Origin of the sequence: Blautia sp. 210820-DFI.6.14 (assembly GCF_020558815.1) — a bacterium.
Lineage (GTDB): Bacteria > Bacillota > Clostridia > Lachnospirales > Lachnospiraceae > Blautia_A > Blautia_A obeum.
Map to the genome: position 1 here is coordinate 1 of NZ_JAJCKS010000002.1, position 57,671 is coordinate 57,671.

Genomic DNA, 57,671 nt, shown 5'->3' on the forward strand with positions numbered 1-57,671 from the left:
AAGGTATTTCCGCTTTTTAATTATTCAGTTGTAACACATGTATTGTAATCCTACAATGTCAAGAGCTAATAAAAAATCTTTTCTTTATCAACGGTTTATGGTATAGTATAAGTGCCACACAATCAAATATCGCAAATTCGTTTAAGGGAATTCATTTTGGTAAAAAGTGTATTCTCTCTTTACTCATACCCTTAAACGGAGCGAGATTGTGTGGCAACAATGGGAGATGCATTTTTTCGGTGCGTCTTCTGTTGGAGGCGCACTTTTTTATTGCCCATATATTACTTGATTGAGAGGGATATACATTGGGAACGAATAATACGAATAAAAATAATAAAGGTTCAACAGATGTTATCGGTGTCATAAGTGCACTTGCTGGTTTGGCAACCGCGGCAACACCTTTGGTGGCAAATGCTATCAATAATGCAAAGAATAAATCTTCTGAAAAAACAGAAGAAAAGATTAAGATACCAGAATTATATCATAAAGGATTTCCAATAGATCTGGAACAAGCAGTGAGGATGTTAGAGGATTGTGGACTAAAAAGTTCTACAAGCAAACTAACCATAAAGGAAGCAAATCCACGATATAAGGACTGTTTTGATTCTCAGGTTATAGGTTCGAACCCTAAACAAGGAACCGTCGTTAAAATCGGCTCGACAGTATGTTTAAGATACATACCAGATGAAGTTATTATTGAAAGTCAAAAAATATTTGACGAACTGCAACGCAACAAAAAAGAATCCAAGGAACGCACTAGAGAAAATCTTTCGGTTGTTGCGAAAAGGACAAAACAGAGCGTGACAAAAATCTTTAAAAGAAATAACAAAGAAAAAATAATAGGGGAGGATATGCCAAATGAGTAAAAGCGGAAAAAAGAAGAGGAGTACAGCCGGATTGATATTGGATGTAATACTCACGTTATGTACTGGTGGATTATGGTTAATCTGGATATTGATACGGTATCTCAGAAATAATAGTTAAAATTGAATATTGGTTAAGTGAGACAGAGATTCTTTAACGAGTCCCTGTCTTTTTTATTTTCATTTGGTATTTTTTTGCGCGCGAAAAAAACATAGACTGTTATGAAGAGAGAGGGTTAAAACAGCCATTCTCTCTTTTATTTTGGAGAAAGGAGGCTCATCTATGCTTGAAAGTGAATTTCAAAACAAATTGATTCAAGAGTTAAAAAGAATGTTCAAAGGCTGCATAGTTACAAAACTCGATGCCAGTCATATTCAGGGTATTCCTGATTTGTTAATTCTTTATAACGATAAATGGGCCACCTTAGAATGTAAAAAAAGTGTACGCGCCAAGAAACAACCAAATCAAGAATATTATGTTGGACGAATGAATGAGATGTCATTTTCAAGATTTATTTGTCCGGAGAATAAGGAGGAAGTGTTATATGATCTTCAACAAGCATTCCGCTCTTGAAGGGCAACACGCCTTTCTTGGTGCGAGTAAATATCATTGGATCAATTATGATGAATCCAAAGTTGCCGAGTCATATTCAAAATTTTTGGCAACTCAAAAAGGAACTGAACTTCACGATTTTGCAGCGAGATGTATTACTCTCGGTCAAAAACTTCCAAAATCACAGAAAACATTAAATATGTATGTGAATGATGCCATTGGTTTTAAAATGATTCCAGAGCAACCCCTGTTTTATTCGGAGAATTGCTTTGGTACAACCGATGCAATCGTGTTTCGAAATCGGATGCTTCGTATTCACGATTTAAAAACAGGTGTCATTCCAGCACACATGGAGCAGCTTGAAATATATGCGGCTCTTTTTTGTTTGGAGTATAAAATTAAACCGGCTGATATCGACATAGAGTTGAGAATTTATCAGAGCAATCAGATTTTATATGAAAATCCAACAGCAGAAATCATCGTTCCAATCATGGATAAAATTATTACATTTGACAAAGTAATTAACAAAATCAAAGAACAGGAGGGCTAAATTATGAATCCAATTGCGGAAGAAATTTTAATGCATTATGGAATGCCTCGCCGTTCTGGACGCTATCCATGGGGCTCTGGTGAAAATCCATATCAGCATAGTGGAGATTTTCTTAGTCGAATAGATGAGTTGAAGAGCCAGGGAATGAGTGATACGGAAATTGCAAAAGCTATGGGATTAACCACCACACAATATCGTACACAGAAATCATTGGCGAAAGATGAGAGGCGTGCACTGGATGTGGCAAGGGCGAAGTCTCTTAGGGAAGACGGACTAAGTCTAAATGAAATTGCAAAAGAGATGGGGTTTGCAAATGATTCATCTGTTCGTTCTTTACTGAATGAAAATTCCGAAGTTCGCATGAACCAGGCGAAGACCACTGCTGAATTTATCAAAAAGCAAATTGATGAAAAAGGTATGATCGATGTCGGTGCAGGTGTAGAAAGAGAACTTGGCATTTCAAAAGAGAAATTGAATGAAGCTCTCTATATGTTGGAGATGGAAGGCTATCCTGTTTATGGAGGTAGAGTGGATCAGATAACAAATCCGGGTAAAAAGACTACTCTTCGGGTAATCTGTCCTCCTGGAACAGAGCATAAAGAAATTTATGATTTTGAGAATATCAATTCTTTGAAAGATTATGTGTCCCACGATGATGGAGAAACCTTCGATCCTAAATTTGTTTATCCGAAAAGTATGGATTCTAAGCGACTTCAAATTCGCTATTCCGAAGATGGCGGTGAATTGAAAGATGGAGTTGTTGAAATTCGTAGAGGTGTTGATGATTTGTCTTTGGGAGAATCGCATTATGCACAGGTACGAATTTTGGTTGACGGAAGTCATTACATTAAAGGTATGGCGGTTTATTCCGATGACTTGCCGGATGGTGTAGATGTTGTGTTCAACACCAATAAGAAAAAAGGAACTCCTAAAATGGATGTTTTAAAACCAATCAAAGATGATCCGGATAACCCGTTTGGTTCTTTGATTAAAGAAGGCGTTAATGATCCCGACAACCCGACTTCTGTGAAAGGCGGTCAGAGCTATTACTATGATAAGAATGGTAAGAAGCAGCTTTCACTAATAAATAAGCGTGCGGAAGAAGGAGACTGGGGAGAATGGGCGGATAAACTTCCATCACAGTTCTTATCTAAACAGAGTCGAACCTTAATTAAGAAACAACTTAATCTGGCAGCAGCAGATAAGCAATCAGAATTTGATGAGATTTGTTCTTTGACTAATCCGACTGTAAAGAAAGCTCTTCTAAAATCTTTTGCTGATGATTGCGATGCAGCGGCAGTCCATTTACAAGCGGCAGCTCTTCCTCGTCAGAAGTATCAGGTTATTCTTCCTTTAACTTCTATTAAAGATAACGAAGTTTATGCTCCGAACTATAAGAATGGAGAAACTGTGGCTTTAGTTCGTTATCCGCATGGAGGAACCTTTGAGATTCCCGTTCTGACAGTAAACAACAAACAAGCTGAGGGAAGAAGAGTTCTTGGGAACACGCCGGCGGATGCCATCGGAATCAATAAAAAAGTAGCAGATAGACTTTCTGGAGCAGATTTTGATGGTGATACCGTTATGGTCATTCCATGCAACTCATCCAATAGTAGAGTGAAAATCACATCGACTCCACAGTTGAAAGGTCTTGAGGGATTCGATCCTAAAATGGCGTATGGAACAGTCAAAAAGGGTGGTGACTACTATAACGAAAGCGGTCAGAAGATTAAGATTATGAATAATACTCAGACAGAAATGGGTAAAATTTCAAATCTGATTACTGACATGACGTTAAAAGGAGCTACTCAGGATGAATTAGCAAGAGCGGTCCGCCATAGTATGGTTGTTATCGATGCCGAGAAGCATAAACTCGATTATAAAAAGAGTGAGCAAGATAATGGAATCACAGCCCTGAAGAAAAAATACCAGGCTCATGAAAATGATGATGGTTATGGTGGAGCTGCTACGTTGATTTCAAGAGCAAAGTCTGAAACCTCAGTGTTAAAAAGAAAAGGAAGTCCGATTATCGATAAAGAAACCGGTGAGCAAAGCTGGAAGACTGTTCGAGAGGAGTATGTGGATAAGAATGGGAGAACCCAGGTACGAACTCAGAAGAGTACCAAGATGGCAGAAACCAGAGATGCTCGGACACTTTCATCTGGAACTCCTCAGGAAGAGGCGTATGCGGACTATGCTAATACCATGAAGGCCCTGGCTAATCAGGCTCGTAAGGAGATGATTAGTAGTGGGAAAATAGCTTACTCCGCTTCTGCAAAACAGACTTATCAAGTTGAAGTGGACTCTCTTATGTCAAAGTTGAATGTTGCTTTAAAGAATGCCCCTAGAGAACGTCAGGCACAGACCATGGCTAATTCTATTGTGGCTGCTAAAAAGAAAGACAACCCAGACATGACAAAAGCCGAAATCAAGAAGGCTAATCAACAGGCTCTTACTGCGGCTCGTACCGCTGTTGGTGCAAAGAGAACGCCTATCGAGATTACAGATCGTGAATGGGAAGCAATTCAAGCGGGAGCTATTAGCGAGAATAAACTTACCCAGATTCTTAACAACACAAACATAGATACTGTCAGACAAAGAGCCACGCCTCGTGTGACAACAACACTAAGCCCAGCAAAAGCAAATAGAATCGCAGCCTTGAATGCTTCGGGTTATAGCACTGCTGAGATAGCAGAAGCTTTAGGTGTATCGAGTTCTACAGTGTCGAAGTATCTGAATGGAAAGGAGTGAACAAAGTAAAATGGCAAGCAAATGTATGCTTACAACTGTTGATAATCCTTTTGATCCATTTGAACAGTTCACTTCATGGTTCATGTTCGATGAGGAAAAAGGTTATCATACATGTTCGTATCTTGGAAGAATTGCGAGAACATCCGATCAACTTTCAGAAGAAGAAAATGAGTTGGAAAATGAACGAGCAATTGATGAAATTTTGAAATATGATTTTCGGAATATCTATAAAAAAGTTGTGCAAAAAACATAATCATATTGCGGTGTAATGGTATAGGGGGGGTGTCGCAAAAAATGCACCCCCTCCGTCATCGCGGCGGTCTTTGAAAATTCCCCGGGGGTATTTTTCGGAGAATGTTTTTACCTTCCGGCAGTATTTAACAGAGCTCATAAGGTTGACTAAGTAATAAGCTGTGGTTCTTTTTACTCTTTTTTCTCCTTTCGGTAAAAAAGTTGCAGTCAGCTTTGTGGGTTCTTTTAAATACTGCCAGAAAACTTTTATGAATCTATTGAAAAACACATGGGAAGGAGACAGTAAATGGCTAGAAAAGTAAAGAGTTCCGAATCGACAAGCTCTTCCAAAAAGATTCGCCCTGCTTTGACTCCGGAAGCAAGAGAACTTCAAATGATTTCTCTGGCTGTTGACTTGGCTGAAAAGCAATTACTGGAGGGGACTGCTTCTTCTCAAGTCATTACGCATTATCTGAAATTAGGATCTTCCAGAGAAAAGCTAGAACAAGAACGACTAGCAGAAGAGAATAATTTAGCCAGGGCAAAAGTGAGGGCTATTGATTCCACTGACGAAATTAAAGATCTCTATAAAGATGCCATCAATGCATTTCGTATATACAGCGGACAGGGTAACGACGATGATTAGGACATATGCAGAACTATCAAAATTGAAGACTTTTAAAGAACGATACGAGTATCTTCGTTTAGGCGGAGTTGTCGGGACAGACACTTTTGGATTTGACCGATATTTGAATCAGATTTTTTATCGGTCTACAGAATGGAAGTCAGTTCGTGATTTTGTGATTGTGAGAGATAATGGATGCGATCTTGGAATAGAAGGACATGAAATATATGGGAAAATATTGATTCATCATATGAATCCAATTTCCGTAGAGGATATTTTAAAAAGAAGCGATTTCCTTTTAAATCCCGAATATCTCATCTCAACAATTCTTACAACACATAATGCCATTCATTACGGAGACGAAAGTCTTCTCATTACAGAACCTATTGTTCGAAGCAGAAATGATACATGTCCCTGGAAACGTTGATGGAGAGGAGATTATGGAGATTATGGAAAGCGTACTTACATCAATAAAAAAAATGCTTGGTATTACAGAAGAGTATGAACACTTCGATTCAGATATTATCATGCATATCAATTCGGTGTTTATGATTTTGACTCAACTTGGCGTTGGTCCGCCATCAGGATTTTCTATTCGAGATAAAACTTCCACGTGGAAAGAATTTATTTCTGATGAAACAAAGCTACAGTTAGTAAAATCTTATATGCATATGAAAGTAAAATTGCTATTTGATCCCCCTTTGAGTTCTGCGGTAATAGCCTCAATGGAAAAGATGATTGCTGAAGCGGAATGGCGATTAAATGTAGCAGCGGAAACTGATATCGAAAAATCGGAAGATCATGAATCATACGATGGTGAATACAAGATAACACCGAAAGCGTTCGATTCTCAGACATTGGATACAGAAAATAAGATTCTTGAGCGAAACATTGTGATAACAGAAGTCCCATATTATGAAACCGGAAACGAAGCAAATGGAATAACATCTTACATTGCAAAGGAGGGAAATTCAAAATGAGTGATGAAGAAATGCTGCAACATTATGGAATCCTCGGAATGAAATGGGGAGTTCGTAGGACACCAGCACAGCTTACAAGAGCGAATGGGAGAGCTGGTAAAACGGAAAGTTCTGATGAAATAAAAAAGATGTCTGATTCAGAACTTCGTTCAAAGATTAACCGTCTCCAGATGGAAAAGCAGTACAAGCAGCTAACCAGTTCAGAAATTTCAGTTGGAAGAAAATTTGTTCAGGATGTTCTGACAAATGCTGCAAAGCAGACCGCTACCAATTATGTATCAAAATACATGACGAAAGGTATTGATGCGGCTATTAAGAAAGCAACAGGCAAGTAGGTGATTTAATTATTATGGCATTATCAAACACAGCCGTTCCCAAATACTACGGCATGTTTCGAGATGCCGTAATAAGAGGGGAGATACCCGTTTGCAAAGAAATCTCTATGGAGATGAATCGAGTTGATGATTTAATAGCTAATCCAGGTATTTATTACGACGATCAAGCGGTCGAGGGATGGATTGCTTATTGTGAATCGGAACTGACATTGACGGATGGTTCTGACTTGAATCTGCTTGATTCGTTTAAATTATGGGGAGAGCAGGTTTATGGATGGTATTACTTTGTTGAGAGGAGCGTATGGGAGCCAAGTTCCGATGGGCATGGTGGGCGTTATGTAAATAAAAGGATTAAGCAGCGATTGATAAAAAAGCAATATCTTATTGTGGGGCGTGGTGCTGCAAAATCTTTGTATGACACATGTATTCAGTCATATGGATTAAACATTGATCCTTCTACAACACATCAAGTTACAACTGCGCCTACAATGAAACAGGCTGATGAAGTAATGTCGCCATTCCGTACAGCAATTACTCGATCACGAGGTCCTTTATTCCGGTTCCTCACAGAAGGTTCTTTGCAGAATACAACCGGTTCTAAAGCGAAGCGAATGAAGCTTGCTTCTACCAAAAAAGGTATTGAGAATTTTCTCACTGGTTCGCTTTTGGAAGTAAGACCGATGTCCATAGCAAAGCTTCAGGGATTACGTCCTAAAATTTCCACAGTGGACGAGTGGTTATCAGGAGACACGAGAGAAGATGTTGTTGGTGCTCTTGAACAAGGTGCATCGAAGCTGGATGACTACATTATCGTTGCTACGAGTTCTGAGGGAACTGTAAGAAACGGAGCAGGCGATACCATCAAAATGGAGTTACTAGACATCCTCAAAGGGGAGTATGTTAATCCACATGTGTCTATTTGGTGGTATAAATTGGATTCCATTGATGAAGTTGGAAATCCAGATATGTGGTTGAAGGCGAACCCCAATATCGGTAAAACAGTAAGCTATGAAACATATCAGCTTGATGTGGAGAGAGCTGAAAAATCTCCCGCCGCGAGAAACGATATTTTGGCAAAAAGATTTGGTTTACCGATGGAAGGTTATACCTATTATTTTACATATGAAGAAACACTTCTTCATAAAAAGAGAAGTTATTGGCAGATGCCGTGTTCTTTGGGCATTGATCTATCACAAGGTGATGACTTCTGTGCTTTTACATTTTTATTTCCATTATCAAATGGTTCTTTTGGAATCAAAACCAGAAACTACATTTCTTCATCAACTCTGATGAAACTTCCAGCAGCAATGAGAATTAAATACGATCAGTTTATGGAAGAAGGGAGCTTGATTGTTCTTGAAGGCACCGTTCTCGATATGATGGAAGTGTATGAGGACTTGGATAATCATATCACTGAATTTGGATACGATGTTCGATGTCTGGGATATGACCCGTATAACGCAAAGGAATTTATTGAGCGATGGTCTTCTGAAAACGGACCGTTTGGAATTGAAAAAGTGATACAGGGAGCTAAAACAGAATCCGTTCCATTGGGAGAGTTAAAGAAACTTTCAGAGGAGCGGATGCTTCTGTTTGATGAAGAACTTATGACTTTTGCGATGGGGAATTGTATTGTCATGGAAGACACGAATGGAAATAGAAAATTATTGAAAAAGAGATACGACGCAAAGATTGATGCCGTAGCAGCGATGATGGATGCGTTCGTTGCTTTTAAATTAAATCGAGATGCTTTTGAATAAGGAGGTGACGAATTCAAAATGGAAGTTACAATTGGTTCCAGGATTAAACATGCCTGGAACGCTTTTTTAAACAGAGATCCAACAAGTTACTATAGAGACATAGGAGTTGGATATTCATACAGACCAGATCGTCCGAGGCTTACAAGAGGTAATGAGAGATCTATTGTTACTTCTGTATATAATCGGATTGCGTTGGATTGTGCTTCAATCAGTATTCAGCATGTTCGTTTAGATGATTCGGAAAGATTTCTTGAAAAAATTTCATCGGGATTGAATGATTGTTTAAATCTATCAGCCAATATTGATCAGACTGGTAGGGCTTTTCTTCAAGATATTGTTTTGTCAATGCTTGATGAAGGATGTGTAGCGATTGTTCCGGTAGATACTGATGACGATCCGGATATTACCGGTTCGTATAAAATCGAATCGATGAGAACTGGAAAAATTATGGAATGGTTTCCGAGTCATGTTAAGGTGAGGGTCTATAACGAGCGAACAGGGTTAAAGGAAGATATTGTAGTCCCTAAAGACACAATAGCAATTATCGAAAATCCGCTTTATGCAGTTATTAACGAGCCCAATTCAACCATGCAGCGTTTGATAAGGAAGTTGAATTTGTTGGATGTTGTTGATGAGCAAAGCAGTTCGGGAAAACTTGATTTGATTATTCAGCTTCCCTATGTAATAAAAACAGAAGCAAGGCGTCAACAGGCTGAGAAGAGGCGTGTCGAGATCGAGCGTCAGTTGGCCGGTTCTAAATATGGTATCGCATATACCGACGGTACGGAACGGATCACACAGTTGAATCGTTCTGTGGAAAATAATCTAATGAAGCAGATTGAATACTTGACGAGTATGCTTTATAGCCAGTTGGGTATCACTCAGAGTATATTGGATGGTTCCGCAGACGAGAAAACCATGTTGAATTATTATAACCGTACCATCGAACCGATTATTGCAGCTATCGTTGACGAATTAAAACGTAAGTTCCTTACTAAAACAGCCAGGTCTCAAAAGCAATCGATTCTGTTCTTCCGTGACCCCTTCAAACTTGTACCAGTAGCTGATCTGTCAGAAATTGCTGACAAACTCACAAGAAATGAGATTATGACATCAAATGAAATTCGCCAGATTATTGGTATGAAACCGTCTGATGATCCAAAAGCTGATGAGCTCAAGAATAGCAATATCAGCGAGGCCAAATCTGAGCCTTCAAATGGTAGTTACGATGTCGAACCCAACGAAAGTGATGCTGGAGCCGATTATGACAGCATAGTGAACGAGCTGCTTGACGGTCTTGAAAAGGAGATTGATGAAATTATAGGAAGCTATGTTTCGGATGATGAGGAGGAGCCCTAATGGATATTAACGAACCTCTTCAACACTATGCGTCTCCTTATTACGACCCAGTGAAAACTCATGAATATTATATGAGAACCAGAGAACTCAAAGGGCGACGTTCCACAACAAAGCTTAATGATGAGGGAAAGAAAGTCTGGGCTTATACAAAAAATGAGATTTCTGGTAAGAAGAAGGAAAAGGTAAAAGAAGAACAGGAAAAACGGAAACAAAAAATTGCTGAGCTGAGAGCAAAAGCCAAGGTGACCCGAGAGCAGATCTCAGCTAAATTAAAGGAACTGAATGCTCAGCTTACCGAGGAATCTTCGTCGAGAAGGAGTAGGGTTGATTCTCGTAAAAAATCTGATTTGGAGGATATTGGAGAAGAAGCAGAAGACCAGAAAGAGCGTATCGATGAAAAGAAGAATACCGAGATTGAACGCTTAATGGCAATAGAAATTCCATCCGGGTTATCCAAAGAAGAAAGGGCAAAGCGAGTAGCGGAGCGAAATGAGAAAATCGCAAAGCTTCGTGATGATGCCAGCGAGGATAAATCTAAGGTGAGTGAGCAGGCGAAAGCTGAAAAAGAAGAGGTGAGAACTTCCGCAAGTCGTAAAAAGAAACGAATTACTGAAGACACCAAAGAAGAAAGGGCTGATAATTCTGCGAATGCTAAATCAGAAAGAGAAAAAGTTAGTGCAGAGTTAAAGGCTGCCGTTACCGCTGCAAGGGAAGCTTATAAAGCAGCAAAAGAAAATCTTGATGCCACTTATGAAGATCTTTATCAGCAAGAGTTTGATAAGATAGCTTCCGAATATAAAGCAGTAAAGAAGAGGAAACGGAGGAAGTAGAAATAGCTTTCGCACAATACTGATAGAAGGAGTGATTTTCAAAATGGAGAAATATGATTTTAGTGGCTGGGCTACTAGAAACGATCTTCTTTGTGTTGATGGTCGAACCATCAAAAAAGATGCGTTTAAAAACCAGAATGGAGAAACCGTTCCGCTGGTTTGGGGGCACACCCATTCCGATCCTAATCGCGTGCTCGGTCATGCGGTTTTGGAAAATCGTGACGAGGGTGTTTACGCTTATTGTAGTTTCAATGACAGTGAATCTGGACTTGCTGCAAAGAAATTAGTGAAGCATGGAGATGTTCGTTCACTTTCCATTTGTGCCGGTCAACTTAAACAGGCAGGAGCAAATGTAGTACATGGCGTTATTTATGAATTGAGCCTTGTTCTGGCTGGAGCTAATCCAGGCGCATTCATTGATTCTGTCATGGAGCATGGTGACGCTTCGGAAGATCGCATGATTATTGGATATGATGAGAATATTATGATTTATCATTCTGCGGATGAAAAAGAAGAGAAGTCCGAAACGCAGGAAGGTAAAACTTCTGAAGAGAAAACGGAAGAAGATGAAGAAACAGTTGAGCAGATATTTGATACGCTCAGCGAAAAGCAGAAAAATGTAATCTATGCAATGTTCGGACAGGCTTTCGGGGAACCGGATAAGCCCGAAGATAAAAACGATGATTCTAAAGGAGGAAAAACCGAAATGAAGCATAATGTGTTTGACAATGAAAAGAAAAACGAAACGGGTGGCTTTCTGGCTCATTCTGCCCAGGAGGATATTATCAAGATGGCAAAGACCAGTCAGGTTGGCACTTTCCAGACTGCACTTGAGATTTATGCAGAGCAGAATGGTTTTCAGCATGATGCGGTAAGCGGTGGATTTGTTCAGGCTGGCGAGGGTAATGTGACGGCTCTTTTCCCTGAGTATCAGGAAGTTCGTCCAGGTGCCCCTGAGCTTATTACCAATGATCAGGGCTGGATTTCCAATGTGATGAGAAAAGTACATAAGAGCCCTATTTCCAGAATCAGAACCAGCCAGACTGATATTCGTGGTATCGATTCTCTGCGTGCCAGAGGTTATAAAAAGGGTAAAGAGAAGAAACAGGCTGGAAACTTCAAATTGGTTCGCAGAACGACAGATCCGCAGACCGTTTATGTAAAGAATGCGTTACATCGTGACGATATTGTTGATATCACAGACTTTGATTATGTTAAGTATCTCTATGATATCGATCGTTTGATGCTCAACGAGGAACTGGCAATCGCAATGATGCTGGGAGACGGTCGTGAAGATGGCGACGAGGGTAAAATTGATCCGGATAAAATCAGACCTATTTGGACAGACGACGATTTGTACACCATCCATGCAGATTTAGATGTAGAAGCCGCAAAGAAAGAGCTTCAGGGAACCAATACAGGTGCAAACTTTGGTGAAAATTATATTCTCGCCGAGGCTATGATCAATGCGGTTCTGTATGCAAGAGAGAATTACAAGGGAACTGGTACACCAGATATGTATATCACACCGCATATGCTTAATGTGATGCTTTTGGCTCGTGACATGAATGGTCGCAGAATCTACTCTTCCAAGGCGGAACTTGCATCTGCTTTTAACGTTGGTGAGATTCTTACCGCTGAGCAGTTTGAGGGCAAGACCCGTAAGACGGACGACAGCAAGACCAAGAAACTGCTTGCTATCATTACGAACCTGAATGACTACTCTCTGGGTGCCACAAAGGGCGGCGAAGTTACCCACTTCACACAGTTTGATATCGACTTTAACCAGGAGAAGTCCCTTCTGGAAACCAGATGTTCCGGTGCTCTGACCAGAGTGTACTCTGCCATTGCAATCGAAGAGGATGTAACTGACCTCCCTTAATCGGCTTCTCCGTTAATCCCGAAAATGGGGAAGCCAATCTGTTCGGGAAAACAGTAGATTCGTTACAGGAGAATGTTGTTGTCGGAGAGGCTGAGATTACCGGTACGCTAAAACATGTTACCGGGTACACAGGATTCAGTAGCAATGTTTCTGAGCAAGAAGGAAACTATCTTGCTTTGAAAGTGGATTCCGATTCTCAGGATGCAGTTGTTACTGTTGAACTCGTAGGCGGAACAAAAGGACCAGTTACACTCGACGAAGACAGAAACATCGTACTCCTTATCAAGAATAAGGATACTCAGAGTATTAAGGTGACTGTAAACAATGAGGGCAACTCTTCTACAAAGACTTATAAACTTACTGGATTGACTTTAGAGGGAAAATAAAGGAGAAAATTCAAAATGGCAAAATTTTATGGAAAAATCGGCTATGCTGTGAGAATGGAAATTCGTCCGGGTGTTTGGGATGATGAAATTACTGAACGGGAATATTTTGGAGATTTGCTTCGGAATACCAGCCGGTATCAAACTTCCGATAAGCTCAATGACGACGTCAATATTTCAAACGAAATCAGTATTGTAGCCGATCCTTTTGCCTATCAGAATTTTCATGCAATGCGGTATGTCGAGTTTATGGGAGCTAAATGGAAAATTTCCAGTGTCGAAGTTCAGTATCCGCGTTTGATCTTGACAGTAGGAGGTGTGTATAATGATTGACCGACGAATCAAGTTTCATGGACTATTGTGCGAGATTTTATCTTGTCCCATAGAAGGTGAAAGATGTCGATGCTATTTTCAGCCGCCAGAATCTGTTAAGATGAGTTACCCCGCCATTGTATATAGTCTTGATGATATTGATAAGACATATGCAAACGACGGGGTATATTTATCTAAGCGAAGATATACCATTGTGGTTATCGATAAAGATCCGGATACGAACCTTGTACAGAAAGTAACGAATTTACCAATGAGCCGGTTTGACCGGCATTTCAAAAAAGATAATCTGAACCACTATATTTTTAATGTATATTTTTAAGATTGGAGGAATAATTCAATGAAACTTGTTTGGGATAAAGTTGGAGAACGGTTTTACGAAACCGGTTGTGATCATGGAGTTCTTTATCCGATTCAGACTGGTGGAAAATACAACAAGGGTGTTGCATGGAATGGTCTGAGTGCGGTGACGGAGAGTCCGTCTGGAGCAGAACCTTCGCCGATCTATGCTGATAACATCAAATATCTGAATATGATGTCGGCAGAAGATTTTGGGGGGACAATTGAAGCATATACTTATCCGGATGAATTCGCAGAATGTGACGGTTCTGTAGAGATTGCTCCAGGTGTGTTTGCGGGGCAGCAGAGTAGAAAACAGTTTGGTCTTTCTTATCGTACCATTCTGGGAAATGATGTCGATTCAGATGACTATGGTTATAAACTTCATCTGGTGTATGGATGTCTGGCTTCTCCTTCAGAGAAAGGTTATCAGACCAAAAATGACAGCCCGGAACCTATTGCACTTTCTTGGGAGTTTAGTACAACTCCTGCGGAGATTTCAAAACTGATTGAAGGAAAGAGAATCAAGCCAACAGCTATTCTTACTTTCGATTCTACCAGAGTAAATGCTAAGAATTTAGCTGAGTTGGAAGAAATTCTTTATGGTAAAGATCCGACTTCTCCAGAAGGAGATGATGGCGTTGAGCCACGACTTCCGTTACCGGATGAAGTAATCGAGATTATGTCAAAGGAAAACCCTTAATAAGCCTTTCTGTTAAGCCTGAAGACGGAAAGGCTACTTTGCTTGGAAAAGCAGTTAATGAATTACAGCGAGATGTGGTTATCGCTGATAATGAGGTGACAGGCACTCTGAAGTATATCGACGGTTATGTTGGTTTCAGTAGCAATGTTTCAGAGCAGTCAGGTAATTACTTGGCGATCAAGATAGATACAGAGCCGGTTGAAGCCAAAACAGTTGTTGAACTCGTAGGCGGAACAAAAGGACCGGTTACACTTGACGAAGACAGAAACATCGTACTCCTTATCAAGAATAAGGATACTCAGAGTATTAAGGTAACAATCACGCATGACAAGGAAAGCATTGAGAAGACTTATGGTCTTTCTGGACTGACCTTGGAAAGAGAATAAATTACAGGGAGCCTCGTATTCAATGTGCGGGGCTTCTTTTTATTTGAAAGGAGAAAAAATTATGTTGAAAAAAACTATTCCCTATATTGATCTGAACGGCGTTGAAAGAAAAGAGGATTTTTATTTTCATCTGTCAAAGCCGGAAATTGTCAAGATGCAGACAAGTGTGAAGGGCGGCTATGACGTACAGCTTAAAAGTATTGGTGCCGGTGCTGATGGCGGTCAGATTATGGAATTCTTCGAGGATCTTATTAAGAAGGCTTACGGTGTAAAGAGCGAGGATGGTCGTCGCTTTATGAAGTCTGAGGAGATTTCCAGATCCTTTATGGAATCACCTGCTTATGAGATCTTGTTTGAAGAGTTAGTTACAAACGATAAGGCAGCAGCGGATTTTGTGAACGCAGTAATGAACGTTGGTAATTCTGCTGCAACTCCGATGATTTCCACAAATACTCAGAACTAAAGGGAGGTAAGAGATGCTCCGAATCACAATACCATCCACGGAATTTTGGGATGAGGCGAAGCAAGAGTTTGTTTACACAAAGGCTCAGACCTTGCAATTGGAGCATTCTCTTGTTTCTCTTTCAAAATGGGAATCGAGATGGAATAAACCATTTCTGACAAAGCAGGAAAAAACATTAGAAGAAACCATTGACTATGTAAAATGCATGACTCTTACACAGAATGTGAAACCGGAAGTTTACAACTATCTGACAAACAGTAATATCAATGAAGTTAATCGATATATTGCTCTTCCAATGACGGCTACTCAGTTTTTTGAGGAGAAGAAAAGCCCTGGAAGCAAAGAGCAAATTACGGCTGAACTTGTTTACTATTGGATGATCGTCTTAAACATTCCGTTTGAGTGTCAGAAATGGCATCTCAATAAACTTTTTACGCTGATAAGAGTCTGTGATATAAAGAGCAGACCGCCGAAGAAACATAGCCGCAGAGAAATTATGAAACGAAATGCGGCATTAAATGCGGCTCGAAAGAAAAAATGGAACACGAAAGGGTGAGAAGATGAAGAAAGGAATTGATATTTCTTACTGGCAGGGAAAAGTAGATTTTTCTAAAGTTTCCAAAAGTGTAGAATTCGTAATTCTCAGGGAAGGATACCGGATGACAATTGACAAACGATTTTTGGAATATGTGCAAGGTTGTAAAGGAAATAGCATTCCGATTCATGGAGTTTATCATTTCTGTTACGCAACTTCCACAGTTGGAGCGGAAGAAGAAGCGGCTTCTTGTATTGCAAACATGCGGAAAGCTGGGTTGGGAAAAGATGTGATCGTATTCTTTGATTTTGAATATGACACTGTTAAGAAAGCGGCTGAGCAGGGAATTACATTAGGAAAATCAGAATGTATTGCTTTCACAAAAGCGTTCTGTTCCTATGTGGAGAGTCAGGGTTATAAAGCTGGAGTATATACAAATCTGGATTATTACCAGAATATGTATGACAAAGAAACATTGGACAAGTATATATTATGGCTTGCTGATTATACCGGTAATCCAGATGTGAAATGCACATATCAGCAATATACAAGCAGTGGTAAGGTTCCTGGTATTAACGGAAATGTAGATATGAATTACTTTTTTGGAGAAAAACAGGAGGAAGAGCAGATGAGAAAAACAGCACAAGATGTGTTGAATGTGATGCGAAGCTGGCTGGGTTATAACGAAGTAAACGGAAAATTCAGACAGATTATCGATTTATACAATTCTGTAAAACCCCTTCCGAGAGGTTACGCAGTACAGTATCATGACGAATGGTGTGATACTACAGTATCAGCAGCCGGAATCAAAGCCGAATGTTCAGATTTGATTGGACGAGAATGTGGATGCGAACAACACGTTAAGATTTTTCAGAGTATGGGAATCTGGATTGAAGACGGAACAATTGTGCCGAAACCTGGCGATATTATCCTCTATAACTGGGGTCAGTCTTATCAGCCAAATAACGGATACTCAGATCATATCGGTTTTGTAGAGAGTGTTTCTGGAGGTCAGATTACCTGTATCGAAGGAAATAAAGGAGAAGCCGTTGCAAGGCGTGTTATTTCTGTTGGAAATGGAAATATCAGGGGGTATGCAAGACCAAGATACAGCGGTGCAGGAACCACTCCAAGTAACCCGGTTACACCGCCGGCATCTGGAGACGGAAGTCTGAGCAAAAATGTAGCATGGTACGGAGTGGTAAATACAGGAACGCTGAATGTTCGCACATGGGCAGGAACAGAAAATTCACAGTTGAAATCTTATCCGACACTTTCGCAGGGAACTAAAGTTGGTGTTTGCGAAACGGTGAAGGATAAAAATGGAGATCCTTGGTATTACATTAAAATCACAGGAAATAAAGGCGAAAAATATGGTTTTGTTGCGGCAGCATATATTACAAAGCAGTCTTCCAGCAAGCCGAATGCAGATACAACCGTTTCAGATGATGGCGTAATTACCAAAACACCACAATGGGTAGGAAAGGTAATCGCTGATGTTCTTAATGTCCGCACATGGGCAGGAACGAATAATCCACTGATTAAATCATGGCCTCGACTTGGCTACGGGAATTTAGTGGATGTTTGTGATGTTGTGAATGCTCCAGATGGTTCCCGATGGTATTACATCAGAATTGATGGAAGAATCTATGGCTTTGTTCATTCGGCATATATCGAAAAGGCATAAGCAGATAGGTAGGTATTGTATGATCAAATTCAGACAAAAGGGCGACTTTTCCAAGCTGACTCGATTTTTGGAAAGAGCAAAAGAGGCAGTTCGTATTGGAGACTTAGATAAGTTTGGTAAAGAGGGAGTAGCCGCCCTTGCGTCTGCAACACCTGTGGATTCTGGGGAAACGGCGAGTTCCTGGTATTACGAGATTGAGAATCGAAAAGGTTCTGTAACGATTTCGTTTCATAATTCAAATATTCAAAATGGAGTTCCAATCGCTATTATTTTGCAATACGGGCATGGAACTCGAAACGGCGGCTGGGTACAGGGGCGAGATTACATCAATCCTGCTATCCAGCCTATTTTTGACAAAATTGCAAATAACGCATGGGAGGAGGTTATTAAGCCATGAGCAGGACAATTGATGAAAGAGTTGTCGAAATGCGATTTGATAATAAACAATTTGAGCAGAATGTTCAAACCAGCATATCGTCAATCGAAAAGCTCGAAAAAAGCTTAAATCTCAAAGGTGCCTCCAAGGGATTAGAGGATGTCAATGTTGCAGCCAAAAACTGTAATATGACGCCGCTTTCCAATGCGGTTGAAACAGTAAAAATGCGTTTCTCTGCACTCGAAGTCATGGCGATGACGGCGTTGTCGAACATTACGAATTCCGCATTAAATGCCGGTAAAAATATTGTTTCGGCATTAACAATCGATCCGATTAAGATGGGCTTCCAAGAATACGAAACGCAGATTAACGCAGTTCAGACAATTCTTGCCAATACGCAGAGTAAAGGAACAACGATTGACCAGGTAAATGCCGCGCTTGATGAGCTGAACAAATATGCAGATCAGACTATTTACAATTTTACGGAAATGACCCGTAATATTGGTACTTTTACGGCTGCGGGCGTGGATTTGGATAAATCAGTAACCTCTATCAAAGGTATTGCGAACCTGGCAGCGGTTTCTGGTTCCAATGCTCAGCAGGCAAGCACTGCCATGTATCAGCTTTCACAGGCGATTGCGGCGGGAAAAGTTAGCTTGCAAGACTGGAACTCCGTTGTAAATGCGGGAATGGGCGGTCAGTTATTTCAAGACGCGTTGAAACGAACTGCTGAACATTTTGGCGTCAACATGGATGCAATGATTGAAAAGTATGGCTCATTCCGAGCATCTTTGACTGAAGGCGAATGGCTGACAACAGAAGTTCTGACTGAAACATTGACTCAGTTATCGGGAGCCTATTCCGAAGCAGATCTTATTGCGCAGGGTTATACAGAGGAACAGGCTAGAGAAATTACAGAACTTGCCAAAACAGCACTGGATGCAGCTACGAAAGTAAAAACATTTACACAGTTGTGGGATACACTGAAAGAGTCGGTTCAGTCTGGATGGACGCAAAGCTGGGAAATCATCATTGGTGATTTCGAAGAGGCAAAAGAGCTTCTAACCGAAGTAAGTAATTCCTTGGGTAACATGGTAAATGCTTCCGCTGAAGCACGAAATAAAATGTTACAGGATTGGAAAGAGCTTGGAGGTAGAACTGCACTGATTGAAGCTGTACGAAATGCCTTCGAAGGTGTTTTGAATATTGTAAAGCCGGTTAAAGAAGCATTTAGAGAGGTATTCCCCCCAATGACTGGAGAACAGCTTTACAATCTTACAGTCGGGCTACAAGAACTTACAGAAAAATTCAAAATAGGTGAAGAAACGGCGAATAACCTGAAGAGAACATTCAAAGGGGTATTCGCTTTATTTGATATCGGACTTCAAGGAATTAAAGCACTAGTTGGCGGATTTGCCGATTTGATTGGTTATGTGGCTCCGGCAGGGGATGGTATTCTTGGCTTTACAGCGGGAATCGGAGATTTCATTGTCGGCATTGATGAAGCTATTAAATCATCTGATGCGTTCAACAAAGCCATAGAAGGAATTGGAAATTTCTTGAAACCGATTGCTGATGGTGTGAAGACTTTTGTAAAAACAATTGCGGATGCTTTCAGCGAATTTGCGAATGTTGATACCAGTGGACTCGATAATTTTGCGGACAAGGTACAGACTCGATTTGAACCGTTTGTAGAATTAGGCGAATTGGTAAAGAAGGCATTTGAAGGGATTATCGGGATTGTCGAGAAGGCATCTCCTGTTTTATCGAAGCTGGGTTCTATTGTTGCGAACGCATTTGGAAACCTCGGAGAAGCGATTCTCACAGCGTTTGATACTGCGAGCTTTGATCCGATTTTGGACTTGATCAATACTGGATTGTTTTCTGCAATTCTGATTGGAGTGAAGAAGTTTATCAACTCTTTATCGGAAATCACAGAAAATGGCGGAGGAATACTTGGTTCGTTCAAAGATATTTTGGATGGAGTCAAGGGAAGTTTAGAAGCATGGCAATCAAGTCTGAAAGCTGGAACTCTTCTTAAAATTGCTGGTGCGATGGCGATTTTGACAGCGGCAATAGTTGCATTATCGCTTGTCGATTCGGGGAAACTGAACGCCTCCTTAGGTGCTTTGAGTGTTCTATTTGTTGAGTTGCTTGGCTCTATGGCTATTTTTGAAAAGATAATGAATGGCGTAGCAATCAAAGGAATGGGGCAGTTGACTATTGCGATGATTGGACTGTCTACTGCTGTTCTTATTCTTGCCGGAGCAGTGCAGAAATTATCCGGTTTGGATTGGGATGGACTTCTGAAAGGATTAGTCGGCGTTGCTGGGTTATCTGCTATTCTGGTGACGTCTGCAACAGCACTTTCCAAAACATCGAAAGGGCTAATAAAAGGTTCTGCTGGTTTGGTAGTATTTGCAGCAGCGATTCGAGTGCTTGTGGGAGCAGTTGAAGATTTGGGAGCGTTAGATGCAGGATCTTTGGCGAAAGGTCTGATTGGAGTTGGCGTTCTTTGCACCGAACTGGCGTTATTCCTGAAAACTACGGATTTGGATGGGATGGGTGTTCTGAAAGGAACCGGTTTAGTTCTTCTTGCGGCATCCATCAATATTCTGGCGGATGCAGTTGGAGCATTTGGCACTTTGGATATTTCCAGTCTTTTGAAGGGATTATCTGCGGTTGCAGTGGTTCTTACAGAACTGGCAGTATTCACCAAAGTTACGGCTAATGCGAAGCATGTGATTTCAACAGCTACAGCAATGACTATTCTTGGAGCAGCCATGCTTGTGTTTGGAGAAGCAGTAGAAAAGATGGGAAACTTGTCCTGGGGAGAGATTGGACGAGGTCTTACAACAATGGCTGGTTCTTTGGCGGCTGTAACAGTTGCGATGAATCTTCTTCCGAAGGGAATGATGTCGAAAGCGACTGGAATGGTGGAAGTTGGTGCGGCATTACTCATCATCGGTGAAGCGGTCCGAAATATGGGTGGAATGTCTTGGGAAGAAATCGCCAGAGGTTTAGTGACCCTTGCCGGTTCCATGACCATTCTTGTTGTGGCACTCAATGCGATGAGAGGAGCACTTCCGGGTGCGGCGGCTGTTCTCACAGTATCCGCAGCACTGGCTGTATTTACTCCAGTTATCAAGACATTGGGAAATATGTCTTGGGAGAGCATTGCCAAAGGCTTGGTGGCACTAGCTGGTTCTTTCACTGTACTTGGTGTTGCTGGAGTTGTGTTAGGACCGCTGACGCCGGCTATTCTCGGACTTTCAGCCGCTATTGCTGTATTAGGGGTAGGGTGTCTGGCCGCAGGTGCCGGTATTCTCGCATTTTCTACTGGACTTTCTGCTTTGGCAGTATCAGGGGCAGCGGGAGCGGCATCCCTTGTGGTGGCAGTATCCAGTATTCTTAGTCTGATTCCATTACTGTTTGAAGCAATTGGAGAAGGAATTCTTTCTCTTGCTGGTGTAATCGCGAATGGAGGACCGGCTATTGCCGAGGCATTTACCGTATTGGTTCTTGCTGCTGTCGAGGCGTTGGTTACGGCTACTCCGGCAGTTGTGGATGGACTGTTTGTCTTGATTGACAGCGTACTTTCGGCTCTGGTTGAGCATACACCGACCATCGTGGAGCAGTTATTCGATATTCTAATCGGAATCATTCAAGCTATCACAACGAAGCTTCCGGAATTGATTAAAGCCGGTGTTGAATTATTGATGGCTTTCTTCGACGGGGTAATCGACGCTTTGAGTGGTATTGATGTGAATGTACTCGTTAAAGGAATCGCCGGAATTGGCTTACTCTCAGCAATCATGCTCGCTCTCAGTGCTGTTGCATCTTTGGTACCGGGTGCTATGATTGGCGTTCTCGGAATGGGTGCAGTCATCGCAGAGTTGGCATTGGTTCTGGCGGCGGTCGGGGCTTTGGCTCAAATACCCGGATTGGAATGGCTCATTGGAGAAGGCGGAAAGCTGTTACAGGGAATTGGTACCGCTATCGGTCAATTTGTAGGTGGTATTGTCGGAGGATTTATGTCTGGAGTTTCCAGTCAGTTTCCGCAAATCGGAGCAGACCTTTCTGCATTTATGATAAATGTGCGGCCTTTCATTGAAGGTGCTACACAGCTTAATCCTTCTATGTTAGACGGTGTAAAAGCATTAGCGGAAATCATTCTTATTCTGACTGCGGCTGATATTCTGAACGGATTGACTTCTTGGCTTACGGGAGGATCTTCCCTGAGCGATTTCGCTACTCAACTCGTTCCGTTTGGCGAAGCAATGCGGGATTTTTCTATTGCTATTGCTGGTATGGATGGGGAATTAGTGGCGAATGCAGCTACAGCCGGAAGAACACTTGCTGAGATGGCATCAACTCTTCCGAATTCTGGAGGAGTAATCGGGTTCTTTACAGGTGAGAATGATATGAGCGCTTTCGGCGCACAGCTTATTCCATTTGGCGAGGCGATGATGGGATTTGCATCCGCGGTACAGGGATTGGATGCCGATGCTGTAACTAACGCTTCCATTGCCGGTAAAGCTATGGCAGAGATGGCAACCACGATTCCGAATTCTGGCGGCGTAGTAGGTTTCTTTGCCGGAGAAAATGACATGGATGCATTTGGCGAGCAGCTTATTCCCTTTGGTGAGGCGATGATGTTGTTCTCACAAGCAGTAAGAGGTTTGGATGCAAATGTAATTGTGGAGTCTGCTACAGCAGGAAAAGCTTTGATTGAATTGGCAAACACGGTTCCAAATAGCGGCGGTGTCGTTGGATTCTTTACTGGAGAGAATGACATGGGTGCATTTGGAGAAAATCTGGTACCGTTTGGTAAGGCGATGAAGTCCTACTCCGATGCGATTGCCGGTATCGATGTGGAAGCGGTTACGAATTCTGCAACGGCTGGAAAAGCGGTGGTTGAACTGGCAAATACTTTACCGAATACTGGTGGATTGGTGAGTTGGTTTACCGGAGACAACGATATTGCCTCTTTTGGGACAAGTCTTGTTTCCTTTGGTAAGAATTTTGCACAGTATTCCAACTATATGAAAAATGTAGACGCGAATATTGTTACTGCTACAACCAATGCTGCGACCTCTATTGTCGAACTTCAGAAAAGTCTTCCAAAAGAAGGTGGATGGTTCTCTGATGATATGACACTTTCCAGCTTCGGTAGTGACATGGCATCGTTTGGTTCCTATTTCGGCAATTATTACAACAGTATCAGCGGTATTGATACAACTCTGCTGTCTAGTGTAATTACCCAGACGAATCGCCTTGTGAGTATGGCTAATGGGATGGTTGGTCTGGACACAAGTGGTATGACTTCTTTCAGTTCCGCGTTGACAACTCTCGGGGAAACCGGTGTAACTGGATTTATCAATGCATTCAATAATGCAGGAACTCGGGTAACAACAGCAGCATCGAGTATGTTGGCATCTTTTATCAACGGAGCAAATGCGAAGAAATCTGAACTGACAACAACATTCATAACCCTAGTTCAAGCTGTATTGACAGCAATTAACGGAAAACAGGGAGAATTTCAAACTAGCGGTTCTACACTCATGGTTAAGTTTATTGCGGGGGTTAGAAGTAAGGATAGTGAACTCAGAACCGCTTTTACAACTACGCTGAGTGGTGCCATAACTGCTATCAAAGATTATTATGGTGAGTTCAAATCTGCTGGCTCATATTTGGTCGATGGTTTTTGTAATGGTATAAGCGAAAATACTTGGAAAGCAGAGGCAAAAGCAAGAGCAATGGCAGCCGCGGCAGCAGAAGCGGCGGAAGACGAATTGGATGAACATTCCCCTTCCAAACGTTTTTATGGAATTGGTGACTTTGCGGGAATCGGTTTTATAAACGCATTGATTGATAACGTTTCAAAAGCTGGTAAAGCCGGACGGGAAATTGCCAAATCTTCTATTGATGGATTGAATGATGTCATTTCCAGAATTGCGGATTATGTAGACGCAGATATGGACGTTCAACCTACTATTCGACCAGTGCTTGATCTATCTGCTGTTGAAGCAGGGACTGGGCGATTGAATACTTTGTTCAGTCGTAATCAGGCTTTGTCCGTTAGCACTGGAATGAATGAGCGGGTTTCAGAGATGGAAGTTCAAAATGGAGAAAGTTCTTCTGCGGGGAACACCTATCAATTCACACAAAATAATTATTCGCCTAAGGCTTTGTCGAGAATTGATATTTATCGACAGACAAAGAATCAATTTTCGGCGATGAAAGGGCTGGTGAGTAATACATGATTAGAGCAGTAACGGTAACTAATTATTTAGGAGAATCCAAGAGATTTGAATTAGCGTTCCCGGAAAAATCCGGGTTCGCTGTTCAATCGATAAGCGGATTAGGACCGAGCAAAGCTGATATTAACACGACTGAAATTTCTACGAATGATGGATCACTGTATAACTCAGCAAGAGTGAATTCCAGAAATATTGTTATGTCTTTAAAACTGATGTTTACCCCTCAGATCGAAGACACAAGACAAGACTCCTACAAATACTTTCCGATAAAGAAGAGAGTGACGCTTCTCATCGAGACAGATAACCGCATTTGTGAGACTTACGGCTATGTGGAATCGAATGAGCCGGATATTTTCAGCAGCGATGAAACGACACAAATTTCCATCGTGTGTCCCGATCCTTATTTTTATTCTGCTGGTTCGGATGGAACCAACACAACTATCTTTTACGGTGTGGAACCTTTGTTTGAGTTTGCTTTTTCGAATGAATCTTTGACTGAATCTCTAATCGAATTTGGCGAGATTAAAAACGAAACTGAGCAGACAGTATATTACTCCGGTGATGCTGAAATCGGGGTTGTGATTACCATCCATGCCATCGGAAATGTGAGAAACATTACGATTTATAATACCGGGACGAGAGAAGTAATGCGCATTGACACTGATAAGTTAGAGAAACTAACTGGTTCTGGAATGGTTGCAGGTGATGAAATCATCATTTCAACGATTAAAGGTGATAAATCAATTACACTTCTTCGAAATGGTATTTATACCAATATTTTAAACTGTCTTGACAAAGACTCAGATTGGTTTCAGTTATCCAAAGGCGATAACATTTTTGCTTATGTGGTTGAAGAAGGAACGACCAATGTACAGTTTAAGATTGAAAACCGGACAGCATTTGAGGGGGTATAGTTATGGAATTGATTGTTCTGGATACTTCTTTGAAAATGCTTTCAGTGCTTGATACCTTCGAGTCGCTTATATGGACGGAGCGGTATTCCGCCTATGGTGATTTTGAGGTATATACAAGCATCAACGATTCTATTCTTGAAATCCTGAAAGACGACTACTATCTCTGGCTGAAAGAATCCGACCAGACTATGATTGTCGAGGATAGAAAGATTGAATCAGATGCCGAAAACGGAAACCATTTCACAGTCACCGGAAGGTCATTGGAATCCATTTTGGAACGCCGCATTATTTGGAAACAAACGATTCTAAGCGGAAACTTTCAAAATGGAATTAAAAAGCTGTTGGATGAGAATATCATCAATCCTTCTGATGCTTCTCGAAAGGTGGAAAGATTGATATTCGAAGCATCAACAGATCCGGCGATTACTGGGTTGACGGTAGATGCACAGTTTACCGGAGATAATCTGTATGATGCCATAAAAAAGCTGTGCGATTCCAAGAATATCGGTTTCCGAATCAAGCTGTCCGACGATAACAAATTCGTTTTTAAACTCTATGCCGGTGCAGACCGTTCTTACGATCAGTTCACGAATCCATATGTCATCTTTTCTCCCAAGTTTGAGAATGTAATCAATACCAATTATCTGGAATCAAAGAAGACTTTAAAAACTGTTACTTTGGTTGCCGGAGAGGGAGAAGGGGCTGATCGGAAGACTACAACTGTAGCTTGTTCGTCTGGAGCCGGAACAGGTTTGAATCGAAGGGAACTTTACACAGATGCCAGAGATGTTTCTTCGACCGTGGATAATGAAACATTAACGGATGCTGAGTATAAAGCACAGCTTTCTCAAAGAGGTTTGGAAAATCTGGCTGAGAACATCGCAACTAAATCGTTTGAGGGAAAGGTTGAAACGACAAGAATGTACCGATATGGAGAGGATTTCTTCTTAGGAGACATGGTCCAGATTGTGAACGAATACAGCATTGAGGGAAAAGCCCGTGTCACAGAATTTATTCGTTCCCAGAGCAAAGAAGGACTTGATTCGTATCCGACATTCGTTACCGTAGAATAGCAGGAAAGGGGTGAAGAAAAATGAGTGTCACTTATGGGTTCTATAACTCAAAGAACAAAGACCGGCGATATGACGCCATTCAAATGTCCAGTATTTTTGACGGAATCATTCGTGACGGCATTTTGCAGCATGTTGGGACTGCTATGATGGTAAAAGAGTCTACTGGCATGATGGTGAATGTCGGAATCGGACGGGCATGGTTTAATCATACCTGGACATTGAACGACGCCTTGCTTCCATTAACTGTACCACAGTCAGAAGTAATTCTGAATCGAATTGATGCTGTGATTTTGGAAGTGGATTCTCGAGAATCTGTTCGAGCAAATACCATTAAAATCGTTAAGGGTACACCGGCTACAAATCCGGTAAAACCATCAATGATAAAAACAAATGATCGTTGGCAATATCCATTGGCGTACATTCGAGTAAATTCTGGGGTTACATCCATACGACAGGCGAATATTACTAATACGGTTGGAACATCGGAGTGTCCATTTGTAACAGCGCCTTTGGAGAAGATGTCTATTGATGCGTTGGTTGCTCAGTGGAAAGACCAATGGGATGCTTTTTATGAAAAAGAAACCTCGGACATGGAGGCAACAAATTCTTTCTGGAAAGACCAATGGTCAAAATGGTTTAATGCACAGACAGAAGAAATTCAACAATCCTATCTGGACTGGGAAAAACAGTGGAATGATTGGTATGCGACGCAAACGGCGGATATGCAAGAAACGAATGCCTATTGGAAACAGTTATGGGCGACCTGGTTCAACGAGTACACGAACAATAATACATCCGAAATGGCTGCATGGCGAGAGAACGCCCAAGCTTTATTTGATGAGTGGTTCCAACAGTTGAAAGATACGCTTTCGGAGAACGTAGAGGCGAATCTGGCAAACCAGATATTGGAGTTGCAGGAGCGAACGAAGATTTTAGAAGAAATTGTAGAAGGAATTCGGACAGAATTTACCGTTTACAATAAACTTTATGATAATGGTTACGAGAACCATGACAAGCTTCTTGATTCATCGGACGGAACTATTATTGATAGTGACATAGATCCGATTGTAGCGAGAGCATACTCCAGTTCTTTGATTCTGGATAGTAATGGACAGCCTATTGATGGTCGCGTTATTTTTTGCATTAGATAAAAAAAGGAGGATATGACAAAATGAAAATTACAGATTATGAGAAAGTTCGTCAGTTGGATGAGAGCAATATTGTCTTGATTGATGGTAACAACGGGACTAAAACGATCTTAGTAAGCGATTTCGCAAAGGCTCTGATCGGCCTCATGAATTCAAAAGATTTTATTTCCGGGGTTAATCTGTCAGAGCTTGATCAAATTAAGACTTTGTCTACAAATGACAAGTTTTTAGTTGGAACTGCGGCCGGAAACAAAGCAATTGGTGCCAATGATGCATTGTTTGCTATTCTGGATTCTTTTGTGCCGAAGGAACAGCGCCGAATGATTTACAGAGGGAAAAACCTTGGAAGTGTTGTTACAGAAGAACAGAAGACCAATATTAAAAATGGTACCTTTAAGGGCTTTTTCTTAGGTGATTATTGGACTATCGGAAGCTATACGTGGAGGATTGTGGATTTTGATTACTGGTATGATTGCGGAGATACTGCATTTACAAAACCTCATTTGGTCATTATGCCGGACAAACCACTTTACAATGCACAGATGAACGCGACGAACATCACTACTGGTGGTTATGTAGGTTCTGAAATGTATAAGAAAAATCTCGCTCAGGCGAAAACATTAGCAGCAAGTGCTTTTGGTAATCTGATTCTTTCTCATCGTGAACATCTGACAAATGCCGTTACGGAAGGATATCCCTCCGGAGGGGCGTGGTTTGATTCTACTTTAGAACTTCCTAATGAGATTATGATGTATGGAAGTCACGTTTTCGCACCGGCTGGAGATGGAAAAATTGTTCCGAATCGATATACAGTTGGAAAGACGCAGCTTGCTTTATTTACTGTGGTTCCGAAATTTATTGCAAACCGTGCGACTTTCTGGCTCAGAGACGTCGTTTCTTCGGCTTATTTCGCTTTTGTGGGCTACGATGGCAATGCGACCTACAGCAACGCTTCGGACTCTTTTGGGGTTCGTCCGGTATTCCCTATTGGTTAGTTTTAATCCAGGGGCCCTGTGCCCCGAAAAAAAACAGTACGCAGGTGACAGCTATCTGTGCTATAAAAAGAAAAAATGAATGAAAGGTGAATGTCAAAATGGATGATAAGATTTATAAGATTACTCTGGCTGATGGGACAGTGATTGATAATCTGAAACTGAACGGAAACAACTTTATTTCGCCTGTGGAAATTGATGAGACCATTTTTGATGGGAACTGCCTAAATGTCACAATCAATGACGGCGAAAAAGACGATGTCCATACGAATATGGAACTGGTACAGATCACAAAGATGGGAGAGGAGTATTGGTTTATACTTCGTGATGTTCCAGAAAATGAATTGGCTTTTATTAAATTACAGTCGGATATTGAATATATAGCCATGATGTCTGAAATTGAACTGTAAGGAGGAGAGCTGACATGAGACGTAGTAAAAATTTTGACAAAGTAAAACGCTATTATAACATGGGAATGTGGAACGAGATGCGTGTCCGAAATGCCGTGAAAATGAATTGGATCACGGAAGAAGAATTTAAAGAGATTACGGATAAGGATTACGCATGAGTGTCCTAGTGAGCGACCGGACAGAATCCAAATTTGAAGCGATTACTTATTCTGTTGAATTACATGATATGTTAATCGAGCTGATGCAGCGTAGCTTCGGAGTAAAAGATTTGGATCATTTTGTCCGGGTAAAATATGCTTATGGAAAAGAGTCCGCTGAGGATTTTTCCAAGTATAGATATTTGATGCTGAATTATAAAAATCGAATAGATCAGCTAGCTTCTATGCTAACGAGTAACATCCGGGCAGCAAATTCTATATATCCGACCACGCTGCATGAATATGAGAAAAGAAGAGATTATCAAAATACAGCCATAGTAAACTGCGAACAACTCTTAAAAGAGTTACAACGAATCGTTGAGATATTCGAAGTGGATGTTAATCTCTATAGTCGCTATGTTAAAGCTATCGACCGAGAAATCGGATTGATAAAAAAGTGGCGTCAACGAGATAACCGAATCAGGTCACAGTTAAAAGGGTAATGTCTAATTATGCGTCGTTTCTTCGGCTAATTTCGCTAATGTGAACAACAATGGCAATACGAACTACAACAACGCTTCGAACTCTAATGGGGTTCGTCCGGATTCTCTGCCTAACCAACAGAGAAGGAGACATTGTCCTTTCCGAAGGGATAAATAGCAAAGCCGGACGCAATTTACTACGGTAAGTATTGCTAACACGGTGAATGATTTATGAACTATGAGGAGATTGTCTGTGACGCCAACAATTTGTATAGGGCTTATAAGGCCTCTGTCAAAACCAGCAAATGGAAAGAAACAACACAGAAATTCATGATGAATTTTCTGAGGTATATCTTTTCTATTCAAGATGATTTGATAAATCGGACACTTCAAAATGGACCGACACAAGAATTCACGCTGTTTGAGAGAGGTCGAGTAAGACCTATAACAAGTATTCAAATTAGAGATCGTATTATTCGACATGTTTTATGCGATGAGATTTTACTTCCTGAAGTGAAAAAGCATATTATTTATGATAATTGTGCTTCGATAAAAGGAAGAGGAATCTCTCATCAGCGAGATAGATTCGAAGTTCATCTTCGTAAATATTATCGTTTGTATGGGAATGAAGGTTGGATATTGTTTGGAGACTTTTCTAAGTTTTATGACAACATCATTCATGAAATTGCCAAACGAGAATTGTTGAGGCTATTTGATGACGATGAATTTATTGATTGGTTATTAACGCAAATTTTTGACGGGTTTAAAATCGATGTTTCTTACATGACAGACGAAGAATATGCCACATGTATGACAGATACTTTCAATAAGTTGGAGTATAGAAATATTCCAGAGTCAAAGTTGACTGGTGAAAAATGGATGGAGAAATCGGTTAATATTGGCGACCAGCTATCTCAGGTTATTGGAATTTATTATCCATATCGGATCGATAATTATGTCAAGTATGTGCGAAGTCAGAAATTCTATGGAAGATACATGGATGACTGGTATATCATGAACCCGAGCAAAGAAGAATTGTTAGATTTGCTGGATCATATTCATCAGATTGCAGAAGAATATGGAATCCATATCAATAGGAAGAAAACTCGAATTGTGAAGATTTCCAGTACATACAAATTTCTGCAAATCAAATATAGTTTGACCGATTCCGGTAAAGTAATCAAACGAATCAATCCAAAGAGAGTTACTGCGATGCGTAGAAAACTCAAAAGGCTTGCTGTAAAAGTGAAGAATGAGGAAATTTCGTATGAAAATGTAGAAAATATGTTTCGAAGCTGGATGGGTGGTTTTTATAAACTTCTATCCAAAGAACAAAGAAAAAATTTAATAGGTCTTTACGAAGATTTATTTGAAAAATCGATTGAGATTGTCAATAAAAAGATGATTATAGTCGATAAAACAAGATAAATATGGGAGGGTACCTATATGGAGCCATGGTTTCAAATGGTAGCGACGATTGTATGTGCAGTTGTCGCTTCTTCTGGTTTTTGGGCATACATCCAGAAGAGAAGCGAGAAAAAAGATGTGAGAACACAGATGTTGATTGGGCTTGCTCATGACAGAATCGTATATCTTGGCATGTCCTATATCGATCGGGGTTGGATTACGCAGGATGAATATGAAAATCTGCATGATTATCTCTATAAGCCTTATGAAAAAATGGGAGGAAATGGTTCGGCGAAGAAAGTTATGTCGGAAGTCAACAAACTACCCATTCATAAATCAACATATACTCAAAAAAATCAGTAGGAGGAATCAATCATGGAACAGATTATGAATTATGTAAAACCGGAACTGATTGTTGTAGCGATTGTTCTGTATTTCTGCGGAATGGCATTGAAGCAGACACAGGTGGTTAAGGATAAATATATCCCTATGCTTCTGGGGGCAGGAGGAATCGTTCTTTGTGGAATTTGGGTTCTGGCAACATCGCCATTAGGTAACGGTCAGGAGATTGCTATGGCGGTCTTTACAGCAATTGTTCAGGGGATTTTAATGGCAGGTCTCAGTAATTATGTAAATCAGATTATCAAACAGGCAAATAAAAATGAGTAATTAGAGCGGGAAACCGTTCTTTTTTATTTTTAAAAGAGAGGATGATACGAATATGGCTATTAACAAAGTAATTTATGGTGGACGGACACTGATCGATTTAAGTGGCGATACTGTCACTGCTGATAAAATTCTCGATGGATTTACAGCTCATGATAAAAAAGGAGAGACTATCACCGGTACTTGTAAGTACGATGTAGATTCTAGTGATGCGACGGCTGCTGTTGCTGAAATTCTTCAGGGAAAGACCGCTTATGTAAGAGGTAAGAAACTGACTGGTACTATGAAAAACAATAGTGCTGTGGCTGGAACAATTTCTTCTAAGGATGAGCAATATACAGTTCCTCAGGGATATCATGATGGTTCTGGTAAAGTTGGAATTGTAGATACAGAAAAAGAAAAATTGGTTCCTGCTAATATTCGAGAGGGTATTACGTTGCTTGGCGTTGAGGGAACGATGTCCGGAACAGAAGACGCCAAACCACAGGCCAAGACAGTTACACCGAAAACCACAGAACAGACTGTATTACCAGATACTGAAGAAGGATATAACTACTTATCACAGGTTACAGTTGCAGCAATTCCGTATCAGGAAAGTGAAAATCCCGCTGGAGGTACCACGGTAACTATCGGGTAGAAGGGAGGCTTAAATGGCTACAAGTAAAGTCGTTTATAGCGGTAAGACCCTCATAGATCTGACCGAGGATACAATCACAGAGGAAACATTGTTGCGAGGTTATACAGCGCATAAAGCGGACGGTACAAAAATTGTAGGGACCGCATTTAAAGACTACCCTTCGAGATATTCGTTTCTCGATACCCTTCAGGATTCAAAGGGGGAGAATATCCTTGATAAAGCGAATAATGTAATACAAGGTGAAACGGTGTATAAAAAAGTGTAGAAATGTCGTTTATTTCTTGAGTATTCCTACATTTTGCTGGAAGAAATGGCTTAAAATCAAGATTTCCTGTTTCGGTACAGGAAGCTGCAGATGCAGGAAAGTTCTAATATTTGTATAGAATATTAAACGTTTATAGCAAAAAATCCCCTCCACGTAAGTGGAAGGGATTTTTTTATTTCTAATCTCTCTGGAAAAGATCTCGGGTATATACTTTATCTTTTACATCATCCAGGATCTGACTGTAACGGTTTGCGATGATACAGTCGCTCAGATTTTTAAATTTATCAAGATCATTGACAACTTTGCTTCCAAAGAAGGTAGATCCGTCCTTCAGGGTTGGTTCATAGATGATCACGGAAGCACCCTTGGCTTTGATTCGCTTCATGACTCCCTGAATAGAAGACTGACGGAAGTTGTCAGAGTTGGATTTCATAGTCAGACGATAAACACCTACAGTGACTGATTTTTCCATGGAAGAATTGTAAGTATTTTCTTCATCATAACCGTAATAACCGGCTTTCTGTAATACACGGTCTGCAATGAAATCTTTACGCGTACGATTACTTTCAACGATCGCACTCATCATATTCTGTGGAACATCGTTATAGTTGGCGAGAAGCTGCTTGGTGTCTTTTGGAAGACAGTATCCACCGTAACCGAAGGAAGGATTGTTGTAATGTGTTCCAATACGAGGATCCAGGCAGACACCCTGAATAATGTTCTGCGTATTCAGACCTTTCATTTCAGCGTAAGTATCCAGCTCGTTAAAGTAGGAAACACGAAGTGCAAGGTAGGTGTTTGCAAACAGTTTTACAGCCTCTGCCTCAGTAAATCCCATAAATAATGTATCAATGTTTTCCTTCAGAGCACCTTCCTGGAGAAGAGCTGCAAAATTGTGGGACGCCTGTACCAGTTTCGGATCATCCGGATCTGTAGCAACGATAATGCGGCTTGGATACAGGTTATCGTACAGTGCTTTGGATTCACGAAGAAATTCCGGACTGAAAATGATATTTGCTGTATTGTATTTCTTTCTGACAGATTCTGTATAGCCGACCGGAATCGTGGATTTGATGACCATGATCGCATGTGGATTTACTTTGAGGACAAGTTCGATCACAGCTTCAACGGCAGATGTATCAAAATAGTTTTTCTGACTGTCGTAGTTTGTCGGTGCCGCAATGACTATATAATCAGCATTTGTGTAAGCAGCTTCGCCATCCAGTGTAGCTGTCAGGTCAAGCTCTTTTTCTGCAAGATATTTTTCGATATATTCGTCCTGAATCGGAGATTTGCGTTTGTTGATCAGATCAACTTTCTCAGGAATGATATCAACAGCAGTAACATGATTGTGCTGTGCAAGTAATGTTGCAATGGAAAGACCGACATAACCTGTGCCTGCGACAGCAATGTTCAAAGGAGAAGGAGATGGCAACCGGGAAGCGGACTGTTCAGTAAATGCTTCATCCGGATCAAATCCAAGGCATTCTCCAAGACTTTCCAGTTGTGGAATTGATGGAATAAAATCTTTTTTCTCCAGACGGGATAACAGAGAACGATTGATGCCGGTAGCATCAGCCAGCTCCTGTTGAGTCATGGATTTTTCTTTTCGCTTGCCGGAAACAAGTTCGGCAAGTCGTGTCATAGATAATTTTTTCATTGAGAATCTTTTTACCTTTCATAAAATGTTATTTTAAATAACAATATATAGCATATAAATTAATTCTGTTTAATTGAATGCTACCATATTGGCAAAAATATTGCAATACAAAGAAAACAGGAAAATAAGAAAAATATTTTGAATGTTATTTTAAATAACAAATCTTCCGAACCCTTCGAAGCACAGAAAGTGTATGTTTTTTCAGTTTTGATACAGGAGTGGCTTCTTCAAATGTAAGCATCTGCGAAGAAAGTGTAGCATAATAGGATTTTTTGTTCAGAAGAAGCTTTTGCTGTCCATATGCAAGAGGAAATTCCGACATACGGTGTAAACTGTGATAACAGATCGTATGCCCATCGCAATCCCAGCAAAATTCGATATGTGTAATACCAGAAAACATTTCGTATGGAATGACTGCTGTAAATTTCAGGAATACAGCAAGTTTCTGTCCATTAAAACGAAAAACGTGTTCCGGATCTTCGCGGAAACAGCATTTTACCATATGTGTAGCATGACCGGTTGTGATTCGAAGAAACAGATTGGCTGGATATGGAAAACGCAGATAGATCTTAGCTGCACCCTCCAGCAGGATATCATGTTTCATAAGTTCCATGGAAGTCAGACGAAGCTGATAAGATGAAGCGTGACCGGTACTCAGATCGGGATATTGAAACCAGGCATCTTCGCTCTTGTCGTCAAACTGCAAAGTTCCGGAATCCGGTGCTTTTTTTATGCTCATGATATAGTCCTTCAGTTCCATGGATAGATTTTTCTGCTCAAGGATGATGTGGTCGTCAATCTGAAAAACAGCATCGAACAGCATTTTCAAAAAAATAGTTTTTTCATGAGGCGTCAATACGGTTTCTGGAATTTCATCAACTTTGAAGCGTCCCTGCAGATCGTACATGACATTGTACTGTACATAATCCGGAATGGCTCCGAAACGGGATTTCGCCTCATCCAATGCCCAGAATATGTAGTTCTTGAGGCAGTCAATGTACCATTCTCTGTGCGATTTAGAACCGTTCAGGGCAGAATTCATGGATGTACGGGCACGATACAGGTAGCGCCCCTGTGGGACAATGCCATATTGGGGATTCTCTAAAAGTAGTTCCATGATCGCCTTGGAATCTTCTGCATAACGAAGAGAGGTATCGAATGTATGATCGTTCAGAGCTTCTCTTTTGAAAAAAGCAGATGCTGATGACATCTGTACATAAGAATAATGCGTGGTCAGATCAATGACCTGCGCTTTGTCGGAAGCATATTTGTAATTCAGGCGATGTGGTTCGTTTTTTTGTTCGAAGTAAAAAATAGGAACAGAAACAAGATCCACCTCTTTATCATGCTCAATAAAAAAGTCATAGACGGAAGAAAGTGTATCAGGAGTCAGTTTATCGTCAGAATCCATGAAATTAACGTATCTTCCACGGGCCACAGCGATACCTGCATTTCGTGCGCTGGCAACGCCACCGTTGGGTTTGTGTATTACGACGATGTTTTCCAGATATTTATGCTGATATTCATCACAGATAGCTCCGGAAGCATCGGTGGATCCGTCATCGACAAGAATAAGCTCTACGGATTCGATAAAACCTATATCCTGTGAAAGGATACTGTCAATTGCCTCGGAAAGGTAGGGCTCTACATTATAAACGGCTGTTACAATGGAAAATTTAAAAAGGTAATCGGTATTTGTCGGTTTCAACACAATCTTCTCCTTCATTTCATGATAAAATTATCCTATCACAAAATTGCTGTCTGGTGTAAAAATTAAGGGTTTGTGACAGAAAATTAATATTTTGGGGCAGCTATTCGACAGGGTCTGAAAAAATATCATGGAAAATGATTGCAATTAAATAGTAAACAAAGTATGCTATAAATATTGAAAAAACGAAATGGTGTATGAGATTAGGATTATGAAAAAAATTACGGTAATTATTTCTGCAGGTGATACAGATAAATATATGGAAGAAACGCTGGATTCACTTTCAGCGCAGTCAATCGTAAATGATATCGAGATAATCGATCAGACAAAGCCCGGCCAGATAACACGCGGGGATGAAGTATTAAATAAAGCAGAGGGGAAATATCTGTATTTTATGAATAGTGGGGATTTGCTCACTTCATTTGCTTTGGAAGAGTTGTGGAATATATGTGAGGCGAAACATCTGGATATTCTGCTGTTTTCCGGGGCAGTTTTTTATGAAAATACAAAACTCGCGAAACGATATAAAAATCTTTCAGATGAATTTTACAGATGCGGCTCTTACGCGCAGGTAATAACAGGGAAAGAAATGCGAAATCAGCTGAAAAAGAATAAGGATATATTACCGCCCGTATCCATGCAGATTTTGAAAAAAGATTTACTTATCGGGGAAAAAACGGACTTTCATAATAGAATAGATACAGATAGATGCTTTGTAAAACGTATTCTGTTGAGGGCTGAAAGAGTTTTTTGCATAAATGATATTTATCTTTATAAGAGAATAACAGAACCATCCGGTGTGGGCAAAATGCTGCAGGTATTAACGACACCGGGGTATTTGGTGAAAAAGATATTCAGGTATATGAGAAAAAACGGAATAAAATGTACAGGCATAGCAATCATTCGAAAGCTTCGTGCAAGATAATGACAGATCAGGAGGAATGGAAGATGGCAAAAGTATCCATACTAATGCCGGCATGCAATGTTGAAAAATTTTTAAAAGAATGCATGGACAGTGTAGTAAATCAGACTTTAAAGGACATAGAGATTATTTGTATAGATGATGGATCCAGAGATTCAACAGGGAATATTCTGGATGAATATGCGCAGAAAGACAATCGTATCAAAGTGATCCATAAAGCGAATTCGGGGTACGGACATAGTATGAATGTTGGACTTCAAAATGCGACAGGAGAATATATAGGCATTATTGAAACGGATGATTTTGCAGATCTTAATATGTTTGATGAATTATATAAAGCAGCGAAAGAAAATCATGCAGATGTTGTGAAATCAAACTATTATTCTTATGTATCGCAGCCGGAACCTCAGAGCACATATTATGAAGTGCTAAAAGAATATGATCTGTATGATCAGGTGTTCAGGCCGGTGGAACATCCGGAAATCTTTCGGGTGAGACCATGTATCTGGAGCGGGATTTATCGGAGAGAATGGCTGTTGGAAAATCATGTATCTTTTGCGGAAACACCGGGTGCTTCTTATCAGGATACAGGGTTTGCGTTTAAAGTATGGGCAAGTGCGGAAAGGGCATTGCTGCTTCGGGATGCCTACCTTCATTATCGCACAGATAATGCAAATTCATCGGTAAAAGCAGCTGCCAAAATATATTGTATCTGTGATGAATTTAAATCTATTGAAGAATTTCTTGAAAAACGACCGGAGCTAAAAGAAAAACTGGAGAAACCGGCTGTATCTTTGAAATATATATCTTATCGGTGGAATCTGTTCAGACTTACAATGGAATTCAAATATGCTTTTTTGGAGAGAATGCATAAAGAACTTTCAGAGGCGAAGAACAGGGGACTTTTTGACAAAAAATATTTTACGGAAAAAGAATGGACAGATATCAATCGATTAGTAGATGATATGGATGGCTTTTTTGATGAAACATTTCGAAAAGAGCTGCTCAGGTTTGGAAGCGAAGCAGAACTGGCGAAGGCATTGAAAAAGAGCGAAAACAAGGTGAAAAAACTTCAGAAAAAAATAGATGACATGGAAAATTCTTCATCTTTAAAAATTGGAAGAGCGATTACCTTTGCTCCGCGAAAGCTGAAAAAAATGTTGCATTAATCAAAGGGGAATAGATATGAGTAATGATATACCTGCGGTTTCGGTGATAATTCCGGTATACAATGCGGCAGAATTCTTAAAAGACGGATTAAATAGCCTGCTGAAGCAGACTCTGAGAGAGATTGAAATTATCTGTGTGGATGATGGGTCAACAGATGGATCACTGGTAATTCTGAAAGAATTCGAAAAAGCAGATGCCAGAATCAGAGTCATTCATCAGGAAAATCAGGGAGCAGGAGCAGCCAGAAATAATGGAATGGATGTTGCAAGAGGAAAATACCTGGCTTTTCTGGATGCAGATGATTTCTTTGAGAAAAATATGCTGAAAGCCGCATATGACAGAGCGGAAGAAACAGAGGCAGAAGTATGTGTGTTTAATGCAGACCTCTATGATCATACAGAGAAAGTATACAAAAAATGCACATGGGCATTTCGGAAGCAGTATTTTCCGGAAAAAGAGCCGTTTGCAGCAACTGATGAAAATGTAAGAAATAATATTTTTAGAATGTTTAATGGCTGGCCATGGGATAAATTATACCAGAGGGAGTATGTCAGGAGATTGGGAATCAAGTATCAGAATCTTCGAACAACAAATGATATGCTCTTTGTTTTTATTGCGCTTGCCTGTGCTTCCAGAATTTCTACAGTAGATGAGGTCTTGATCCATCAGAGAGTTAATGTCAGAACATCTCTGTCGCGTACAAGAGAGAAATCATGGGATTGTTTCTATATTGCGCTTTTGGCTATGCAAAAGGAGCTAAAAGACAGAGGTTTATATGATACCTTAGAAAGGGCATTTGTTAATTGGGCGCTTAATTTTTCACTGTGGCAGTTAAATACAATGACAGGAAGTGCATATGAAAAGACATACAGACTGCTCAAAAGAAAGGGTTTTGACTGCCTTGATATCAGCCGTCATAACAGAAGATATTTTTACAGTAACAAAGAATATGATAAATTCCTGAAAATCTATACAACACCTTATGAGAAGAGTTCTGGTTATTAAAAGGTAAAATAATTTATTGCCAGAGATAAACAGAAACCTCAGATTACAGAAGTCCATTTTTCTCTGTAATATAATAAGAATCAGAATACGTGCATAAATTGACAATACAGCAGATAAGAGGAAAGAGATTATGGCAGACAAATTTAAGCTCAGCAGAAAAGCAAAGAAAATCATATTGGGCGCATGTATCGGAGGTGTGGTTGTTCTTACGGCGGGGCTTTTTACTTACATACATATTTCAGATACCAATACACTTGGAAGAAAAATATCTATTTACGGGATGGATGTTTCCACGCTGACGGCAGATAAGGCAGAACAGAAGCTTCTGGATGCTTTTCGCAGCCGTAAGGTACAGTTCAAAGAAGGTGGCTCGGATGTCTATCAGACAACGGTGAGTGAACTTGGATATGATCTGGATGAGTCAGCACTTAAAAGTGAGCTTACAGAATTGCAGACAACGCGGGAAGCAAACAGAAAGATCTTTGCCACGCAGGAAGATTACAAGATCGCATATCAGATCCAGAAGGATGAAGAACAGGAAAAGAAAGCTCTTGCGTCTTCTAATTTTGGAGGTAAAGAGCGTACGGCATCCGTGGATGCAGCGGTTCAATATGACGAACAGCAGAAGCAGTTTGTTCTGGTCAATGATGTGCAGGGAAATAAAATTGATGAGACCAGACTTCAAAGCTATGTAGATCAGATGCTGGATGATAATTTTCGGCTGAAGCTTCTTGGTGGGGATATTCAGATCACATTGGATACAAATGTTTATCAGCAGCCTTCTGTAACGGTTTCTGATGAAATGCAGAATAAAGTTACAGGACTGAATGATCAGTTGAATAAATATCGCAGTACTACAGTTACATATACATTGGGAAGTACGACGGAAGTAATTGATGCAGGAACAATCGAGACATGGCTGCAGATTACAGATGACAGCCTGAATATTGATCAGGAAGCAGTGAAGTCTTATGTACAGAATCTTGCAGCGAAGTATAATACCATCTATGTTCCACGTACATTCCACACATCCTATGGAAATGATGTCACGGTATCCGATAATGAATATGGATTTCAGATCGATCAGGATGGAGAAGTGCAGCAGTTGCTGACAGATCTTGCGAGTGGTACTGCAGTTACACGAGATCCGGTATACAGCATCAGTGGCATGCAGCGTAACGGTGCAGATGATCTGAACGGAAGCTATATAGAAGTAAGTCTGGATAACCAGCATCTGTGGCTGTACAAAGATGGAGCACTTGTGACAGAAACAGATATCGTCAGTGGAGCACCAAAAGCCGGCAGGGAGACATACAGAGGAGCATGGCCGATTGCCTACAAGGCAAGTCCATATAACCTGAGCAGTCAGGAATATGGATACAACGTAAAAGTAAATTACTGGATGCCATTTGTATATGGGCAGGGGCTTCATGATGCATCCTGGCAGTCTTCTTTCGGAGGAAACCGATATAAAAGTGGCGCCGGAAGTCATGGCTGTATCAACCTTCCGACAGATCAGGCAGCACTGATCTATAATACGATTGACGGCGGATATCCGATCATTATTTATTAAAAAGATACATAAAATGCAAAAGACCAGTCCGAAAGTGGGCTGGTTTTTTTGTGCAGAAATATTTTAAAAGGTATTCCGGATAAATGAGGAATGTAAGATTAATTAAAGGGTGTTTCATTGACATTTTTTTGGCAAAATAATATAATAAAATGACATATGTGAAGGAGGAAGTTATGGCACATAAAACAGGACTGGAAGATTATTATGTAATTAAAAATCAAAAGAAACTTCATTTCGGCTATACGACCGGATCCTGTGCGGCGGGAGCTGCAAAAGGTGCCACGGAAATGCTTCTCGGAGGTCAGAAACAGAACGAGACAGATCTTATGACACCAAAGGGAATTCTTCTCCATCTGGAATTGCATGACGTCTGTATGGAAAAAGATACAGTGATCTGCGCAGTACGTAAAGATGCGGGAGATGATCCGGATACGACGAATGGAATTCTGGTCTATGCCAGAGTGGAAAAATGTCCGAAATCCTCTGAGATTACGGTCGATGGAGGGAAAGGTGTCGGAAGAGTGACGCGTCCGGGACTTTCACAGAAAGTGGGAGAAGCAGCAATCAATCCTGTGCCAAAGGCCATGATCCTGAAAGCAGTGGAGGATGCAGCAGATCGATACCACTATGAGGGTGGCTTGAAAGTAACGATTTCTGTTCCAGAAGGTGAAGAGATCGCGAAAAAGACTTTTAATCCCCGTCTGGGAATCCAGGGTGGCATCTCTATTCTTGGAACGTCCGGTATCGTAGAACCTATGAGTGAGAAAGCCTTGATTCAGAGTATTCAGGTAGAAATGAAACAGCATTTTTCACAGGGGGAACAGTATCTGATCGTGACTCCGGGAAATTATGGGGCAGATTACCTTCGGGAGCATATGGATCTTCCTTTTGAAAAAAACATCAAGTGCAGTAATTATGTAGGTGAAACCATTGATATGGCAGTGAACATGGGAGTAAAGGGGATTCTTTTTATTTCGCATATTGGCAAATTTGTCAAAGTTGCTGCTGGAATCATGAATACACATTCACACAGCGCAGACGGACGTATGGAGGTTCTGTGTGCGGCAGCAATACGCTCCGGAGCAGATCTGGAATGTGCCAGAGAGATTCTGGCATGCAACACGACGGATGAGGCCCTGCATGTGCTTGATCGTTATCATATTTTACAGAAAGCGATGGAGGATGTGACCCGACATATCCAGTTTTATCTGGATCATCGTTCTTATCAGCAGATCCTTCTGGGTGCAGTGATCTTTTCCAATGAATTTGGATATCTTGGCCAGACAAAGCATGCAGAAGAACTGATCCGTAAAATAAATTCAGCTGAGAGTAAATGACAAATTAAACAATTATATATAAAAAAGGAGAATAAAAACATGGTACATTTTGTTGGAGCAGGACCGGGATCACCGGATCTTATCACAGTCAGAGGTAAACAGTATCTGGAGGAGGCAGATGTGATCATCTATGCGGGTTCGTTGGTAAATCCGCAGCTGCTGGAATACAGCAAGGATGTTTGTACGATTCATAACAGTGCGAAGATGACACTGGAAGAAGTCATCTCCGTTATGGAGAGAGCAGAAGCAGAAGGGAAGATGACTGTGCGTCTTCATACAGGTGATCCTTGTATTTACGGTGCAATCCGTGAGCAGATGGATATTCTGGATGAGAAGGGCATTATGTATGACTATTGTCCTGGTGTCAGTGCGTTCTGCGGTGCGGCAAGTGCCCTGAATCTGGAATATACTCTGCCGGATATCTCACAGAGTGTGATCATCACAAGAATGGAAGGCCGTACACCGGTTCCATCCAAAGAAAGCATTCAGTCATTTGCAGCTCATCAGGCAACGATGGTTGTTTTCTTAAGCACCGGTATGCTGGAAGAACTCAGCCGCAGACTGATCGAAGGCGGATATACAGCTGATACGCCGGCGGCAATTGTATACAAGGCAACCTGGCCGGATGAGAAGAAATTTGTCTGCACAGTAGGCACGCTTGCACAGACTGCTGCAGAAAACAATATCACAAAGACTGCACTGATGATCATCGGGGATTCTGTAAAAGCAGCTCACTATGATCGCTCAAAACTGTATGATCCGGGATTCACTACCGAATTCCGTGAAGCAACAGAGTGAGAACGCGCAGTAAATAATCCGATCTAAATGGAGAATTAAATAATGCGTATTTCAATCATTTGTTTCAGTCTTACAGGATATATGACTGCGGAAGACCTGCAAAAAGACCTTCAGGGCAAAGGTTATACGGCAGAAATTTATAAGAAAAGTAAATATCTCGATGATTCGATTGCGGAAAGTACAGGAATCTGGGCAGGCCGCCATTTTGAGACAGATGATGCGATTATTTTTGTCGGAGCCTGTGGAATCGCGGTGCGCAGCATTGCACCTTACGTAGCAAGTAAGAAGTCTGATCCGGCGGTACTGGTGATCGATGAATGTGGAAAGTTTGTGATATCTCTGTTATCAGGACATCTTGGCGGTGCGAATGAACTGACTCTGGAAGTTGCGGAGCTTCTGGGTGCAGTTCCAGTCGTAACGACAGCGACAGATCTTCATCATCGCTTTGCAGTGGATGTCTTTGCAAAAAAGAATTGCTGTGGGATTCAGAATATGAAAGCGGCAAAGGAGGTTTCGGCAGCCTTGCTTGCGGGAGAACCTGTCGGATTTTACAGTGAATTTCCATGGACAGGAAAGTTGCCGGAAGGTCTGGAAGAGCCTTCGGAAGACACGCAGGATAAACCGGAGATTGGAATTGCAGTAACCATTCATCCAACTTGTAAGCCGTTTACATCCACGGTGCAGATCATTCCCAGGGTGGTGACACTGGGAATGGGCTGCCGCAGGAATAAAGAAGCAGATGTAATTGAAAAAGAAGCTAGTGTCTGTCTGGCGGACGCGGATATATACAGCCAGGCAGTAGAGAAGCTGACAAGCATTTCCATCAAAAAAGACGAAGTGGGGCTTCAAAAACTTGCAGAAGACTGGAGAATCCCGTTTATCACATTTGAGGAAGAAGAGCTGAGTCATGCAGAGGGGGAATTTACCCCTTCCGAATTTGTAAAAAAGATCACAGGCGTGAATAATGTCTGTGAACGAAGTGCAGTCCTGGGTGCGGAGCAGGGCCGCCTGATCAAAAATAAGACAGGGAGAAATGGCGTGACAACCGCGCTTGCACTCCGGAACTGGGAGGTTCATTTTGAATAAAATATATGTAGTTGGAATCGGACCGGGAGGCTGTGATCAGATGACCGGTATTGCAATGAATGCTTTGAAAGACAGTGATACGATCATTGGATATACGGTATATGTGGATCTTGTCAAAGATACATTTCCAGATAAAGAATATCTGACCACACCAATGAAAAAAGAAGTGGACAGATGTGTGCTGGCTTTTGAAGAGGCTATGAAAGGCAAAAGGGTTTCCATGATCTGCAGCGGTGATGCCGGAGTCTATGGTATGGCCGGACTGATGTATGAAGTAGGAGAAAAATATCCGGAAGTAGAACTGGAGATCGTTCCGGGAGTAACAGCCGCACTTGGCGGAGCGGCAGTCCTTGGTGCACCGCTGATCCATGATTTCTGCCTGATCAGCTTAAGTGATCTTCTGACTCCATGGGAAAAGATTGAAGCAAGACTTCTTGGTGCATCTCAGGCGGATTTTGTAATCTGTCTCTATAACCCCTCCAGTAAAAAACGCCATGATTATTTACAGAAAGCCTGCGATCTGATGATGCAGTACAAATCTCCGGAAACAGTTTGCGGAACAGTATGCAATATCGGAAGAGAAGGGGAAGAATATCAGGTTATGACATTGAAAGAACTTCGAGATAGACAGGTTGATATGTTCACCACAGTATTTATCGGAAATTCCCAGACAAAAGAAATAAATGGCAAAATGGTAACTCCAAGAGGATATCGGAATGTATAAAGCAATTGTTTTTGCTGGTACTACAGAAGGCTATGAAATCAGCCGGTTTCTGAGTGAAAATAAAGTATCTGTACTTGCCTGTGTCGCGACGGAATATGGATCCAGATCTCTTGAAGAAAATGAATTTTTATCGATTCGTGCAGAACGCCTTGACAAAGAACAGATGCAGGAGCTTTTTGCAGCAGAAAGACCGGAACTGGTTTTGGATGCAACACATCCATATGCGGCAGAAGTGACAGTAAATATCCGTGAGGCCTGTGAAAACACAGCAGTTTCTTATGTGAGAGTCCTTCGTGAAGGAGGCGTTCACAAAGATGCAGTTTATGTAGAAAATACAGAGGCAGCAGTAGATTATCTGAAACATGTATCGGGAAATGTTCTGCTTACGACGGGCAGTAAGGAACTTTCTGCTTATACAGAAATTCCGGGTTATCAGGAAAGAATGTTTGCAAGAGTCCTTTCCATTCAGAATGTGATCGAAACCTGTCGCATGTTGGGATTCGAGGGCAAAAATCTGATTGCCATGCAGGGTCCTTTTTCGAAAGAATTGAATGCTGCCATGCTGCGTCAGTATGACTGCAGATATCTGGTAACAAAAGATTCCGGAAAAGCAGGCGGATTTGAAGAAAAGATTCAGGCTGCCACAGAATGTGGCGCAATTCCTGTGATCATTGGCCGTCCGGTGCAGGAAAAGGGAATTTCTGTAAAAGAATGCAAACGTATGCTGCCAGAGAAATTTGGATTCCAGCCGACACCACATGTAGTTCTCTTGGGAATTGGAATGGGAAGCAAGGAAACATTGACGATTCAGGGCAATGAGGCAGTGGAACAGGCGGATCTGATCATAGGCGCCAGAAGGATGGCAGATGCAGTGGCACTTCCGGGACAGGATGTCTTTTATGAATACAGAAGTGCTGAGATTGCAGAGTATATTAAGAAACATCCGGAATATGAAAAAGTTGTGATCGCACTATCCGGTGATGTCGGTTTTTACAGTGGGGCAAAAGGACTTTTGAAAGCTTTGGACGGAAATGCCGAAATCATCTGCGGTATATCCTCTGTTGTTTATTTTATGTCAAAAATTGGTCTTTCATGGGATGATGCAAAGATTGTCAGTGCACATGGAAGAGTATGCAATCTGGTATCCCTGATTCGAACAAATCAGAAGGTTTTTGCAATTCTTGGCACTTCAGATGGAACCGCACATCTTGCACAGAAACTGACGGATTATGGAATGGGTGAAGTGCAGCTTTATGTCGGGGAGAATCTGTCTTATGAGGATGAGAAAATATTTGTAAAACAGGCGAGGGAACTTACAGATTACAGAGGAGATGCCTTGAGTGTGATCTGTGCCTGGAATCCGGATGCAAAAACAGCATTGACCACACATGGACTTCCAGATGATGCATTTACCCGTGGAAAAGCACCGATGACCAAGACAGAGGTACGAACAGTTTCGCTGGCAAAGTTATGTCTTAAAGAGGATTCGGTCTGCTATGATATCGGGGCCGGAACTGGTTCTGTATCTGTGGAGATGGGACTTCGTGCAAGTCAGGGAAGCGTATATTCCATTGAGAAAAAAGAGGATGCACTTGTGCTTCTCGAGGAAAATAAAAAGAAATTTGCGTTAGATCATATGAGGATCATAGCAGGAACGGCCCCTGAAGCAATGGAAGAACTTCCGGCTCCTACCCATGCTTTTATTGGTGGATCTTCCGGAAATATGAAAGAAATTGTGGAACTTCTTCTTGAAAAAAATCCACAGGTTCGTATGGTCATAAATTGTATTACACTTGAAACGGTCGGAGAAACTTTGTCCTGCATAAAGGAAATGCAGACAGAACGCAGCGAGTGGAAGTGGGAGAGTGAAGTTGTGCAGCTTGGTGTGTCCAGATCCAAAGAAATCGGTAGATATCATATGATGATGGGAGAAAATCCTATTTATATTATTACCATACAGGCGCATAAAAAGGAGAATTTTGTATGAAAGCGGCAAGAATTCTCCTGGCAGCAGGAGCCAGTGGAAGCGGAAAAACGCTGATCACATGTGGACTTTTGCAGGCACTGGTGAATCGTGGTCTGAAAACAGCATCTTTTAAATGTGGGCCGGACTATATTGATCCGATGTTCCATAGTCGTGTCATAGGCGCAAAATCAAGAAATCTGGATACCTTTTTTACAGACAGTGAAACTACAAAATATCTCTTCTGTGAAAATGCGGTGGACTGTGATATTTCTGTTATGGAAGGAGTAATGGGATTTTATGACGGTGTTGCAGGGACAACAACGAAAGCAAGTGCTTACGATCTGGCGTCTGTTACAGATACGCCTGTGATTCTGATCGTAAACAGCAGAGGTATGAGTGTTTCTCTTGCAGCATATGTGAAAGGCTTTATGGAATACAGGAAGGACAGTCATATACAGGGTGTGATCTTTAATCAGATGTCACCAATGCTCTATCCAAGAATGAAAGAACTTCTGGAGAAAGAACTGAATATAAAAGTTCTTGGATATGTTCCCAAAATGGATGATTGTGTGATCGAGAGCCGACATCTGGGGTTAGTGCTTCCGGATGAGATCCCTGAGTTAAAAGAAAACCTTCACCGACTGGCTGAGGTTCTGGAAAAAACTCTGGATATTGATGCAATCCTGCAGCTTGCAGAAAGTGCACGAGAATTATCTGCGAAAGAACCTCGGATAGATTTCTGTCTGAAACATCCCCTTCGGATTGGTGTGGCGGACGATGAAGCATTTTGCTTTTTCTATGAAGATAATTTCCGGCTTTTGCGAAAGATGGGGGCAGAGCTTGTACACTTTTCTCCGATCAGAGATAAGAAATTACCGGTTGGACTGGATGGATTGCTTTTATATGGAGGTTATCCGGAATTAAATGGAAAAGAACTGGAAAAAAATGCATCTATGAGAGAAGAAATACAAAAAGCACTTAGCGGTGGTATGCCATGTATGGCAGAATGCGGAGGCTTTATGTATCTTCATGAAGAAATGGAAGCAATGGATAAAAAATTTTACCACATGGCAGGCGTGCTTCCGGGCAGGGCATATCGTACACCACGTCTGAATCGCTTTGGCTATGTGACATTAATACAGAATCATTCAGTTTTGGGATGTGAGACATTAGGAGAGATCCCTGCTCATGAATTTCATTATTTTGATTCTGAAAACTGCGGGAAAGCATTTCATGCAGCAAAACCGGAAAGTATGAGAAACTGGGAGTGTATTCATGGCACAGAAACTATGCTGGCTGGATTTCCACATCTTTATTATTATGGAAATCCAAAAGTTGCAGAGGCTTTTCTTAAAGAATGCATGAAATACCACAGCAGACGGGGAGAGTGACAGAGTTGATATATACATACCATACAATTGCCCTGGCAGCAGGGTTTATCTTAGATTTGATATTTGGAGATCCCAGATGGTTGTACCATCCGGTGTGCCTGATCGGGAAGCTGATCTCCAGTTTTGAGAAGGGAATCAGAAAAGTATTTCCCAAAACAGAAAAAGGTGAACTGGCTGGAGGACTGGTTGAAGTAATACTGATCTGTGTCATTACATTACTGGTTCCGGCATTTGTTTTGTATTTTCTGTATATTCATCTTCCGGCCTTAGGTGTGCTTTTGGAAACCTTTTGGTGCTATCAGCTGCTTGCTACCAGATCATTGCGTGATGAGAGCATGAAGGTTTATGATGCACTCAAAAAGGGAACAATTGAGGATGCACGTCATGCGGTTTCTATGATCGTGGGACGTGATACGGCGGAGCTGACGGAAGAGGGTGTGACCAAAGCAGCGGTGGAGACTGTGGCAGAAAATACTTCTGATGGTGTGATCGCACCGATGATCTATATGGCAATCGGTGGTGTACCTTTAATGTTTTTGTATAAGGGAATCAATACCATGGATTCCATGCTCGGGTATAAAAATGATAAATATCTGTATTTTGGAAGATGCGCGGCGAAACTGGATGATGCAGCCAATTATCTTCCATCCAGAATTTCCGGCTGGCTGATGGTTGCCGGAGCTTTTGTGATCGGACTTGACAGCAGAAACGCATCCCGTATTTTCAAAAGGGACAGCAGAAATCATGCGAGTCCGAATTCGGCACAGACAGAAGCTGTAATGGCTGGTGCACTGGATGTACAGCTCGCGGGAAATGCATATTATTTTGGAAAATTATATGAGAAACCTACAATTGGAGACGCGATTCGGGAAATAGAGACAGAAGATATTCGTTATGCGAACCGCCTGATGTATGCAACGGCGATTCTGGGCGTGATCATCTGTGTTTTGTTCCGCGTTGTGTTTCTGTAACGGGACACAAAAAGGAGAAAAAGAATGACGAAGCACGTACATGGCGGTAATATCTATACTTATAAGAACTGTCTGGATTTTTCGGCAAACTGTAATCCACTGGGAACGCCGGAAAGTGTAAAGCAGGCGGTACGTGACAGTCTTGAATATATGAAAGATTATCCGCAGGTCGGATATGCACCTTTGAAAAAAGCAATTGCCGAATATGAAGGTGTGGCATCCGAATCTGTGATCTGTGGAAATGGAGCGGCGGAACTGGTATTTTCTCTGTGTCAGGCAGTAAAACCGAAGAAAGCACTGATTCCGGTTCCTACTTTTGCAGAATATGAGCAGGCGCTTACGAGCTGTGGCTGTGAGGTAGAACATGTACTTCTCAGAGAAGAAGAGGGATTCAGTCTGCAGGACAGTTTTATCAACTGGCTGCACAGAGACCTTGATATGGTATTTCTCTGCAATCCGAATAATCCAACGGGAATTTCGATAGATAGAGAATTCCTTTTCCGGGTTTTACGTGTGTGCAGAGAAATGGATATCCTTCTGGTCGTAGATGAATGTTTTCTTGATTTTATGGAGGAACCGGGCAGATACACACTGAAAGCACAGTTATCCAGATATCACAATCTGTTTCTTTTGAAGGCATTTACCAAGCGTTACGCGATGGCGGGAATCCGACTGGGATATGGTATTACTGAGAATACGGAACTTCTTGATGCGATGACGCAGGTGACACAGCCATGGAACATTTCTGTTATGGCACAGGCGGCAGGTATTGCTGCGCTGAAAGAAACTGCATATGTGGAAGAGGGGCGACAGATGGTATTCCGGGAAGCAAAATATCTCAAAGAAGAACTGCAGCGTCTTGGCATGGAAGTCTTTCCGTCAGAAGCAAATTATATTTTCTTCCATGGACCGGAAAATTTATTTGAAATATGTGTGGAACAGGGGGTTCTGATCCGTGACTGCAGCAATTACTCTGGTTTGCGAAAAGGATATTACCGTGTGGCCGTCCGAACACATGAGGAAAATCAGGAATTGATCCGTGCAATGCGGGATGGCACTACAAAAGCGGCAGTGGCACATGCAGAGGTACTGAAAGAAGAGGAACAGGCATAAGTCTGATACGAAAGGGAACAGATATGGCAAAGACGATCATGATACAGGGAACCATGTCCAATGCAGGAAAGAGTCTTCTTGCTGCCGGACTTTGCAGGATATTTCATCAGGATGGATACCGTGTGGCACCATTCAAATCGCAGAATATGGCACTGAACTCTTTTATAACCAGTGAAGGCCTTGAAATGGGCAGAGCACAGGTTATGCAGGCAGAAGCGGCAGGTATAGAACCATCGGTCCTGATGAATCCGATTCTTCTGAAACCGACAAATGATATTGGCTCTCAGGTCATTGTAAATGGGGAAGTTCTTGGTACCATGAGTGCCAGAGACTATTTTAAATATAAGAAAAAACTGGTGCCTGACATTATGAAGGCATTTCATAAGCTGGCAGAAGAAAATGATATCATTGTGATTGAGGGGGCTGGAAGCCCGGCGGAAATCAATCTGAAGAGCGAAGATATTGTTAATATGGGAATGGCAAAGATGGCGAAAGCGCCGGTGCTTCTTGCCGGTGATATCGATCGTGGCGGTGTGTTTGCACAGCTGTATGGAACGGTGGAACTTCTGGAAGAAGATGAGAGAAAAATGATCAAGGGTCTGATCATCAATAAATTCCGAGGTGACAAATCAATTCTGGATCCGGGTGTGGCAATGCTGGAAGAGAAATGTAAGATTCCGGTCGTTGGTGTTGCACCATATATGAACATTCAGGTAGAAGATGAAGACAGTCTGACAGAACGCTTTGATCGTCATCAGGAAGTTGGAGTGATCGATATGGCGGTTATTCGTGTACCACGTATTTCCAACTTTACAGACTTTAATCCGTTTGAAAGTATTCCGGGGGTTTCGCTGCGTTATGTACAGCATCCGTCAGATTTGAAGCAGCCGGATGTGATCTTTCTTCCGGGAACCAAGAATACAATGGATGATCTGAAATGGCTGCGTGAAAGTGGCATGGAAGCACTGATCCTTAAGGCAGCGGCATCCGGTACACTGATCTTTGGTATCTGTGGTGGATATCAGATGCTGGGAGAAAATTTAAGTGATCCACATGGTGTGGAAGCAGGCGGTACGATGCGTGGAATTGGTCTTCTTCCGGTAGATACCGTGTTTGCAGAACATAAGACACGTACGCAGGTCTGCGGAAAATTCCTGGAGCTGGATGAAGAGTTTGCACCTCTTAAAAACGTAGAATTTACAGGATATGAGATTCATATGGGTGAGAGTACCTGGAAAAATGGGGCTGTAGCAAGTACTTCTACATGTGATACTGTGACAGGGACAGAGAAGACAGAAGGAACATTTTATCACAATGTATGCGGAACTTATGTTCATGGCATTTTTGATAAAGAAGAGGTTGCACTTGGTCTTGTTCGTGCAGTAGGCATAAGAAAAGGTATTGATGTGTCAGAGATGGAAGGCGTGGATTTTGCTGCATTCAAAGAAACACAGTATGATATCCTGGCATCGGAACTTCGGAAACATCTGGATATGAAGAAAATCTATGAGATCCTTGAGCAAGGCGTGGAGGATATTCTGGAAGAAAGTGAAGCAGAAGGAGAAGCAGAGAAATGAAAGTAGAGCTTGAAAATGTAAAACCAATGGAGATCGAAAAAAGAAGTTTTGAGATTATTACAGAGGAACTTGGTGATAAACAGCTGCTTCCCGGAACAGAACTTATTGTCAAACGTTGTATTCATACAAGCGCAGATTTTGATTATGCGGATAACCTCTGTTTTTCGCCGGATGTAGTAGAGCGTGCAATGAAAGCAATCAAAGAGGGCGCCTGCATTGTTACGGATACGCAGATGGCAAAGGCGGGAATCAATAAACGTGCACTGGCCCGTTATGGTGGAGAAGTCTATTGTTTCATGTCCGATGAGGATGTGGCAAAGATTGCAAAAGAGAACGGAACCACAAGGGCGACAGCAAGCATGGACAAAGCTGCTACTCTCGATAAAAAACTGATCTTTGCAATCGGAAACGCGCCGACTGCACTGGTGAGACTCTATGAACTGATCGAAGATGGAAAACTGAATCCGGAACTGATCATTGGAGTTCCGGTTGGATTTGTGAATGTTGTACAATCGAAAGAACTGATCATGGATTCGGGAGCACCTTATATAGTTGCGAGAGGACGTAAAGGCGGAAGTAATATTGCAGCCTGTATCTGTAACGCATTGCTTTATATGATCGATAATCGAAGAGATTAAATACTGACACCTGCCTGGATGATGAAATGCCGGACAGGTGTTTTGTGATTATTTATTAAGAAGTCGGGACAGAAGCTGACAGGCAGGGGCAAAATCGTCTGTCGTAATGGAAGAACAGGAGAGCAGAATGGTGATCGTAGCTGCATTTTCTTCAAGAATCAGAAGAGACATTCCATGCATGCGGGCTTCTTTTTTTAGCTCAAGACCTGTTCTGGCATAAGGAATGGTCAATGCCAGACTTGTTCCTGCGGCACCGGTCTGGATCGTGCAGTTGCTGCCGAATGTATTTCGCACCTCGTTTTCAAGAGCCTTCAGCTTCTGAGCATACAGCTTTTTTAATTTTTTTGTCTGTGAAGTCAGATGACCGTCACGGATAAACTGACAGAGTGCAATCTGTTCGGCTTTGGAAGCAGTCTGGCTGTAGCGTTCTGCAACAGCTGCATATTTTCTGGAAAGAGAAGGCGGCAAGACCATGAAGCTTAAGCGAATCGATGGAAGCAGCAGACGGGAAAAAGAACCAATATAGACAACGCCATGTCCTCCGGCAAGATTAAAGAGGGAAGGTGTTGGACGTTGAAAATAAACGAATTCATTCTCAAAATCGTCTTCGATGATCAGACTGCCTTTCGCTGCAGCGTAATGTACCAGTTCCATACGACGGCTGACGGGCATGATCTCTCCCCATTTCGTCATATGTGCAGGAGAAACATAGATTACGTCACAGTCTTTGTTGCGGTATTGAACTTCAAAACCATAATCAGAAAAAATAGTACTTCCCTGCACAAAAGAAGCGTTTGGAAAAGAAACGGTTTTTCGGTCATGGATCAGAGGACAAAGAAGATTCAGAATGCTCTGAACTCCGGCCCCGATCACAATATCGTCAGCAGAACAGTTGACGTTTCTTCGCTGACGGATGTAGTCAGCAAGTACCTGACGAAGATCGGCTTCACCCTGGGGTTCTCCATAGGAGAGAAGACGGTCACTCTGACGAAGTGCGCTTTTGATATAACGCTGCCAGAGGTCAAAACGGAAACTTTCATGATCGACACCGTTGGAAGCAAAGTCATATTGTATTGAAGGCAGATTCGCATGCCAGGAGGTAGTGGAGACTGGCTTTTGCTCTGCAATATTAGTTACATAATAGCCGCTTTGTGCACGGGCAACAATGTAGCCGTCTGCGGCCAATTGCAGATAGGCATTTTCAATAGTTGTACGGCTGAGCTTCAGTTCTGCAGAACATTTGCGAAGAGATGGCATGCGGCTTCCGGCAGGAATTCGCCGTTCCATGATCAGATTTTTGTAATGTTCATATACCTGAAGATACAGGCATTCTTTATTGGAATGAAAAGACAAACTCATAAACTGTCCTCTGAAAAATGAATAAAAGTGGTTATTTTTATAAATATACTTAGATGCTATTCTAAATCAGATAATGAGAAAATGCAAGACGAGGAGATAACAGATTGAAAAAGATCGCGGTATTAAATGATTTATCAGGAATGGGAAAATGTTCTCTTACTGCAGCAATTCCGGTGATTTCCGTTATGGGAATCCAGGCATGTCCGCTTCCGACAGCGGTATTAAGTGCGCAGACGGGTTTCCCTTCTTATTATTGTGATGATTATACGGATCGTATGGATGCGATTATGGAAGAGTGGAAGAAGATGGATTTTTATCCGGATGGAATCTATACAGGATTTTTGGCAGACGCACGTCAGGCCGATAAAGCAGTTGAATTTATTGAACAGTTTGCAAAAGAAGACACAAAGATACTTATAGATCCTGTTATGGGGGATAATGGAGAAGAGTACCCGATTTATACGGAGGCACTCTGTGAAAAAATGCGTTTTCTGGTCAGAAGAGCGACGGTGATAACACCAAATCTGACAGAAGCGCTATTGTTATTATATGGCGCACAGCGTGCACATGTATTGTGGAAGGAGCTATCACTTATGGATGAGGAGAGATTGCTGAAATTCACAGAAAGTACAGGGAAGGAACTTTCAAAAGAGTTTGATACGGAAGTGGTTATTACAGGAATTGATCTTCCTGCGAGGGAGAATCATCAGAAGATAGGAAACCTGATCTGTCAGGATGGCAATACGACCTGGGTGACTGCAGCAAAAGAGGGTGGCAGTTATTCAGGTACAGGTGATCTGTTTGCATCGGTTTTGAGTGCCGGTATGGTGAAAGGAATCGACACGGTGGATTCTGTGCACAGGGCCGTGAAGTTTCTGGCGAAGGGGATTCATGATGCGGTAGTTGAAGGCACCGACCGGAATGAAGGAATTTGTTTTGAAAGATATCTTTCTGAATTAGCTGCTGAAAATTAGAACTTTAGAATTACATTTATATAATTCACGAAAAGCTTCCTGATCTGTTCAGTCACAAGGCTTCGGAGTCCGGAAGTACTAAGATATAACCTGCCTGCAAAAAGCATTCGCAAAAATTGCTAACTCGCCGATGGCTCAGACAAGTGTTATTTTTGCTATCTACCTAAAAGATGGTAATTTCAGCAGTAAGTTCAGAGAAAGGACAGCTTTGGCGCAGAAACTGTCCTTTCTTCGGAATATTTACTGTGTGAATTCCCAGTTATCTTTTAAAGATTCTTTTTCTTATAGATAAACCATGATGCAATCGCTGTAAACACGATCAGATATGTCATAAGTATCGCAATTCCCGACATTGCAAATCCCTCTCCTGCAGAGATGCTTCGGATCATATGACTTGTCTGGGAAAGCGGCAGTGCAGAGATAAATTTTCCAAGAAAACCAGGAAGCTTTTCTGTAGAGAAAAATGTATTGCACAGATATGCCATTGGCATGATGATGTAGTTCGAAAAACGCGGTACATCTGCATGGTTTTTGGCAAGGAATGAAACGACAACACCGATTGCAGAAAAAACAGCTCCATTCAGGAACATGACAAGGAAAGACCAGCCGTTAAAGATCAGTCCGGTGTCGATCGGCATTGTCAGAACCAGAATAACGCCACCTGCATAAAAACCACGAAGGCTTCCGCCGATGATCTGACCGGCAATAAACTGCCATAACGGTGTAGGAGAGATCAGTACCTGATCGAAAGCCTTCTCATAAAGTCGCTGCACATTCAGATTCTGTGCAATGGCATTAAAGCTTCCATTCATTGTCGTCAGTGAAACAACACCCGGGATCAGAAAGTTCAGATAAGGTTCTCCATGTGAGATTGTCTGGATTCCCATTCCAAATACGACCAGATACATCAGTGGGGCAATCATTGCCGCCAGCGTGATCTTGTAGAAATCTCTTCGAAATTCGACCCATTTTTCCCATAAAATTGTAATAATTCCCATAACCAGCTCCTCCCTTATGATGGCATCAGATGTCGTCCGGCACGTTCAACAAACACATCTTCCAGCGTTGTTTCGCGTAGAGAAGCCTGTCCGGAAAGACCGGAGAGATAGGCAATTGCTTCTTCACGACTGTGAAAATAATGACTGTGAGTTTCGTCTCCGGCAAATTCATCAACGGTGTAATTTCCAAGACTGTCGATCAGTCCGGCCGGAGTATTGACTTCCTCCAGTTTACCGTGGTCCATCAGAGCTACACGGCTGCAGAGATTCTGAGCTTCCTCCATATAATGAGTAGTCAGAAGAATGGTCAGGTTTTTGCCGTTTAATTTGCGGAGCAGATTCCACATCTGACGACGGGAAAGCGCATCCATACCGGCGGTCGGTTCATCCAGAAGCAGGATCTCAGGATCTGTCAGGAGGGCCCGACATACCATCAGTTTCCGCTTCATGCCGCCGGAAAGCTTACGGACTGTTCGTTTACGAAACTTGATCAGATCACAGAACTCCAGAAGTTCTTCTGTACGACGTTTGATTTCTTTGCGTGGCATGAAATAAAGACGTCCCTGATATTCCATGATCTCGTCCATATTCATGTCCTGGCGCATGGAGTACTCCTGTGTGATTACACTGATCTTACGCTTGAGATCCGGTCGGTTTCGTGTCAGCTTCTGTCCATCGATCAGGATTTCTCCTTTAGTCGGAAGAAGAAGCGTAGAAAGAAGACTGATCGTCGTAGTCTTTCCGGCACCATTCGGTCCAAGAAGACCGAAGAATTCTCCGGTCTCAATTTTGAGATCCAGAGAATCCACAGCAGTAAAATTATCAAATGTTTTTGTCAGATTCTTTGTTTCGATCATTTGTGCTCCTTCGCAATGATCAGAGAATAGTAGCCGGCATCATCCGGAATTTCCTCAACTCCATGATAGATATGTTCCTCTGGCATGCCACAGTTTTCAACCATGAGGACATCACGGCCGCTTTTGGCGAGAATTTCCTTTACCTGATTCATTTTCTTTCCTGATTTCATCAGAATGTAGTTTCCGGATTCTGTCAGTTCACTGTCAAGACGATGGACAGCAGGAACGATATGAAGCTGTTCGTTCCATTCAGACAGAGAAATGTTCAGTCGTGCAGCTGCAGCACAGAAAGAAGTGATTCCGCTTACCAGCTCTGTGTGATATCCGTCTGCCTCTACGCGATGCTGCAGATAGGAAAAAGTAGAATATACACATGGATCACCAAGAGTCAGGAAAACAACATTTTTTCCCTGATCAAGACAGGCTTCCAGAGCTTTTGCGCCTTTTGCATGATTTTCTTCAAGTTCCTTTGCATCATGTGTCATCGGCATGTAGATTGGAAGAAGTTCTTTTTCTTCCAGCTCCGGAACTGCCTGTACTGCAATTTTATAGGCAACGGTTTCTTTAACGTCTGCACCAGGTACAGCGATGATCTCATTTTCACGGATCATGCGAACTGCCTTTAATGTCATTAATTCCGGATCCCCAGGTCCGACGCCGACTCCATATAATGTACCTTTCATTGATAAAACCTCCTGAATTCATTTTTGAAATGATCTTAAATTTACATTATGCTGTGAAGTCTCATTCACAGACATATCTTTTTTATTATACTAGAATTGTATAGTGTTTGCAATGTAGGATTTGCTGTGTTATCATAGTTTCTATAGATAAAATTTGGCAATGTTTAAAAAGAAAAAAATGGAGTAGAGAAATGAAAAGAAAACTTTCAAGTCTGATTGCTGCTGTATTTATCGGCATTGGAGCTTTTTCCTGCATCTGTCAGGCGGCAGGCATGGATATTGACAAAGAGGATGGAGAATATTCCATTCAGGTGGATCTTGAGGGCGGAAGCGGAAAGGCAAGTGTGACATCGCCGACAATTCTGACTGTGAAGGATGGTCAGGCTTACGCACAGATCCAGTGGAGCAGTTCAAATTATGATTATATGATCGTAGACGGAGAGAAATATCTTCCGACCAATGAAGAAGGTATGAATTCTGTTTTTGAGATTCCGGTGCTCAGTATGGATGAAGGAATGCCGGTGATCGCAGATACAACAGCAATGGGAGCACCTCATGAGATTGACTATACGCTGACCTTTTATTCGGATTCTATTGGTTCAAAGAGCCAGCTTCCACAGGAAGCAGCCAAGAGAGTCGTGGCAGTCGCCGTTGTGATCATTGTTGGTGGGGGAATCCTGAATTATTTTGTTAATAAAAGAAATCGCTGTTAGATATGTTGAATAGAATTGAAGAGAAGAAGGGCTGGTTTCAGTGAAACCAGTCCTTCATTACGTCAAAAATCTGAATGAGTTCCTCGTCGGAGATCACATAAGGAACCATGGAATACATATAGTTTAAGAAAGG

The 57,671-nt window shown here is 41.6% G+C and carries 58 protein-coding genes (1 of these 58 running past the window's edge); 51 read left to right on the forward strand and 7 right to left on the reverse strand.

The genetic code is table 11. From position 1 onward, the window contains the following. Positions 1-305 precede the first annotated feature (305 nt). The 35 genes from LI112_RS02530 (at position 306) to LI112_RS02700 (ending at position 32,315) form a co-directional block, all read left to right on the forward strand. Positions 306-866 carry a PASTA domain-containing protein gene (locus LI112_RS02530; RefSeq protein WP_009320565.1) on the forward strand — a complete coding sequence of 187 codons (561 nt, stop codon included), beginning with the start codon at positions 306-308 and terminating at the stop codon, positions 864-866. A gap of 280 nt (positions 867-1,146) precedes the next feature. Further along, on the forward strand, positions 1,147-1,437 hold the full coding sequence (locus tag LI112_RS02535; RefSeq protein WP_004847005.1) for a hypothetical protein: 291 nt from the start codon (positions 1,147-1,149) through the stop codon (positions 1,435-1,437). Next, entirely contained in the window at positions 1,409-1,966 is a 558-nt protein-coding gene (locus LI112_RS02540; protein WP_004847004.1) for a DUF2800 domain-containing protein, read from the forward strand. Before LI112_RS02535 ends, LI112_RS02540 begins: the two co-directional genes overlap by 29 nt. A 3-nt stretch (positions 1,967-1,969) precedes the next feature. Next, on the forward strand, positions 1,970-4,717 hold the full coding sequence (locus LI112_RS02545) for a helix-turn-helix domain-containing protein (RefSeq protein ID WP_227190185.1): 2,748 nt from the start codon (positions 1,970-1,972) through the stop codon (positions 4,715-4,717). A gap of 10 nt (positions 4,718-4,727) precedes the next feature. Next, a complete protein-coding gene (locus LI112_RS02550; RefSeq protein WP_009320568.1) occupies positions 4,728-4,970 on the forward strand; it encodes a hypothetical protein in 243 nt (80 codons plus the stop codon). A gap of 285 nt (positions 4,971-5,255) precedes the next feature. Further along, complete coding sequence (locus LI112_RS02555; RefSeq protein WP_004847000.1) at positions 5,256-5,594, forward strand: hypothetical protein; 339 nt, start codon at positions 5,256-5,258, stop codon at positions 5,592-5,594. Then, the gene (locus LI112_RS02560; RefSeq protein WP_004846999.1) at positions 5,587-6,000 is read left to right on the forward strand and encodes a hypothetical protein; all 414 of its coding nucleotides are present in this window, start codon (positions 5,587-5,589) and stop codon (positions 5,998-6,000) included. Before LI112_RS02555 ends, LI112_RS02560 begins: the two co-directional genes overlap by 8 nt. 13 nt (positions 6,001-6,013) lie before the next feature. Further along, positions 6,014-6,553 (forward strand): structural protein, encoded by a 540-nt coding sequence (locus LI112_RS02565; protein WP_227190186.1) that lies wholly within the window; start codon positions 6,014-6,016, stop codon positions 6,551-6,553. After that, positions 6,550-6,888: a hypothetical protein gene (locus tag LI112_RS02570; RefSeq protein WP_004846996.1), complete on the forward strand. Its 339-nt coding sequence runs from the start codon at positions 6,550-6,552 to the stop codon at positions 6,886-6,888. Before LI112_RS02565 ends, LI112_RS02570 begins: the two co-directional genes overlap by 4 nt. A gap of 14 nt (positions 6,889-6,902) precedes the next feature. Next, a complete protein-coding gene (locus LI112_RS02575) occupies positions 6,903-8,648 on the forward strand; it encodes a terminase TerL endonuclease subunit (RefSeq protein WP_004846995.1) in 1,746 nt (581 codons plus the stop codon). A gap of 18 nt (positions 8,649-8,666) precedes the next feature. Further along, positions 8,667-10,007 carry a phage portal protein gene (locus LI112_RS02580; RefSeq protein ID WP_227190187.1) on the forward strand — a complete coding sequence of 447 codons (1,341 nt, stop codon included), beginning with the start codon at positions 8,667-8,669 and terminating at the stop codon, positions 10,005-10,007. Continuing rightward, positions 10,007-10,837: a hypothetical protein gene (locus LI112_RS02585; protein WP_227190188.1), complete on the forward strand. Its 831-nt coding sequence runs from the start codon at positions 10,007-10,009 to the stop codon at positions 10,835-10,837. The genes LI112_RS02580 and LI112_RS02585 overlap by 1 nt, the downstream gene beginning before the upstream one ends. Positions 10,838-10,880: 43 nt before the next feature. Next, complete coding sequence (locus LI112_RS02590; RefSeq protein WP_004846990.1) at positions 10,881-12,719, forward strand: caudovirus prohead protease; 1,839 nt, start codon at positions 10,881-10,883, stop codon at positions 12,717-12,719. A 182-nt stretch (positions 12,720-12,901) separates the two neighbouring features. Next, positions 12,902-13,105 (forward strand): hypothetical protein, encoded by a 204-nt coding sequence (locus LI112_RS02595; RefSeq protein WP_227190264.1) that lies wholly within the window; start codon positions 12,902-12,904, stop codon positions 13,103-13,105. Positions 13,106-13,120: 15 nt separating this feature from the next. Then, entirely contained in the window at positions 13,121-13,435 is a 315-nt protein-coding gene (locus tag LI112_RS02600; protein ID WP_004846988.1) for a hypothetical protein, read from the forward strand. Next, entirely contained in the window at positions 13,428-13,754 is a 327-nt protein-coding gene (locus LI112_RS02605; protein WP_004846987.1) for a hypothetical protein, read from the forward strand. The genes LI112_RS02600 and LI112_RS02605 overlap by 8 nt, the downstream gene beginning before the upstream one ends. A gap of 18 nt (positions 13,755-13,772) precedes the next feature. Beyond that, complete coding sequence (locus LI112_RS02610; RefSeq protein ID WP_004846986.1) at positions 13,773-14,474, forward strand: hypothetical protein; 702 nt, start codon at positions 13,773-13,775, stop codon at positions 14,472-14,474. A gap of 38 nt (positions 14,475-14,512) precedes the next feature. After that, positions 14,513-14,860 (forward strand): hypothetical protein, encoded by a 348-nt coding sequence (locus LI112_RS02615; protein WP_004846985.1) that lies wholly within the window; start codon positions 14,513-14,515, stop codon positions 14,858-14,860. Positions 14,861-14,921: 61 nt separating this feature from the next. Continuing rightward, entirely contained in the window at positions 14,922-15,323 is a 402-nt protein-coding gene (locus LI112_RS02620; RefSeq protein ID WP_044929587.1) for a hypothetical protein, read from the forward strand. A gap of 13 nt (positions 15,324-15,336) precedes the next feature. After that, on the forward strand, positions 15,337-15,879 hold the full coding sequence (locus LI112_RS02625; RefSeq protein ID WP_004846982.1) for a hypothetical protein: 543 nt from the start codon (positions 15,337-15,339) through the stop codon (positions 15,877-15,879). Between the two features lie 4 nt (positions 15,880-15,883). Then, complete coding sequence (locus LI112_RS02630) at positions 15,884-17,545, forward strand: GH25 family lysozyme (protein ID WP_227190189.1); 1,662 nt, start codon at positions 15,884-15,886, stop codon at positions 17,543-17,545. A gap of 19 nt (positions 17,546-17,564) precedes the next feature. Next, complete coding sequence (locus tag LI112_RS02635) at positions 17,565-17,942, forward strand: HK97 gp10 family phage protein (RefSeq protein WP_004846980.1); 378 nt, start codon at positions 17,565-17,567, stop codon at positions 17,940-17,942. Beyond that, positions 17,939-24,187 carry a tape measure protein gene (locus tag LI112_RS02640; protein ID WP_227190190.1) on the forward strand — a complete coding sequence of 2,083 codons (6,249 nt, stop codon included), beginning with the start codon at positions 17,939-17,941 and terminating at the stop codon, positions 24,185-24,187. The genes LI112_RS02635 and LI112_RS02640 overlap by 4 nt, the downstream gene beginning before the upstream one ends. Next, on the forward strand, positions 24,184-25,098 hold the full coding sequence (locus LI112_RS02645; RefSeq protein WP_227190191.1) for a phage tail domain-containing protein: 915 nt from the start codon (positions 24,184-24,186) through the stop codon (positions 25,096-25,098). Before LI112_RS02640 ends, LI112_RS02645 begins: the two co-directional genes overlap by 4 nt. Before the next feature lie 2 nt (positions 25,099-25,100). After that, entirely contained in the window at positions 25,101-26,171 is a 1,071-nt protein-coding gene (locus tag LI112_RS02650; RefSeq protein ID WP_227190192.1) for a siphovirus ReqiPepy6 Gp37-like family protein, read from the forward strand. Between the two features lie 20 nt (positions 26,172-26,191). Further along, positions 26,192-27,322 (forward strand): hypothetical protein, encoded by a 1,131-nt coding sequence (locus LI112_RS02655; protein ID WP_004846976.1) that lies wholly within the window; start codon positions 26,192-26,194, stop codon positions 27,320-27,322. 20 nt (positions 27,323-27,342) lie between these two features. Continuing rightward, a complete protein-coding gene (locus tag LI112_RS02660; protein WP_227190193.1) occupies positions 27,343-28,314 on the forward strand; it encodes a hypothetical protein in 972 nt (323 codons plus the stop codon). Between the two features lie 98 nt (positions 28,315-28,412). Continuing rightward, positions 28,413-28,721, forward strand: a complete 309-nt coding sequence (locus LI112_RS02665; RefSeq protein WP_004846974.1) for a hypothetical protein — start codon at positions 28,413-28,415, stop codon at positions 28,719-28,721. Between the two features lie 14 nt (positions 28,722-28,735). Next, entirely contained in the window at positions 28,736-28,879 is a 144-nt protein-coding gene (locus LI112_RS02670) for an XkdX family protein (RefSeq protein WP_004846973.1), read from the forward strand. Positions 28,880-28,887: 8 nt separating this feature from the next. Further along, positions 28,888-29,361 carry a hypothetical protein gene (locus LI112_RS02675; RefSeq protein ID WP_227190194.1) on the forward strand — a complete coding sequence of 158 codons (474 nt, stop codon included), beginning with the start codon at positions 28,888-28,890 and terminating at the stop codon, positions 29,359-29,361. A 210-nt stretch (positions 29,362-29,571) separates the two neighbouring features. Next, positions 29,572-30,768 (forward strand): reverse transcriptase domain-containing protein, encoded by a 1,197-nt coding sequence (locus tag LI112_RS02680; RefSeq protein ID WP_004846971.1) that lies wholly within the window; start codon positions 29,572-29,574, stop codon positions 30,766-30,768. Between the two features lie 18 nt (positions 30,769-30,786). Next, the gene (locus LI112_RS02685; protein WP_004846970.1) at positions 30,787-31,110 is read left to right on the forward strand and encodes a hypothetical protein; all 324 of its coding nucleotides are present in this window, start codon (positions 30,787-30,789) and stop codon (positions 31,108-31,110) included. A 12-nt stretch (positions 31,111-31,122) separates the two neighbouring features. Beyond that, the gene (locus tag LI112_RS02690) at positions 31,123-31,416 is read left to right on the forward strand and encodes a phage holin family protein (protein WP_004846969.1); all 294 of its coding nucleotides are present in this window, start codon (positions 31,123-31,125) and stop codon (positions 31,414-31,416) included. A 52-nt stretch (positions 31,417-31,468) separates the two neighbouring features. Then, positions 31,469-32,050: a hypothetical protein gene (locus tag LI112_RS02695; RefSeq protein ID WP_004846968.1), complete on the forward strand. Its 582-nt coding sequence runs from the start codon at positions 31,469-31,471 to the stop codon at positions 32,048-32,050. Between the two features lie 13 nt (positions 32,051-32,063). Then, positions 32,064-32,315: a hypothetical protein gene (locus LI112_RS02700; RefSeq protein ID WP_004846967.1), complete on the forward strand. Its 252-nt coding sequence runs from the start codon at positions 32,064-32,066 to the stop codon at positions 32,313-32,315. 178 nt (positions 32,316-32,493) lie between these two features. On the opposite strand, the gene LI112_RS02705 is transcribed toward LI112_RS02700, so the two are convergent. Further along, positions 32,494-33,975, reverse strand: coding sequence for a nucleotide sugar dehydrogenase (locus tag LI112_RS02705; RefSeq protein ID WP_055065481.1), 1,482 nt, complete (start codon positions 33,973-33,975; stop codon positions 32,494-32,496). A gap of 145 nt (positions 33,976-34,120) precedes the next feature. Beyond that, positions 34,121-35,686 carry a glycosyltransferase family 2 protein gene (locus LI112_RS02710; protein ID WP_227190195.1) on the reverse strand — a complete coding sequence of 522 codons (1,566 nt, stop codon included), beginning with the start codon at positions 35,684-35,686 and terminating at the stop codon, positions 34,121-34,123. Between the two features lie 208 nt (positions 35,687-35,894). Between LI112_RS02710 and LI112_RS02715 the strand changes: the two genes are divergently transcribed. The 14 genes from LI112_RS02715 to LI112_RS02780 all read left to right on the forward strand — a co-directional run bounded on the left by LI112_RS02715 (position 35,895) and on the right by LI112_RS02780 (position 51,954). Further along, the gene (locus tag LI112_RS02715) at positions 35,895-36,608 is read left to right on the forward strand and encodes a glycosyltransferase family A protein (RefSeq protein ID WP_227190196.1); all 714 of its coding nucleotides are present in this window, start codon (positions 35,895-35,897) and stop codon (positions 36,606-36,608) included. A 23-nt stretch (positions 36,609-36,631) separates the two neighbouring features. Next, on the forward strand, positions 36,632-37,774 hold the full coding sequence (locus tag LI112_RS02720) for a glycosyltransferase family 2 protein (RefSeq protein ID WP_227190197.1): 1,143 nt from the start codon (positions 36,632-36,634) through the stop codon (positions 37,772-37,774). Positions 37,775-37,790: 16 nt separating this feature from the next. After that, positions 37,791-38,780, forward strand: a complete 990-nt coding sequence (locus LI112_RS02725; RefSeq protein ID WP_005422288.1) for a glycosyltransferase family 2 protein — start codon at positions 37,791-37,793, stop codon at positions 38,778-38,780. Positions 38,781-38,910: 130 nt separating this feature from the next. Then, entirely contained in the window at positions 38,911-40,353 is a 1,443-nt protein-coding gene (locus tag LI112_RS02730) for a L,D-transpeptidase family protein (protein ID WP_195968025.1), read from the forward strand. Between the two features lie 173 nt (positions 40,354-40,526). After that, complete coding sequence (cbiD, locus tag LI112_RS02735; protein WP_227190198.1) at positions 40,527-41,690, forward strand: cobalt-precorrin-5B (C(1))-methyltransferase CbiD; 1,164 nt, start codon at positions 40,527-40,529, stop codon at positions 41,688-41,690. A 39-nt stretch (positions 41,691-41,729) separates the two neighbouring features. Continuing rightward, positions 41,730-42,488, forward strand: a complete 759-nt coding sequence (gene cobM, locus LI112_RS02740) for a precorrin-4 C(11)-methyltransferase (protein ID WP_005422295.1) — start codon at positions 41,730-41,732, stop codon at positions 42,486-42,488. A gap of 42 nt (positions 42,489-42,530) precedes the next feature. Further along, a complete protein-coding gene (locus tag LI112_RS02745) occupies positions 42,531-43,574 on the forward strand; it encodes a cobalt-precorrin 5A hydrolase (protein WP_055055176.1) in 1,044 nt (347 codons plus the stop codon). Further along, positions 43,567-44,298: a precorrin-3B C(17)-methyltransferase gene (gene cobJ, locus LI112_RS02750; RefSeq protein WP_044924844.1), complete on the forward strand. Its 732-nt coding sequence runs from the start codon at positions 43,567-43,569 to the stop codon at positions 44,296-44,298. Before LI112_RS02745 ends, cobJ begins: the two co-directional genes overlap by 8 nt. Beyond that, positions 44,291-46,285: a bifunctional cobalt-precorrin-7 (C(5))-methyltransferase/cobalt-precorrin-6B (C(15))-methyltransferase gene (locus LI112_RS02755; protein WP_022389370.1), complete on the forward strand. Its 1,995-nt coding sequence runs from the start codon at positions 44,291-44,293 to the stop codon at positions 46,283-46,285. Before cobJ ends, LI112_RS02755 begins: the two co-directional genes overlap by 8 nt. Beyond that, entirely contained in the window at positions 46,282-47,655 is a 1,374-nt protein-coding gene (locus LI112_RS02760) for a cobyrinate a,c-diamide synthase (RefSeq protein ID WP_227190199.1), read from the forward strand. Before LI112_RS02755 ends, LI112_RS02760 begins: the two co-directional genes overlap by 4 nt. A 5-nt stretch (positions 47,656-47,660) precedes the next feature. Beyond that, complete coding sequence (cbiB, locus tag LI112_RS02765; RefSeq protein WP_044924851.1) at positions 47,661-48,626, forward strand: adenosylcobinamide-phosphate synthase CbiB; 966 nt, start codon at positions 47,661-47,663, stop codon at positions 48,624-48,626. A gap of 24 nt (positions 48,627-48,650) precedes the next feature. After that, positions 48,651-49,739: a threonine-phosphate decarboxylase CobD gene (cobD, locus tag LI112_RS02770; protein ID WP_117591410.1), complete on the forward strand. Its 1,089-nt coding sequence runs from the start codon at positions 48,651-48,653 to the stop codon at positions 49,737-49,739. Between the two features lie 23 nt (positions 49,740-49,762). Then, positions 49,763-51,316, forward strand: coding sequence for a cobyric acid synthase (locus LI112_RS02775; protein ID WP_055055180.1), 1,554 nt, complete (start codon positions 49,763-49,765; stop codon positions 51,314-51,316). Beyond that, positions 51,313-51,954: a precorrin-8X methylmutase gene (locus LI112_RS02780; protein ID WP_022389375.1), complete on the forward strand. Its 642-nt coding sequence runs from the start codon at positions 51,313-51,315 to the stop codon at positions 51,952-51,954. Before LI112_RS02775 ends, LI112_RS02780 begins: the two co-directional genes overlap by 4 nt. Positions 51,955-52,002: 48 nt before the next feature. Here LI112_RS02780 and LI112_RS02785 read toward each other — a convergent pair whose 3' ends face one another. Beyond that, positions 52,003-53,313 (reverse strand): PLP-dependent aminotransferase family protein, encoded by a 1,311-nt coding sequence (locus LI112_RS02785; RefSeq protein ID WP_005422304.1) that lies wholly within the window; start codon positions 53,311-53,313, stop codon positions 52,003-52,005. A gap of 104 nt (positions 53,314-53,417) precedes the next feature. Between LI112_RS02785 and LI112_RS02790 the strand changes: the two genes are divergently transcribed. Then, positions 53,418-54,287, forward strand: coding sequence for a pyridoxamine kinase (locus tag LI112_RS02790; protein WP_022389377.1), 870 nt, complete (start codon positions 53,418-53,420; stop codon positions 54,285-54,287). 266 nt (positions 54,288-54,553) lie between these two features. Here LI112_RS02790 and LI112_RS02795 read toward each other — a convergent pair whose 3' ends face one another. Genes LI112_RS02795 through cobI form a run of 3 tightly spaced genes read right to left on the reverse strand, consistent with a single transcriptional unit; the run spans position 54,554 to position 56,825 of the window. After that, the gene (locus LI112_RS02795; protein WP_005422310.1) at positions 54,554-55,285 is read right to left on the reverse strand and encodes an ABC transporter permease; all 732 of its coding nucleotides are present in this window, start codon (positions 55,283-55,285) and stop codon (positions 54,554-54,556) included. 14 nt (positions 55,286-55,299) lie between these two features. Then, the gene (locus LI112_RS02800) at positions 55,300-56,142 is read right to left on the reverse strand and encodes an ABC transporter ATP-binding protein (RefSeq protein WP_005422312.1); all 843 of its coding nucleotides are present in this window, start codon (positions 56,140-56,142) and stop codon (positions 55,300-55,302) included. Beyond that, on the reverse strand, positions 56,139-56,825 hold the full coding sequence (gene cobI / locus LI112_RS02805; RefSeq protein ID WP_022389378.1) for a precorrin-2 C(20)-methyltransferase: 687 nt from the start codon (positions 56,823-56,825) through the stop codon (positions 56,139-56,141). The genes LI112_RS02800 and cobI overlap by 4 nt, the downstream gene beginning before the upstream one ends. Before the next feature lie 191 nt (positions 56,826-57,016). On the opposite strand from cobI, the gene LI112_RS02810 reads away from it, so the two are divergent. Then, on the forward strand, positions 57,017-57,538 hold the full coding sequence (locus LI112_RS02810) for a hypothetical protein (protein WP_022389379.1): 522 nt from the start codon (positions 57,017-57,019) through the stop codon (positions 57,536-57,538). A gap of 37 nt (positions 57,539-57,575) precedes the next feature. On the opposite strand, the gene bioA is transcribed toward LI112_RS02810, so the two are convergent. Continuing rightward, positions 57,576-57,671 carry the 3' portion of an adenosylmethionine--8-amino-7-oxononanoate transaminase gene (gene bioA, locus LI112_RS02815; RefSeq protein WP_227190200.1) on the reverse strand. 1,089 nt of this gene lie beyond the right edge of the window, so 96 of the gene's 1,185 nt are visible here — the last part of the coding sequence; its start codon lies off the right edge, out of view; it ends in the stop codon at positions 57,576-57,578.

Bases quoted from the DNA above. Each gene is read 5' to 3' on its own strand.
- LI112_RS02535 (WP_004847005.1), top strand. From the start codon at position 1,147: ATGCTTGAAAGTGAATTTCAAAACAAATTGATTCAAGAGTTAAAAAGA.
- LI112_RS02540 (WP_004847004.1), top strand. From the start codon at position 1,409: ATGATCTTCAACAAGCATTCCGCTCTTGAAGGGCAACACGCCTTTCTT.
- LI112_RS02545 (WP_227190185.1), top strand. From the start codon at position 1,970: ATGAATCCAATTGCGGAAGAAATTTTAATGCATTATGGAATGCCTCGC.
- LI112_RS02550 (WP_009320568.1), top strand. From the start codon at position 4,728: ATGGCAAGCAAATGTATGCTTACAACTGTTGATAATCCTTTTGATCCA.
- LI112_RS02555 (WP_004847000.1), top strand. From the start codon at position 5,256: ATGGCTAGAAAAGTAAAGAGTTCCGAATCGACAAGCTCTTCCAAAAAG.
- LI112_RS02560 (WP_004846999.1), top strand. From the start codon at position 5,587: ATGATTAGGACATATGCAGAACTATCAAAATTGAAGACTTTTAAAGAA.
- LI112_RS02565 (WP_227190186.1), top strand. From the start codon at position 6,014: ATGGAGATTATGGAAAGCGTACTTACATCAATAAAAAAAATGCTTGGT.
- LI112_RS02570 (WP_004846996.1), top strand. From the start codon at position 6,550: ATGAGTGATGAAGAAATGCTGCAACATTATGGAATCCTCGGAATGAAA.
- LI112_RS02575 (WP_004846995.1), top strand. From the start codon at position 6,903: ATGGCATTATCAAACACAGCCGTTCCCAAATACTACGGCATGTTTCGA.
- LI112_RS02580 (WP_227190187.1), top strand. From the start codon at position 8,667: ATGGAAGTTACAATTGGTTCCAGGATTAAACATGCCTGGAACGCTTTT.
- LI112_RS02585 (WP_227190188.1), top strand. From the start codon at position 10,007: ATGGATATTAACGAACCTCTTCAACACTATGCGTCTCCTTATTACGAC.
- LI112_RS02590 (WP_004846990.1), top strand. From the start codon at position 10,881: ATGGAGAAATATGATTTTAGTGGCTGGGCTACTAGAAACGATCTTCTT.
- LI112_RS02600 (WP_004846988.1), top strand. From the start codon at position 13,121: ATGGCAAAATTTTATGGAAAAATCGGCTATGCTGTGAGAATGGAAATT.
- LI112_RS02605 (WP_004846987.1), top strand. From the start codon at position 13,428: ATGATTGACCGACGAATCAAGTTTCATGGACTATTGTGCGAGATTTTA.
- LI112_RS02610 (WP_004846986.1), top strand. From the start codon at position 13,773: ATGAAACTTGTTTGGGATAAAGTTGGAGAACGGTTTTACGAAACCGGT.
- LI112_RS02620 (WP_044929587.1), top strand. From the start codon at position 14,922: ATGTTGAAAAAAACTATTCCCTATATTGATCTGAACGGCGTTGAAAGA.
- LI112_RS02625 (WP_004846982.1), top strand. From the start codon at position 15,337: ATGCTCCGAATCACAATACCATCCACGGAATTTTGGGATGAGGCGAAG.
- LI112_RS02630 (WP_227190189.1), top strand. From the start codon at position 15,884: ATGAAGAAAGGAATTGATATTTCTTACTGGCAGGGAAAAGTAGATTTT.
- LI112_RS02635 (WP_004846980.1), top strand. From the start codon at position 17,565: ATGATCAAATTCAGACAAAAGGGCGACTTTTCCAAGCTGACTCGATTT.
- LI112_RS02640 (WP_227190190.1), top strand. From the start codon at position 17,939: ATGAGCAGGACAATTGATGAAAGAGTTGTCGAAATGCGATTTGATAAT.
- LI112_RS02645 (WP_227190191.1), top strand. From the start codon at position 24,184: ATGATTAGAGCAGTAACGGTAACTAATTATTTAGGAGAATCCAAGAGA.
- LI112_RS02650 (WP_227190192.1), top strand. From the start codon at position 25,101: ATGGAATTGATTGTTCTGGATACTTCTTTGAAAATGCTTTCAGTGCTT.
- LI112_RS02655 (WP_004846976.1), top strand. From the start codon at position 26,192: ATGAGTGTCACTTATGGGTTCTATAACTCAAAGAACAAAGACCGGCGA.
- LI112_RS02660 (WP_227190193.1), top strand. From the start codon at position 27,343: ATGAAAATTACAGATTATGAGAAAGTTCGTCAGTTGGATGAGAGCAAT.
- LI112_RS02665 (WP_004846974.1), top strand. From the start codon at position 28,413: ATGGATGATAAGATTTATAAGATTACTCTGGCTGATGGGACAGTGATT.
- LI112_RS02670 (WP_004846973.1), top strand. From the start codon at position 28,736: ATGAGACGTAGTAAAAATTTTGACAAAGTAAAACGCTATTATAACATG.
- LI112_RS02680 (WP_004846971.1), top strand. From the start codon at position 29,572: ATGAACTATGAGGAGATTGTCTGTGACGCCAACAATTTGTATAGGGCT.
- LI112_RS02685 (WP_004846970.1), top strand. From the start codon at position 30,787: ATGGAGCCATGGTTTCAAATGGTAGCGACGATTGTATGTGCAGTTGTC.
- LI112_RS02690 (WP_004846969.1), top strand. From the start codon at position 31,123: ATGGAACAGATTATGAATTATGTAAAACCGGAACTGATTGTTGTAGCG.
- LI112_RS02695 (WP_004846968.1), top strand. From the start codon at position 31,469: ATGGCTATTAACAAAGTAATTTATGGTGGACGGACACTGATCGATTTA.
- LI112_RS02700 (WP_004846967.1), top strand. From the start codon at position 32,064: ATGGCTACAAGTAAAGTCGTTTATAGCGGTAAGACCCTCATAGATCTG.
- LI112_RS02705 (WP_055065481.1), bottom strand. From the start codon at position 33,975: ATGAAAAAATTATCTATGACACGACTTGCCGAACTTGTTTCCGGCAAG.
- LI112_RS02715 (WP_227190196.1), top strand. From the start codon at position 35,895: ATGAAAAAAATTACGGTAATTATTTCTGCAGGTGATACAGATAAATAT.
- LI112_RS02720 (WP_227190197.1), top strand. From the start codon at position 36,632: ATGGCAAAAGTATCCATACTAATGCCGGCATGCAATGTTGAAAAATTT.
- LI112_RS02725 (WP_005422288.1), top strand. From the start codon at position 37,791: ATGAGTAATGATATACCTGCGGTTTCGGTGATAATTCCGGTATACAAT.
- LI112_RS02730 (WP_195968025.1), top strand. From the start codon at position 38,911: ATGGCAGACAAATTTAAGCTCAGCAGAAAAGCAAAGAAAATCATATTG.
- cbiD (WP_227190198.1), top strand. From the start codon at position 40,527: ATGGCACATAAAACAGGACTGGAAGATTATTATGTAATTAAAAATCAA.
- cobM (WP_005422295.1), top strand. From the start codon at position 41,730: ATGGTACATTTTGTTGGAGCAGGACCGGGATCACCGGATCTTATCACA.
- LI112_RS02745 (WP_055055176.1), top strand. From the start codon at position 42,531: ATGCGTATTTCAATCATTTGTTTCAGTCTTACAGGATATATGACTGCG.
- LI112_RS02755 (WP_022389370.1), top strand. From the start codon at position 44,291: ATGTATAAAGCAATTGTTTTTGCTGGTACTACAGAAGGCTATGAAATC.
- LI112_RS02760 (WP_227190199.1), top strand. From the start codon at position 46,282: ATGAAAGCGGCAAGAATTCTCCTGGCAGCAGGAGCCAGTGGAAGCGGA.
- cobD (WP_117591410.1), top strand. From the start codon at position 48,651: ATGACGAAGCACGTACATGGCGGTAATATCTATACTTATAAGAACTGT.
- LI112_RS02775 (WP_055055180.1), top strand. From the start codon at position 49,763: ATGGCAAAGACGATCATGATACAGGGAACCATGTCCAATGCAGGAAAG.
- LI112_RS02780 (WP_022389375.1), top strand. From the start codon at position 51,313: ATGAAAGTAGAGCTTGAAAATGTAAAACCAATGGAGATCGAAAAAAGA.
- LI112_RS02785 (WP_005422304.1), bottom strand. From the start codon at position 53,313: ATGAGTTTGTCTTTTCATTCCAATAAAGAATGCCTGTATCTTCAGGTA.
- LI112_RS02795 (WP_005422310.1), bottom strand. From the start codon at position 55,285: ATGGGAATTATTACAATTTTATGGGAAAAATGGGTCGAATTTCGAAGA.
- LI112_RS02800 (WP_005422312.1), bottom strand. From the start codon at position 56,142: ATGATCGAAACAAAGAATCTGACAAAAACATTTGATAATTTTACTGCT.
- cobI (WP_022389378.1), bottom strand. From the start codon at position 56,825: ATGAAAGGTACATTATATGGAGTCGGCGTCGGACCTGGGGATCCGGAA.
- LI112_RS02810 (WP_022389379.1), top strand. From the start codon at position 57,017: ATGAAAAGAAAACTTTCAAGTCTGATTGCTGCTGTATTTATCGGCATT.